Consider the following 56,355-nt stretch of genomic DNA (forward strand, 5'->3'; position numbering starts at 1 on the left):
GGTGTCGTCCGTGCCCGCCGGGTTGTCCGTCACGAAGCCCTCGATCCGGCCCCAGCGGCGGCGGATCTCGGAGGGGCGCATGTTCTCGGCGGGCGCGCCGAGCGCGTCGCCGACGGCGAGGCCGAGGAGCGCCCCCCTCGCCCGTTCGCGCGTATCGCATGCCGTGGTGGTCACCATGTCCGTGGCCCCTTCCTCGGTGGGGGCGCATCGACGGCGCCCCGATGCCTGGATCTGTGCCACGACGGGCCGCGAACTCGCCGAAGAAACGTCTCTGTCACCCGCCTGACACCTCGCCAGGACCCGGTTCACGCAGCAAGGCACGCCTTAGTAAGTACGGCCTGCCTTGCTGGCGGACCCCTTACATCGCGCGTATTTTCGAGGGTGTTGGGGGCGGCGGGAGCAACCCGGCCCGCCGGAACGAGGGGAGAGCCATGTCCATCATCGAAGCTCAGGCGCCACTGCACGAGGCCCACCGCGACAACCACACGCACCGTGACGTGAACGGCGGTTGGCTGCGCCCGGCGGTGTTCGGCGCGATGGACGGACTCGTCTCCAACCTCGCCCTGATGACCGGTGTCGCCGGCGGTGCGGTCTCCACGCAGACCGTCGTCATCACCGGTCTGGCCGGACTCGCGGCCGGCGCCTTCTCCATGGCGGCGGGCGAGTACACCTCCGTCGCCTCGCAGCGCGAACTCGTCCAGGCGGAACTGGACGTCGAGCGCCGCCAGTTGCGCAAGCACCCCATCGACGAGATGGAGGAGCTCGCCGCGCTCTACGTCTCCCGGGGCGTCGAGCCCGCGCTGGCCCGCGAGGTCGCGATGCAGCTGTCGAAGGACCCCGAGCAGGCCCTGGAGATCCACGCCCGCGAGGAGCTCGGCATCGACCCGGACGACCTGCCGTCGCCGATGGTCGCCGCGGTCTCGTCCTTCGGCTCCTTCGCGCTCGGCGCGCTCCTCCCCGTACTGCCGTTCCTGCTCGGGGCGACCGCGCTCTGGCCGGCCGTGCTGCTCGCGCTCGTCGGGCTCTTCGCCTGCGGCGCGCTCGTGGCCCGGGTGACCGCGCGCGGCTGGCTCTTCAGCGGTATGCGTCAGCTCGTCCTCGGCGGCGCCGCCGCGGCCGTCACGTACGGGCTCGGCATGCTCCTCGGGTCCGCGCTGTAGCCCGACCCGTACGGGCGGGGGGCCGGGTGCGGAATCCGTACCCCCACAGAAGACCGAGAGGATCCCCAAAGGGGCCTCTCGGTCTTTTCGTGGCGCCTTTTCGGGATGTACGCCTCAAATCGGCTGTGACGTATATCCCTGGCCCGATCCGCCGCAGCGATGAGACACTATGCACGACGCCACATATGTAGCCGGTTACTCGGCGGTTTCGAACCCGTGACCAACGGGAATGAGGCCTGAGCGTCGCTGGGCAATGAAGCCCACACAGTGACGGGTCGCCGACGACCCGGAGATCCTCCGGATCACCTCGATCCGTCCCCGCGAGGCAGGCCTCTGACCTCGCAAACCACAGGTGAACCCACACCACCGCTCCGTATCGGTGGTGTCCGCATGTTGGAATGCGCTATCCACTTAGCGAGAAACCAGCCATCATGTAACCTGCACGAAATTTCGCGGAGGGCCAACGTCGTCCCTCGGCAGCAGCTCCCCCAGACGTGGTCTGGGAGGTGCCCCCAGCCACGACGACGACGGGAGAGCCGATGCGTTCCGACGCCTGGTCGCCCATGGACGGTCGCCCTGCTCCGCAGGGGATGTACGACCCCCGTAACGAACACGACGCCTGCGGTGTCGGGTTCGTGGCCACCCTCACCGGTGTAGCCAGCCACGCGCTGGTCGAGCAGGCGCTGACCGTACTGCGCAACCTCGAGCACCGAGGCGCCACCGGCTCCGAGCCCGACTCCGGTGACGGCGCCGGCATCCTGTTCCAGGTCCCGGACGCCTTCCTCCGCGAGGTCGCCGGATTCGAGCTCCCCGAGACCGGCGCGTACGCCGTCGGCATCGCCTTCCTCCCCGAGGACGGCACCGACGAGACCGCCGCGAAGATCGAGGCGATCGCCGCCGAAGAGGGCCTGAACGTCCTCGGCTGGCGTGAGGTCCCCGTCGCCCCCGAACTGCTCGGCGCCTCCGCCCGCTCCACCATGCCGGTCTTCCGCCAGCTCTTCGTCGCGGACGCGGCCGGCGACGCCACCGGCATCGCGCTCGACCGCAAGGCCTTCGTCCTGCGCAAGCGCGCCGAGCGCGAGGCCGCGACGTACTTCCCGTCGCTCTCCGCCCGCACCATCGTCTACAAGGGCATGCTGACCACCGGCCAGCTGGAGCCCTTCTTCCCGGACCTGTCGGACCGCCGCTGCGCCACCGCCGTGGCCCTGGTCCACTCCCGGTTCTCCACCAACACCTTCCCGAGCTGGCCGCTGGCCCACCCGTACCGCTTCGTCGCCCACAACGGTGAGATCAACACCGTCAAGGGCAACCGGAACTGGATGACCGCCCGCGAGGCCCAGCTCGACTCCACCGTCTTCGGCGAGGGCTCGCTGGACCGGATCTTCCCGATCTGCACCCCGGACGCCTCCGACTCGGCCTCCTTCGACGAGGTCCTGGAGTTGCTCCACCTCGGCGGCCGCTCCCTGCCCCACGCGGTCCTGATGATGGTCCCGGAGGCGTGGGAGAACCACGAGACGATGGACCCGGCCCGCCGCGCCTTCTACCAGTACCACTCCACGATGATGGAGCCCTGGGACGGCCCGGCCTGTGTCACCTTCACCGACGGCGTCCAGGTCGGCGCGGTCCTCGACCGCAACGGCCTGCGCCCCGGCCGCTACTGGGTCACCGACGAGGGCCTCGTCGTCCTCTCCTCCGAGGTCGGCGTCCTCGACATCGACCCCGCCAAGGTCGTCCGCAAGGGCCGCCTCCAGCCCGGCAAGATGTTCCTCGTCGACACCGCCGAGCACCGCATCGTCGAGGACGACGAGATCAAGGCCGCCCTCGCCGCCGAGCACCCCTACGAGGAGTGGCTGGAGACCGGCGAGATCGAGCTCTCCGACCTCCCCGAGCGCGAGCACATCGTGCACACCCACGCCTCGGTCACCCGCCGCCAGCAGACCTTCGGCTACACCGAGGAAGAGCTCCGCGTCATCCTCGCCCCGATGGCCCGCACCGCCGGCGAGCCCCTCGGCTCCATGGGCACGGACTCGCCGATCGCGGCCCTGTCCGCCCGCCCGCGGCTGCTCTTCGACTACTTCACCCAGCTGTTCGCGCAGGTCACCAACCCGCCGCTCGACGCCATCCGCGAAGAGCTCGTGACCTCGCTGCGCTCCTCGCTCGGCCCCGGCAGCAACCTGCTCGAGCCCACCTCCTCGACGTGTCGCAGCGTCACCCTGCCGTTCCCGGTGATCGACAACGATGAGCTCGCCAAGCTCATCCACATCAACGCCGACGGCGACATGCCCGGCATGAAGGCCGCGACCCTCTCCGGCCTCTACCGGGTCTCCGGCGGCGGCGACGCCCTCGCCGCCCGCCTCGACGCCATCTGCGCCGAGGCCGACACCGCCATCGAGGGCGGCGCCCGCCTCATCGTGCTCTCCGACCGGCACTCCGACGCCGAGCACGCGCCGATCCCCTCGCTGCTGCTCACCGCGGCCGTCCACCACCACCTCATCCGCACCAAGCAGCGCACCAAGGTGGGTCTGCTCGTCGAGGCCGGTGACGTCCGCGAGGTCCACCACGTCGCCCTGCTCATCGGCTACGGCGCCGCGGCGGTCAACCCGTACCTCGCCATGGAGTCCGTCGAGGACCTGGTCCGCGCCGGTACCTTCATCGAGGGCCTGGAGCCCGAGCAGGCCATCCGGAACCTGATCTACGCGCTCGGCAAGGGCGTCCTCAAGGTCATGTCCAAGATGGGCATCTCCACCGTCGCCTCCTACCGCGGCGCCCAGGTCTTCGAGGCCGTCGGCCTCGACGAGACCTTCGTCGCCACGTACTTCAACGGCACGGCCACCAAGATCGGCGGCGCCGGTCTCGACGTCGTCGCCAAGGAGGTCGCCGCCCGCCACGCCAAGGCGTACCCCGTCTCCGGCGTCCCCTCGGCGCACCGCCTCCTGGACATCGGCGGCGAGTACCAGTGGCGCCGCGAGGGCGAGCCGCACCTGTTCGACCCGGATACCGTCTTCCGCCTGCAGCACGCCACGCGCAACAAGCGTTACGACATCTTCAAGCAGTACACGGACCGGGTGAACGAGCAGTCCGAGCGCCTCATGACGCTCCGCGGCCTCTTCGGCTTCTCGTCGGGCCGGGAAGCGATCTCCATCGACGAGGTCGAGCCGGTCGCCGAGATCGTCAAGCGCTTCTCCACCGGCGCCATGTCGTACGGCTCCATCTCCCGCGAGGCGCACGAGACCCTCGCCGTCGCCATGAACCAGCTGGGCGCCAAGTCCAACACCGGTGAGGGCGGCGAGGACCCGGACCGCCTCTACGACCCGGCCCGCCGCTCCGCGATCAAGCAGGTCGCCTCCGGCCGCTTCGGCGTCACCAGCGAGTACCTGGTCAACGCCGACGACATCCAGATCAAGATGGCCCAGGGCGCCAAGCCCGGCGAGGGCGGCCAGCTGCCCGGCCACAAGGTCTACCCGTGGGTCGCCAAGACGCGGCACTCGACGCCCGGCGTCGGCCTCATCTCGCCGCCGCCGCACCACGACATCTACTCCATCGAGGACCTGGCTCAGCTGATCCACGACCTCAAGAACGCCAACCCGGTCGCCCGCATCCACGTGAAGCTGGTCTCCGAGGTCGGCGTCGGCACGGTCGCCGCCGGTGTCTCCAAGGCCCACGCGGACGTCGTCCTCATCTCCGGCCACGACGGCGGTACGGGCGCCTCGCCGCTCACCTCGCTCAAGCACGCGGGCGGCCCCTGGGAGCTCGGCCTCGCCGAGACCCAGCAGACGCTGCTGCTCAACGGGCTGCGCGACCGGATCGTCGTCCAGACCGACGGCCAGCTCAAGACCGGCCGCGACGTCGTCATCGCCGCGCTGCTCGGCGCCGAGGAGTTCGGTTTCGCGACCGCGCCGCTCGTCGTCTCCGGCTGCGTCATGATGCGCGTCTGCCACCTGGACACCTGCCCGGTCGGCATCGCCACCCAGAACCCGGTCCTGCGCGACCGCTTCTCCGGCAAGCCCGAGTTCGTCGTCAACTTCTTCGAGTTCATCGCCGAGGAGGTCCGCGAGATCCTCGCCGAGCTGGGCTTCCGCACCATCGAAGAGGCCGTCGGCCACGCCGAGCTGCTCGACACCAGCCGCGCCGTCACCCACTGGAAGGCGCAGGGTCTCGACCTGGAGCCGCTCTTCTACGTGCCGGAGCTGCCCGAGGGCGCGGTCCGCCACGCCCTGATCGAGCAGGACCACGGTCTGGAGAAGGCCCTCGACAACGAGCTGATCCAGCTCGCCGCCGAGGCCCTGAACGCCGCCTCCGCCGAGGAGGCCCAGCCGGTCCGCGCCCAGGTCGCCATCCGCAACATCAACCGCACGGTCGGCACCATGCTCGGCCACCAGGTGACGAAGCGCTTCGGTGGCGCCGGCCTCCCGGCCGACACCATCGACATCACCTTCACCGGCTCCGCGGGCCAGTCGTTCGGCGCCTTCCTGCCGAGCGGCGTCACCCTCCGCCTGGAGGGCGACGCCAACGACTACGTCGGCAAGGGCCTCTCCGGCGGCCGCGTGATCGTCCGCCCCGACCGGGGCGCCGACCACCTCGCCGAGTACTCCACGATCGCGGGCAACACGATCGGGTACGGCGCGACCGGCGGCGAACTGTTCCTCCGCGGCCGCACCGGCGAGCGCTTCTGCGTCCGCAACTCCGGCGCCCTGGTCGTCTCGGAGGGCGTGGGCGACCACGGCTGCGAGTACATGACCGGTGGTACGGCGGTCGTCCTCGGCGAGACCGGACGCAACTTCGCGGCCGGCATGTCGGGCGGTGTCGCCTACGTCATCGACCTCGACCGGGACAACGTCAACTCCGGCAACCTGGGCGCGATCGAGGCCCTGTCGGACACCGACAAGGCGTGGCTGCACGATGTCGTGCGCCGCCACCACGAGGAGACCGGCTCCACGGTCGCCGAGAAGCTCCTTGCCGACTGGGCCGTGAACGCGGACCGGTTCAGCAAGATCATCCCCACCACGTACAAGGCAGTGCTCGCCGCCAAGGACGCCGCTGAGCTCGCCGGTCTCTCCGAGGCCGAGACCACCGAGAAGATGATGGAGGCGGCGACCCATGGCTGACCCCAAGGGCTTCCTGACCACCGGTCGCGAGGTCGCCGAGACCCGCCCCGTGGGCGAGCGCGTCAGGGACTGGAACGAGGTCTACGTCCCCGGCTCCCTGCTGCCGATCATCAGCAAGCAGGCCGGCCGCTGTATGGACTGCGGCATCCCGTTCTGCCACAACGGCTGCCCCCTCGGGAACCTGATCCCCGAGTGGAACGACTACGCCTACCGCGAGGACTGGTCGGCGGCGCAGGAGCGCCTGCACGCCACCAACAACTTCCCGGAGTTCACCGGCCGCCTCTGCCCGGCGCCGTGCGAGTCCGCGTGCGTGCTCGGCATCAACCAGCCGGCCGTCACCATCAAGAACGTCGAAGTCTCCATCATCGACAAGGCCTGGGACGCCAACGACGTCAAGCCGCAGGTGCCCGAGCGCCTGTCCGGCAAGACCGCTGCCGTCATCGGCTCGGGCCCGGCGGGTCTCGCCGCCGCCCAGCAGCTGACCCGGGCCGGCCACACCGTGGTCGTGTACGAGCGCGCCGACCGCATCGGCGGCCTGCTGCGCTACGGTATCCCCGAGTTCAAGATGGAGAAGCGGCACATCAACCGCCGCATCGAGCAGATGCGCGCGGAGGGCACCAAGTTCCGCACCGGCATCGAGATCGGCCGCGACCTGACGTCGACGGACCTGCGCAAGAGGTTCGACGCCGTGGTCATCGCCGCCGGCGCCACCACCGCCCGCGACCTGCCCGTCCCGGGCCGCGAGCTGAACGGCATCCACCAGGCGATGGAGTACCTGCCGCTGGCGAACAAGGTCGTCGAGGGTGACTTCGTCGCCCCGCCGCTCACCGCCGAGGGCAAGCACGTCGTCGTCATCGGCGGCGGCGACACCGGCGCGGACTGCGTCGGTACGGCCCACCGCCAGGGCGCGGCCTCGGTCACGCAGCTGGAGATCATGCCCCGACCGGGCGAGGAGCGGAACCCGGGCCAGCCCTGGCCGACCTTCCCCATGCTGTACAAGGTCACCTCCGCGCACGAGGAGGGCGGCGAGCGGGTCTACTCCGTCTCCACCACCCACTTCGAGGGCGACGAGGACGGCAACGTCCAGTTCCTCCACCTCGTCGAGGTCGAGTTCGTCGAGGGCAAGCTGACCCAGAAGCCGGGCACGGAGCGCAAGATCCCCGCCCAGCTGGTCACGCTCGCGATGGGCTTCACCGGCACGGACGTGGAGAACGGCCTGGTCGCCCAGTTTGGTCTGGACCTCGACGAGCGGGGTAACATCGCCCGAGACGCGGACTTCGCCACCAACGTCGATGGCGTGTACGTCGCCGGCGACGCCGGCCGCGGTCAGTCGCTCATCGTCTGGGCCATCGCCGAGGGCCGCTCGGCCGCCCGTGGCGTGGACCGCTACCTGACCGGCGCCAGCTCCCTGCCGGCCCCGATCCGCCCGACGGACCGTTCGCTGATGGTCTGATCCGACCGGATCACCCCGAGAACGTCCCGTACAACGACGTACGGAACTGAGCGCGGCGCCTCCCGAATGTCCCCGACCGGACGACTGGGTGGCGCTGTCGCGCGTTCGGACGTGTGCCGGTGGTCAGCTGACCGGACCGGGGAGGATCCAGGTGATCAGGGACGCCGCCGACACCGCGAGGACTCCGACCAGGCCCATCCAGCGGGCCCAGCCGGTCATGATCCGGACGGTTCTGGCCCGCCGCTGCTCGTAGCGCAGGAGGTACTCCGCCCCCGAGGGCAGCTTCTTCCCCGGGCGCTCGTGGACGGCCGAGACCATCAGCCAGGACGCCAGCAGGAGCAGCAGGAACGCCCCGGCGAGCAGCCCGATCACCCACCACCTCGGGCCGGTGGTCATCTTGCTCAGGTTCTCCTGCCCCTTGAGCACGAAGATCACGGTGAGCAGCCCGGTGAGGGTGGTGAGGAAGTTCCGGTACCCCTCCGCCTGGTGCAGCGCCGCCCGCAGTTGCTCGGGCGGGGTCGCCATGGCCCGTACGCGGTTGTCGGCGTCCCGCAGTTCTGCGGTGGTGAACTCGTTCACAGCGAAAGGCCCTGCGGCGGGAGAGCGATCCAGAACGAGGCGCCGCAACCGTCGGAGACCTCGGCGGGCCGGTTCACGTGCCAGGTGGGGCAGTGACACTGGGCGAACTTCGGCTCACCGTTGTCGAAGGCGTGCTTGCCGGGTGTGGACGGTCCCTTGGTCACGTACTGGACCTCCTCCCAGACCCGCGTGGTCACACACCGGCACTCGGGGCACGCGCCGGTGGCCTCGACGCGGCCCGTCCCGGCGGACTGCCAGAGGAACGTGGTGACGGGCTGGGTGAGAGGAAGGTCCTTGGGGCGGTAGGGGGTGGCGGAACTCATGGGCGGGGGCCTCCGGGGGCGGGAAGGGCGAGGTCGAAGAGGCGGGAGTACGTGTGGAGTCGGTCCAGGACCTGTGCCTCGGACAGGTCGGTCTCCTCGGCGCACAGGGTGATGTGGTCGGGGTCGACGGTGCCTTCGAGAGCCGGTGCCCGGCCGGTCAGCCTGGCGGTGAGCACGATGACGTCACGCCAGTCGGGAACGACGTTCCGCTCTTCCCCGACCGGCTCCTGGACGGTCACGTCGAGCCCGAGGCAGCGGAAGGGCGCGTACCGCTCGTACGTCTCCGCGAGCGTCCGGTCGAACCGGCCGGCGACGAGGACGAGTTCGAGGGGCCCGAGGGTGCCGGCGCCGAGCAGACCGGGCTCGAAGGCCGTCAGGTCGAACTCGTCGGGGGCGAAGTCCTCCAGGAGGTCGGCGTCGGGGCCGGTGAAGGGACCCGGGAGGACCGGACCGCCGTAGGGCTGGAAGGCGAGGACGGTGCGGACGGTATTGCCGAGGCTGCTGCCCGGGGCAAGGGAATGCCTCAGGAGCCGTTGGCACGGGATCTCGGCTGCGAACGCGATTCTCTCGCTGACGGCCGGCGGGAAGAGCAGACTGATCCTGGCGAGCGGGGGCAGCGACCGGAGCGGTTCCGGGAGGTCGGCGACCTTCAGCGGGAGGGGCATCGGGAGCGCCGCGATCCGCTCGGCCTGGGCAGCAAGGGTGGTGCGTTCCCTGGCGGCGAGGTGGATCATCGGCTCCAGGCCGATACCGTCCGCATCGAGGTCCCATCGAAGCAGGCCGCGGCTCAGGTTCGATCGCACGAGAACGAGCAGCCGTTCGAGTCGAGGGTCCTCGGCGATCTGCCGGGCGTTCGCTCCGACGAGGTCGAAACAGCCGGTGGCGAGGACTCCACAGGCTTCCAGGTGCCGCAGATCCTCCTCCGCCGACTCGACGGCGGGCGACGCCCGATGGATCGCCGTGACGACACGCCAGGGGCCGATGGGGCCGGCATTCTCCTCGGTGCCGGGAATCAGGCCACGGATCCACGGAGACGCCGTCCAGTCGGCGGCCTCGTCGGGTACCGGGGGTGCCGAGACGCCGGTGGCCGCGGTGAGGCTGTTGATCCGCGCCGCCACGCGACCGACCGGGATGCTCATGGTCGCCGAGCGCGCGAGGACGTCCAGCATGGTGAGAGGAGCGGTGACCCAGGGCGGCTCGCCGTCGATCCTCTGGGAGAGGAGGCGGCGCTCTTCGCCGCTCAGGGCCCGATGGCCGAGCGTCGCGGGGGAGACCCCGGGGCCGAGTGAGAACCCCAGGTCACCCAGCTGCTCGATCCGCTCGACGAGGTGCTCGCGCTGCGCGACGGAAGGGGCCCGCACCAGGAGGTCGACCGGGTGGACGACTCCCTCCTGCCACGACTGCAGCCTCTGGCGTGAGTACCGCTCCTCGGCAGTGGCCAGTGTGCCGACCTCCGTCTGCGAGATGACGCCCACGGAGATCAGGGGCGCCTCCTCCCACCGAGGCAACGGCACGGTGCGGGTCAGTTCCCGCACCGAGGAGAGAACCTCGGCCAGGGTGATGCCGTGGTCGAGGGCGATCGGCAGGAGCGGGGCGAAGACGGCAGGGACCGGGGCCGCGGGCCCGGCACCGAGACGACTCACGGCATCGTGGAGGTGGGCGAGGTCGGCCATCACCAAGGTCGGGAAGACCTCTCTCAACGTGCGGACCTCGGAGACCTCCGGTACGTGCACCCCGGCGACGGCGAAGCGGCGCTGGGCACGCACGCTCACGGCGAGGGACTCTCCCGTCAGCGCGGACGCGCGGAGGGCCGCCGCCCAGGAGCCGTTGAGCGTGCCGGCGGAGAAGAGCAGGGCGTCCAGGCCGACGGGCTTCGGGTAGCCGTCCGGGACGAAGGGTCTGTCCCTCTGGCGTTCCACCCCGAGGGAGGAAAGCCTCCAGCGGTGCAATGCCATTCCCAGGTACAACCCGCCGCCTTCGTGTGTGGGGTTGTAGGTGTTGCCGCGCATCACCAGGCGGTCCAGGGGCAGGCAGCCCACGTCGCGCAGGCGAAGGGCCGGCGAGGCGAGGCTGTGCTCCTCGTGCGTCGTGTGCAGGACCCCCACCGCGTCCTCGTCGAGCGCGTCGAAGATCTTCACCGCCAGCTTCGGTTCGCTCAGGGTGAGGTCCCACAACCAGCGCAGCGACACCTCCTCGAACGCGCCGACGGCCTCGGGAACGGCCGCGAGGAGGCGGCGCTCCACGCCCTCCTCGTCGTAGTCGATCAGCCCGTTGCGGTCGACCGTCGGTACCGGCTGGTCCCGCTCGCGGAGGTTGAAGACGTAGCCGTCGACGCGCGGCGCGTTTCTGATGACGACGCCGTCCAGGAGCAGCCGGCCCGCCCCCTGGACGAGCCAGGCGTCCTCCCCCGCTCGGGCCGGTTCGGGCGGCCAGTCCTCCGACGCCCGTAGCTCGCCCGGTGTCCACTCCGCCGAGCGGATCCGACTGCCGTCCCGGTCCAGCTCCTCCGCCGTCACCCGGTGGTCGCTCACCCACAGCAGTTGCCGCAGTGTCTCCACCAGGGACGGCGGTGTCTCGCCGTCCGCGCTCAGGTAGAGGCGGACGACGGTGCCGCCGCGTTCCGGGGCCTCGGTGGTCTCGACGATCTCCAGGAGGCCCGAGCCGGACTGGATGGTGGCCTGGAGCGGGGCCTCCGTGCGGGACGGGTTGCCGTGGAGGTCGATGGTGGAGGTGGTGACCACGACCTCCTCGGCCAGCATGAAGTAGCTGAACACCCCGATGCCGAAACGGCTGTTGAAGGGAATCGGCTCGATGCCCGCGCGCCGCCAGTTCCGGCGCTCCTGGACGAAGTCCGGATCCTGCTCGTACCGCTTGCCGGCCCGGGCGAACATCGAGGTGAGCTTCCGGCGGCTCATACCGGTTCCCGTGTCGCGGCACTCGATGTACGGACGGTCCTCGTCGTCGTACCCCTGGACGAAGGTGATCTCCGGCTCCCGGCCCTTCGCCCCGCACTTGCTCAGCCGCCGCCCGTACGCCACGCGCAGCTGCCGGTGGCGGCAGGCGTCCAGGGCGTTCTGGTACAGCTCCCGGACGGCGAGCATCTTGTCGCCGTACAGCTGGGTGCCCATGAGCAGCGGGCGGATCTCGTCCTCGGCGAGCCGGAAGCGTTCCAGCGGTTTGGTGTACTGCTGTTCCAGCGGCTCCAGGAACTCCGTGGTCACCTTGCGCGGGATGCCGCGCAGCAGGTCGGGGGCGTTCGTACGCGCCTCCTTCCAGCCCTTGTGGCGCGCCCTGACCGATGCGTCGGCGGTCGCGGCCAGCTCCTCGACGGCCGCGTGCAGAGCGGGGTGCGGGCAGAGGAAGTTGACCGCCAGGTCGTATCCGTCGCCGCTGCCAGCCCCCGTGTGCTCGCCAGGGGGGTCGAGACGGTACTCGGAGAGGGCCGCGATGACGTCCGAGGGCACGAGCCTGCGGTGGGCGCCCAGATGGTCGACGAGGACGCTGGACATGCGCCGGGGGTCCGCGGCGAGGAGGGAGGCCAGCCAGACGAGGTACGCGAGGTCGCGGGCGCGCCACGCGTTGCCGGGCACCACGGGGTGCTCGCTCCAGCGGAGTTCGCCGCTGTCGTCGATGCGGGGGCTGCTGCCGGGCGCGACGGTGACGTGGGCCAGGACCTGGCGCAACTGCCGATTGATCAGGGTCAGGCTCTGCACGGTGAGTTCGCCGTGGGATCCGACGGCGACGGCGCCGACCGCCATGTCGATCAGGTGGTCGACGGCCGCGTAGTCGCCCGTGCGGTCCCACAGACGGTCCCAGTCCGCGATGAAGCGGTGCCGCAGCCAGTGGTCGGCCGCCGTGGCCGCTTCGGGGAGGTGGCGCCGGCGCAGTGTCTCGGCCGCGAGGCTGACCTGCGAGTGGGCCCGGGACACGTCCCGTGCGGCGTCGCACACCAGGTGGTCGTGCGGGGTGACGGCGTCCCGCCCCCGGCCGTCCTCGCGCCGGTCGATCCGGTCCGGCCGCAGCGCCGCCAACTCGCTCAGGGCGATGGCGACGACGCCCTCGTGCAGCAGCGGAGCGGCGAGCAGCGCCGCGGTCTCGGCGGGGGAGAGCCGTTCGCGTCCGGTGAGGCGGGCCGCCTCGACCAGGCGGCCGAGGCGGTCCACGACCCGGATCGGGTACTCGGGATCGCTCCACGGGGTGGCCAGGGCCGAGTCCGTGCCGAGGCGGCTCTTCGCGACCTCGCGCGCCAGGTCGGCCAGCCGTTCCTTGACCCGCTCGTGCGTGGCCGCCTCGTGCGAGGTGTGCCGCCAGAGCGCGGAGGAGTCGATCGCCTCCGCCCAGCGCTCGGTCACCCGGGAGCCCCGGCAGAGGACCAGCCGGTCGGCGAGGCCCTCCACACACTGGAACTCGACCGTCGGCGGGGGTTCCGTGAGTCGGGAGGTCAGCCGCTTGACCCGGTCCCGGACGAAGGCGTGGACCTCCCGGAAGGTCTTCGGGGGACTGTTGCGGGAGAGGGCCTCGGAGAGGGCGATGCCGAAGTGACTGCCCTTCCCGGGGTCGGCGTAGGCCGGCTGTCCCCGTCCGCTCGCGCGCAGCCACGCCACGTCGAGGTGGGAGGAGGTCGCGAGGGGCGTCTCGCGGGAGTCGGCCGGTGAGGGCGGCTGGTCGGTGCGGCACGTGTCGAGGCAGACGACGACCGTGACGCCGTCGGGTACGGGGCCGAGCAGGACCTCGGGGGTGACTTCGAGGGTCGTCTGCGCGATCAGGGAGCCGTCGGCGCGGGGCCGGGTGTCCGAGGTGATCAGGTACTCGCGCTCGCCCACGGTCACCCCGTGGCAGGAGACGTACAGGAAGGCGGTGTCTCCGGCCTCGCAGGAGAGGAGGAACTCCTCCACGGCGCTCACGACCGAGCCGACACTCGTGTCCTGCCGCTCCGGGAGGCGGTGGCCGGGGTGCAGCGCGTCGACCGTGTAGCCGGACTCGGCGAGGGCGTCCCCGACCAGCTCGACGTCCCGGTCGACGAAGCCGAGCGGCGGGAAGCGGCGGGAGAGGGCGGCGTCCCGTTCCAGGAACGCGGTGCGGCCCACTCCGATGAGCAGCGCCCGTCGCCTGCCGGTCTCCGGCCCCTCGGTCGTGTCCGCCGCCCCGGCCGTCGTCGAGCTCACCCGTACCCCCAACTCCCCTGTGTGACGCCCCTGGACGGACATGATTCCAGAACGTCACCGGGGGAGGGTCCTCATCGGATGAGGGCGCTCACGGGCGCAGGGCCCTCAGCCAGGCCGCCGCCCCGTCCAGCGCCGCGTCCGCCTCCGGCAGCACACCCGCTCCGCCCAGGAAGCCGTGGAACATGCCCGTGTGCAGGTGGACTTCGGCCCGGACGCCCGCGGCGGAGAGGCGGCGGGCGTAGGCGAGGCCCTCGTCGCGGAGGGGGTCGCAGTCGGCGAGGACGAGGAGGGTCGGGGGGAGGCGGGAGACGTCGGGGGCCAGGGCGGGGGAGGCGGCGGTCGGGTCGGCCTCCGGGCCTGCGTACTGCTGCCAGTACCACCGCATGTGCGCCGTCGTGTGGAAGCAGCCCTCCGCGAAGTCGTGGGCCGACCGTCCCTCAAGGCGGTGGTCCAGGGCCGGGTAGACGAGGAGCTGGCCCGCCGGCGACGGGCCGCCTCCGTCTCGGGCGCGCAGGGACGCCGCCGCTGCCAGGTTCCCGCCGCTGCTGTCGCCCGCCAGGACCAGCGGGCGACCCGGGTATCGGTCGGCCGCCCAGGCCAGGGCCGTGCACACGTCGTCCTCGGCCGCCGGGAAGCGGTGCTCGGGCGCCCGCCGGTAGTCGACGGAGACGACGGTGGCGCCGGTACGGGCGGCGAGCGCGCGGCAGGTGCCGTCGTGGGTGTCCAGGTCGCACAGCACCCAGCCGCCGCCGTGGGCGAAGACGACGACCAGGTCCTCCCGCCCCTCGTAGAGCCGTACGGGAACGCCGTTCGCCGAGGCGGTCGGTGCCGGTGGTATCGCGCCGAGGTGCGCCCTTGCCGCCGCCCTCAGCGCCTCCGCGCCCGCCTCCGGGCGCGGGAAGGCCGCCGACATCGCGTCGCAGAGCGCGCGGGCGGCCGGGGTGAGGGGGTCGGCGGGCCGTGCGTCGGTCGTCGTCATGCGGTGAGGCCTCCGTCGATCGTGAACTCGGCGCCCGTCACGTACGACGACGCCTCCGAGAGCAGGAACGCGACCAGTTCCCCGACCTCCTCCGGTCGGCCCATCCGGCCGAGTGGGACGTGCGACCAGTCCCTGTCCGCGACCGCCGTCGTCATGGGGGTGTCGACGGCGCCCGGGTGGACCGAGTTGACCCGGACGCCGTACGGGGCGAGGTCGCGTGCCGCCGAGCGGCTGAGGCCGCGCAGGCCGAACTTGCCCGCCCCGTACGCCGCGTGGCCGGGGACGCCGACGCGGCCCGCCGTGGACGACACGTTCACGATCGAGCCGCCGCCCGCCTCGCGGAGCGCGGGCAGGACGGCCTGGATGCCGAGGAAGGGGGCCAGCAGATTGACCCTGAGGAGGAGTGCGAAGTTCTCGTACGTCTCCGATTCCACCGGGGCCGTTCGCCAGAGGGCCGCGTTGTTGACGAGTCCGTCGATCCCGCCGTACGTGGTGACCGCCGTGTCCGTCACCGTCCGCCAGTCGTCCGCCGACGTCACGTCGTGGCGGACGAAGACCGCCGCCCCGCCGAGGTCCGCCGCCACCGACCGGCCCTCCTCCTCCCGTACGTCGGTGAGGACCACCCGCGCCCCGGCCGCCACCAGGAGCCGGGCCTCGGCGGCGCCCTGGCCGCGCGCCGCGCCCGTCACGATCACGACCTTGCCGTCCAGGGCGCTCACGCGGCGGCGTCCAGGGCCCGGAAGTGCGGGATGACCTTCGTGCCCCACTGGCGGACGGTCTCCAGACAGGCCTCCTGCGGCACGGTTCCCATCTGGATCAGGCACATCACCTCGTCGACGCCGATCTCCCGGAGCCGTTCGACGTACGCGATGGCCGTGGCGGCGTCCCCGTACGCGTGGTCGGTGTTGTAGGTGCCGGTGTCGACCGGCCGGGCGGGGACGTCCGCCTCGTGCAGCCGGGCGACCAGCTCGTCCCGCTCGCGGGCGAGGGCGCCGGCGTGGTCCTCGTCCTCCGCGTAGCCGGTGGGCGCGGGCGCGCCGCCGTACCAGTGGGCGATCGACTCGGCGAAGAAGCGCTGGCCCCCGGTGCCGAGCCGGAGCGCCCGGTCGGCGTCGTCCAGGACGACGGTCGGGCAGAGGGCGGAGAAGTGGTCGTTGACCTCGGTGGAGACGAACCGCGACCCGTCCCGCGTGGCGAGCGCCTCGTCGTACACCGAGCGCATCGCGCGGACGTCTTCGGCGCCCGCGAACCCCATCACCAGCGCCCCGATGCCGAGTTCGGCCGCCTGCCGGAGCGACGCGTGCTGCGAGCAGGCCATGAAGAGCGGCGGGTGCGGGTGCTGGACCGGGCGGGGCAGGATCGCGCCGGGGCCGATGTCGAGCGAGCCGTGCCACTCGAACTCCGGCTCGCGCCACGCGGCGGCGAAGATCCGCAGGGCCTCCTCCGTCTGCGGAGTGGTGTCCTCGGGGCGCACCCCGAACATCCGCATCTCCTGGCGGGTCGCGCCCCGTCCGGCGCCGATGTCGACCCGGCCGCCGGAGAGCACGTCGAGCATGGCGGCGCGTTCGGCGACCCGGACCGGGTGCTGGTAGCCGAAGGGCATGGTGACCACGCCGTGGCCGACGCGGATGGTGCGGGTGCGGGCGGCGACCCAGGTCAGGAAGATCTCGGACGCGCTCATGTGGGCGTACTGGGTGAGGGAGTGGTGTTCGACCGCCCAGATCCGGTCGAAGCCCATCTCCTCGGCGAGGACGGCCTGTTCGACGCAGTCGTGGATGACGCGGTGTTCACGGGCGGGGGTCGGGTCGACGAGCTGTGCTTCGAAGATCATGGAGAACTTCACGGGGCGCTCCTCCCGGAGGGATACGGCGAGTATGCCTAATCGAAATATTCCTAGCAGGCATAAGTGGGGGAGGGAAGGGCCGTAGACTGCCGACCGTGGCGGACGAAGAGACCGTGCCGGCGCTACCGGCGACCAGCTGGGCCGTGCTCGGACTGCTCTCCTTCGGGCGGGAGTTGTCCGGCTACGACCTCAAGAAGTGGTCGGACCGGTCACTGGGGCTCTTCTACTGGAGCCCGTCCTTCAGCCAGATCTACAGCGAGCTCAAGCGCCTGGAGAAGGCCGGATACGCCGGCTCGCGTCTGGTCGCCCCGGAGGCCGGCTCGCGCGACAAGCGCGTCTACCGGATCACCGACGAGGGCCTCGCCGCCGTCCGACTCTGGGCCCGCACCGCCCCGCTCGACCCGCCGGTCCTCAAGCACGGGCCGATGCTCCGGCTCTGGCTCGGCCATCTCCTCGAACCCGAGCGGATGCGGGAGGTCCTCGCCGCACAACGGGAGTACGCCGAGGCCATGCGGCTGCGCGCCGAGGCCGACGCGGCGGACGCGTCCGCGGACGAGGCCTGGGCGTACCCCCGGCTCACCCTCACCTGGGCCGAGCGGTACTACACCGCCGAGCGCGATCTGGCCGACGCCATGCTCGCGGACATCGAGCAGTTGGAGCGGCAGTCGGCGGGTAAGCCAGACAGGGAGCCGGAGGGAGAGGATCCATGGCACTGAGTCTGCGGAAGGTCGAGGAGACAGCGCCCGCGCTGGTGAGTCTCTACAAGCAGGCGGGCGAGTCGCTGCGCCGGCACGGGATCGACGGGCAGCGCGTCGCCGTCTACCTCGTCATCGACTACTCGGGGTCGATGAAGCCGTACTACTCCAGCGGCGCCGTCCAGGCCCTGGCCGACCGGGTGCTGGGGCTCTCCGCCCAGCTCGACGACGACGGGCGGGTGCCCGTCGTCTTCTTCTCCACCGACATCGACGCCGAGACCGAGATCCGGCTCGACGACCACGCCGGCCGGATCGACCGGATCGTCGCCGGGCTCGGGCACATGGGTAGGACCAGCTACCACCTGGCCATGGACGCCGTCATCGACCACTACCTCGACAGCGGCTCCACCGCGCCCGCACTCGTCGTCTTCCAGACCGACGGCGGGCCGATCAACAAGCTCGCGGCCGAGCGGTACGTGTGCAAGGCGGCCCGGCTGCCGATCTTCTGGCAGTTCATCGGCTTCGGCGACCCGGGCAGCCGGCAGTTCGAGTTCCTGCGCCGGCTCGACGAGCTGGACGTGCCGGCGAGGCGGCCCGTCGACAACTCCGGGTTCTTCCACGCGGGTCAGGACCCGAGCCGGGTCCCGGACGCGGAGCTGTACGACAGACTCGTCGCCGAGTTCCCGGTCTGGCTCGCGGCGGCGCGACGACAGGGCATCGTCCGGTCATGAAGCGGCCTCCCCCACCTCCTTGTCGAGCCGTGCGAACTGCCCCTCGGTGAGGGTGACGTCGAGCGCGCCCAGGTTCTCCACGAGATGCGCGGCCGAGGTCGTGCCCGGGATCGGGAGGATGTGCGGGGCCCGGTGCAGCAGCCAGGCCAGGGCCGTCTGCGACGGGGTGGCGCCGATCTCGCGGGCGACCCGGGCGACCGGTCCGTCCGGGCCCGTGTGTCCGCCCATGGCGACCGGGAAGAAGGGGACGAACGCGATCCCGCGTCCGGCGGTGTGCTCGACGACGGCCTCGTGGTCGCGGTTCGCCAGGTTGTAGAGGTTCTGCACGGCCGCGATCGGCGCGACCGCCTCGGCCTCCGCCAGCTGGGCGACCGTCACCTCCGAGAGGCCGATGTGCCGGACCTTGCCCTCCTCCTGGAGCCGCCGCAGGGCGCCGACCTGCTCGGCGACCGGGACGTTCTCGTCGAGACGGTGCAGATGGAGCAGGTCGATCCGCTCGGTGCGCAGCCGACGCAGGCTCAGCTCGGTCTGCTGGCGCAGATAGGCGGGGTGCCCGAGCGGCACCCACTCGGTGGGGGAGGGCCGGACCACGCCGACCTTGGTGGCCACCGCGATCCCGTCGCCGTACGGATGCAGGGCCTCGGCGAGCAGCTCCTCCCCGGCCCCGAGGGCGTACGCGTCGGCCGTGTCGAAGAGGGTGACGCCCGCCTCGGCGGCCGTCCGCAGCAGCGTGACCGCCGCCGCCCGGTCGGCCGGGGCCGTCCAGATGCGGGCCTCCGGGCCGGTCGGGTCGCCGGGGCCGTCGGCGAGCCGCATCGTGCCGTATCCGACCCGCCGGACCGGGAGGTCGCCGCCGAGCTGGAATATCGTCGTGTCCGAGGAGTTCGTGTTGTTCGTCATGCCCGGACCGTAGGAGCTCACACGGATGTGAGGTTCAAGCGCGCGAGGGCGACTGTGAGGGGGGTCACATGAAGATCGGTGAGCTGGCGCGCGAGACCGCGGTGAGCGTCCGGCTGCTCCGCTACTACGAGGAGCAGGGCCTCCTCGCCTCGGAGCGCACCCCCGGCGGGCAGCGGGTGTACGGCCCCGACGCCCCCGACGTCGTGCGCCGGATCCGGGCCCTCCTCGGTGCCGGACTGCCGACCCGGGTCATCGCCGAGGTCCTCGACTGCGTCTGCGGCAGCGAGGCGGAGATCGAGCCCTGTCTCAGCCCGATGCTGGTCGCCCGGCTCGACGCGATCGACGGGCAGATCCACGACCTCCAGGGCGCCCGCTCCTCCCTCGCCGCGCTCGTGGCGGCGACCGAGGGCAGGGAACTCGCCACCGCCGACCGGGCGAGGGGGAATCCGGTGGCCCGCGCTCGTGTCGGTGGGCGATCATGACGCCCATGACTTCTCTGGTACGACACGTGACCATTGACTGCGCCGACGCCTACGCCCTCGCCGCCTTCTGGGCGAACGTCCTGGACTCCAAGGTCTCCGACGAGGACAAGCCGGGCGACGAGGAGGCGCTCGTCGAGACGCCGGGGGCCGGCCTCCTCTTCATCCAGGTTCCCGAGGCGAAGGCGGTCAAGAACCGCATCCACCTCGACCTCCAGCCGCAGGACCGCACCCGTGACGAGGAGGTCGAGCGGCTGCTCGGCCTCGGCGCGACCCTCCTCGACGACCGCCGGAACCCGGACGGCACCGGCTGGGCGACCCTGGGCGACCCGGAGGGCAACGAGTTCTGCGTCGAGCGCAGCACGGCCGAGCGCGCCGCCACCGCCTCCGCCCCGACCGCCACCTCCTCCTGACGACATCCGGAGCAATCCGGACAGTAGGTGTCGGGTATCCGGTGTTTCCTGGATCCATGGGAGACACCGGAACCACCTGGTCGGCCTTCGAGGCCGCCGAACCCGCATTCGCCGAGACCGTGCGCGAGCGCTTCGGGCAGTACACCCACCACGCCCTCGCCACCGTGCGGGAGGACGGCTCGCCCCGGCTCAGTGGCATCGAGGTGGGCTTCCGCTTCGGTGAGCTCTGGCTCGGCATGATGCCCGGCTCCCGCAAGGCACGCGACCTGCGCCGCGACCCCCGGCTCACCCTCCTCGCCAACCTGGGCGCGGGCACCAACATGGGCGGCGGGGACGTCCGTGTCTCCGGGCGGGCGGTCGAGGTCACCGACCCGGAGACGGTCGCCCGGTACGTCGCCGACGCGGGCGAGCCCCAGCCGTTCCACCTCTTCCGGGTGGACCCGACCGAGGTCGTCCGGACCTGGGTGGACGGCGACGAACTCGTCGTCCGCACCTGGTCGGCCGGGCACCCGGCCCGCACCTTCCGGCGCGGCAACGACGACAGTCCGCCCCGCCGGGAGTCATGAGCCCCTTCGGCCGGGCGCCACGCCCCGGTCAGGAGTACGCGCCGAGGACCGTCGCCCGGCAGGTGGCCGGGTCGCCCCAGGCGTCCCTCAGCGGGCGGGCCTTGCGGAGCCACAGGGACAGGTCCAGTTCCTCCGTGTAGCCGATCGCGCCGTGGATCTGGAGGGCGGTGCGCGCCGCCGTGTACCCGGCCTCGCCCGTGGTCACCTTGGCCGCGGCCAGGTCCCCGGACGTCATCGTCACCGCCGCCCCGAACAGCAGCGGCCGGGCGAACTCCAGGGCCAGCAGGGTGTCCGCCAGGCGGTGCTTGACCGCCTGGAACGCGCCGATCGGGGTGCCGAACTGGGAGCGCTGCCGGGCGTACGCCACCGTACGGTCGAGCAGGGCCAGGCCCACGCCCAGTGACTGCGCGGACGTCGCCAGCATCGCCCACCGCCGGGCCTGCCCGGCCGCGACGGCCACCGCGGGGCCCTCGGCGAGCAGCTCCCCGCCGGGTGCCGGGCGGGCGAGCCGGCGCGCGGGGTCGGCGGAGACCCGGACCGGGCCGTGACCGTGCGCCCGCCACAGTTCCTCCCCGCGTACGACGAGCACGGTGTCCGCCCGGTCGGCGTCCAGGGCGTACGGGACGGCGTGCCGTACGGCCTCCGTCCCGGCGATCGCCAGCGTCGCCGTCCGCTCGCCCGCCGCCAGGGCCGGCAGGAGGCGTTTCGCCGGGCCGGGGTCGCCCAGGCGCGCCAGTTCCCCGAGGAGTACCGCCGCCGCCACCGACTCCACCACCGGGCCCGGCACCGCGTGACGGCCCAATTCGATGAAGGCGTGGGCCAGTTCGACGGGGAGCGGGCCCATTCCCTCGTACTCCTCCGGGACCGCGAGCGCACCCACCCCGGCCTCCGCGAGCCGCCCCCACAGCGCCCGCCCCGGGCCGGGGTCGTCGCCCGCCCAGGCCCGTACGGCCGCCGGGGTGTCCGCGGCGGTGAGCATCGCGTCCAGGGAGCGGGCGAAGGCACGCTGTTCGCCGGTCGGCAGGAAGGTCATCAGCGGCGCCCCTTCGGGAGGCCGAGCAGCCGCTCGGCGATGATGTCGCGCTGGATCTCGTTGGTGCCCGCGTAGAGGGGGCCCGCGAGGGAGAAGACGTACCCCTCCGCCCACGCGCCGTCCGCGAGCTCGCCGTCCGGGCCCAGGACGTCCAGCGCCGTCTCGTGGAGGGCCAGGTCGTACTCCGACCAGAAGACCTTGTTGAGGCTGGACTCGGCCCCCGACGGCGCCCCCGTCGCCAGCCGGGCCGCCGCGCCCGCCGTGAACAGCTGGTACGCGCGTGCCCCGATCACCGCGTCCGCCACCCGGTCCCGCAGCGCCGAGTCCGCCGGATCGCCCTCCGTCCGCCAGAGCCGTACGAGCCGGTCGGCGGCGGCGAGGAAGCGGCCGGGGGACCGGAGCATCAGCCCGCGCTCGTTGCCCGTCGTGGACATCGCGATGCGCCAGCCCTGGCCCGGCTCCCCGATCACGTCCTCGTCCGGGACGAACACCTCGTCGAGGAACAGTTCGGCGAAGGCGGGTTTGCCGTCGAGCCGGCCGATGGGCCGGACGGTCACCCCCGGCGCCCGCAGGTCGAACATGAGGTAGGTCAGGCCCCGGTGGGGCCGGTCCGCGCCGGGGTCGCTGCGGAAGATGCCGAAGGCCCGGTCGGCGAAGGCGGCCCGGGAGGACCAGGTCTTCTGCCCGGAGAGCAGCCAGCCGCCGTCCGTGCGGACCGCGCGCGAGGTGAGGGACGCCAGGTCGGAGCCGGCCTCGGGCTCGGACCAGGCCTGCGCCCAGATCGTCGCGCCGTTCGCCATCGACGGCAGCACGCGCGCGCGTTGTTCCGCCGTGCCGTGGTCGAAGAGGGTGGGCGCGAGGAGCTGGACGCCGTTCTGCGAGACCCGGCCGGGCGCCCCCGCCGCCCAGTACTCCTCCTCGAAGACCAGCCACCGGTCGAGGTCGACGCCCCGGCCCCCGTACTCCTCGGGCCACGAGACCACCGACCAGCGGGCGGCGGCCAGTCCGGCCTCCCAGGCGCGGTGGGCGGCGAAGCCCTCGGCCGTCTCCAGGGAGGGCAGCGGCTCGGCGGGGACATGGTTCCGCAGCCACTCCCGGGCCTCCGCCCGGAAGGCCTCCTCGGTCCGCGTGTACGAGAGATCCATCGGTCACCCCGCCCTCACCCGTTCCCTAACAAGTGTTTGGTAGGTTAACGTACGGCCATGAGCAGCGTCGAGGAGTTCCGGGCGGAGATACGGGGCTGGCTGAAGACCCACCTCAGCGGCTCCTTCGCCGCCCTCAAGGGGCGCGGCGGGCCCGGCCGCGAGCACGAGGCCTTCGCCGAACGCCTCGCCTGGGAGCGGCACCTGGCCGCCCACGGCTGGACCTGTGTCGGCTGGCCCGAGGAGTACGGCGGGCGCGGCGCGAGCGTCGAGGAGCAGATCGCCTTCCACGAGGAGTACGCCCTCGCCGACGCCCCCGCCCGCGTCAACCACATCGGCGAACAGCTCCTCGGCCCCACTCTCATCGACCACGGCACCGAGGAGCAGAAGGCCCGCTTCCTGCCCCCGATCCGCGCCGTCGAGGAACTCTGGTGCCAGGGCTACAGCGAACCCGGCGCCGGCTCCGACCTCGCCGCCGTCCGCACCCGCGCCGCCCTGGAGGACGGCCGGTGGGTGGTGAACGGGCAGAAGATCTGGACCTCCCTCGCCCACGAGTCCCAGTGGTGCTTCGTCCTGGCCCGGACGGAGCCGGGTTCGCGGCGCCACGCCGGGCTCTCGTACCTCCTCGTCCCCCTCGACCGGCCCGGCGTCGACATCCGGCCCATCGTCCAGCTCACCGGCACCAGCGAGTTCAACGAGGTGTTCTTCGACGGGGCCGTCACCGACGCCGCGAACGTCGTCGGCGCACCCGGCGACGGCTGGCGGATCGCCATGGCCACCCTCGGCTACGAACGCGGCGTCTCCACCCTCGGCCAGCAGGTCGGCTTCCGCCGCGAACTCGACGCCCTCGTCGCCCTCGCCCGCCGCAACGGCGCCGCCGCCGACCCCGACATCCGCGACCGCCTCACCCGCGCCTGGGCCGGCCTCGAGGCGCTCCGCGCCGGCGCCCTGCGCGGCACCGACCCCTCCGCCGCCAAGCTGTACTGGTCCCACTGGCACCGCGACCTCGGCGAACTCGCCCTGGAGGTGTGCGGCCCCGCCGCCACGCTGGCCTCCGGAGCCCCGTACGAACTCGACGACTGGCAGCGGCTGTTCCTCTTCTCCCGTGCCGACACCGTCTACGCCGGATCCAGCGAGATCCAGCGGAACATCATCGCCGAGCGGGTGCTCGGCCTCCCGAAGGAGCCGCGCCCATGACCCGTACCCCCGCGCCGCCCTATGTGCAGGGCCACGGACTCCTCGCCGGGCGGACCGCCGTCATCACCGCCGCCGCCGGAGCCGGCATCGGCGGCGCCACCGCCCGCCGCTTCCTGGAGGAGGGCGCCCGCGTCCTCGTCAGCGACGCGCACACCCGGCGCCTCAAGGAGACGGAGACCGCGCTCGCCGCCGAGTTCGGCGCGGACGCGGTCGCCTCCCAGCCCTGCGACGTCACCGACGAGGCCCAGGTCCAGGCGCTGTACGACACCGCAGTACGGCTCCACGGACGCCTGGACATCACCGTCAACAACGCCGGCCTCGGCGGCACCGCCGAGCTCGCCGACATGACCGACGAGCAGTGGAACCGGGTCCTCGACGTCACCCTCGGCGGCACCTTCCGCTGCACCCGCGCGGCCCTCCGTCACTTCCGCGAAACGGCCACCGGCGACGGCACCGGCGGCGGCGTCGTCGTCAACAACGCCTCCGTCGTCGGCTGGCGCGCCCAGGCCGGCCAGGCCCACTACGCCGCCGCCAAGGCCGGCGTCATGGCCCTCACCCGCTGCGCGGCCGTCGAGGCCGCCGCGTACGGCGTCCGCGTCAACGCCGTCTCGCCGTCCCTCGCCATGCACCCCCACCTGGCCAAGGTCACCACCACCGAACTCCTCGACGAGCTGACCGCGCGCGAGGCCTTCGGCCGCCACGCCGAGCCCTGGGAGATCGCCAACGTCATCGTCTTCCTCGCCGGCGACTACTCCTCCTACATGACCGGCGAGACGGTCTCCGTCAGCAGCCAGCACCCGTAGGACCAGAATGGACGCGTGCCGAACACTCCCCAGAGCTCAAGCAAGAAGAAGACCCCGGTGAGCGGCGGGCCCGAGCGGCGCCGTGAACTCCTCGACACGGCGGCCGAGGTGTTCGCCGCCCAGGGGTACAACGCCACCACCGTCCGCAAGATCGCGGACGCCGCCGGCATGCTCGCCGGCAGCCTCTACTACCACTTCGACTCCAAGGAGTCGATGCTCGACGAGATCCTCTCCACCTTCCTCGACGAGCTCTGGGAGGGGTACGACGCCGTCCTCGACGCCGGACTCGGGCCCCGCGAGACCATCGAGGCCCTCGTCACCGAGTCCTTCCGCGAGATCGACCGGCACCGCGCCGCCGTCGCCATCTACCAGAAGGAGTCCCGGCACCTCACCGACCAGCCCCGCTTCCACTACCTCACCGACTCGCAGCGCAAGTTCGAGAAGGCCTGGCTCGGCACCCTGGAGCGCGGGGTCGCCGCCGGGGTCTTCCGTGCCGACCTGGACGTCCGCCTGACCTACCGGTTCGTCCGCGACACCGTCTGGGTCGCCGCGTCCTGGTACCGGCCGGGCGGCCTGCACAGCCCCGAGGAGATCGCCCGGCAGTACCTGTCCATGGTCCTGGACGGAATCGCCGTACGTACGTAACGACGCACGGTCCCGGCACCCGCCCCGTGCGTCCCACCCGACCCACCGGAGGAGTCGCCATGCCCGAGGCCTACATCGTCGAAGCGGTCCGCACGCCCGTGGGGCGCCGAGGGGGCGGACTCTCCGCCGTCCACCCGGCGGACCTCGGCGCCCACGCCCTGAAGGCCCTCGTCATCCGGGCGGGGATCGACCCGGCAGCCGTCGACGACGTCGTCCTCGGCTGCCTCGACACCGTCGGGCCGCAGGCCGGCGACATCGCCCGCACGGCCTGGCTGGCCGCGGGCCTCCCCGAGGAGGTCCCCGGGGTGACCGTCGACCGCCAGTGCGGCTCGTCCCAGCAGGCCGTGCACTTCGCCGCCCAGGCGGTGATGTCCGGCACCCAGGACCTCGTCGTCGCCGGCGGCGTGCAGAACATGTCGATGATCCCCATCGCCTTCGCCTCCCGGCAGGCCGCCGAACCCCTCGGCCTCACCGGCGGCCCCTTCCACGGCAGCGAGGGCTGGCGCGCCCGGTACGGCGACGCGCCCGTCAACCAGTTCCACGGCGCCGAGCTGATCGCGGAGAAGTGGCGGATCACCCGCCGCGACCAGGAGGAGTTCGCCCTCCGCTCGCACGAGCGGGCGCTCCGCGCGATCGACGGCGGCCGCTTCGCGCGGGAGACCGTGGCGTACGGCGACGTCACCGTCGACGAGGGGCCGCGCCGCGACACCAGCGCGGAGAGGATGGCCGGGCTCCGGCCGGTCGTCGACGGCGGCACCATCACCGCCGCCTGCTCCTCCCAGGTCTCCGACGGGGCGGCGGCGCTGCTCCTGGCGAGCGAGCGGGCCGTACGGGAGCACGGGCTCACCCCCCGGGCCCGGATCCACCACCTCTCGGCGCGCGGCGAGGACCCGATCCGGATGCTGTCCGCGCCGATACCCGCGACCGCCCACGCGCTCAAGAAGACCGGCCTGACCATCGACGACATCGACCTCGTCGAGATCAACGAGGCCTTCGCGCCGGTCGTCCTCGCCTGGCTGAAGGAGACCGGCGCCGACCCGGCCCGGGTCAACGTCAACGGCGGCGCGATCGCCCTGGGCCACCCGCTCGGCGCGACCGGTGCGAAACTGATGACGACACTCCTCCACGAGCTGGAACGCACCGGAGGCCGCTACGGCCTCCAGACGATGTGCGAGGGCGGCGGCCAGGCGAACGTCACGATCATCGAAAGGCTGTGATCGGGCCACCGCGGGGTCGCCGGAGGCTGTGATCGGCTTGGTGATCCGGCGCCGTTCCGCTGTGAGGTCGCCCACGTCGCACCCTCCTGGTCAGGTCTGATCCGTCCGGGCATCGGTCGGGAGGGGCGGGAAGGTTCCGGGGCGCACTATTGTTCCGGTAGAGACATCCGGGGCTCGTACCGCGCGTTCCGGGAAAAACAGCCGGGGCCCGTATCGCGTGTTCCGGGTAGAGCAGCCGGGGCCCGCACCGTGCAGGTGCGGGCCCTGGCTGTGCCGCGAGCACCGGCCAGAAAGGCACGCATGACCCGCTCCGAACGCCCCCACAAGCGCAGCCCCCGCACCGCCCAGGCGAAGTCCACGTCACAGCCGAAGGCCTCCCGCGGAGGGCGCCGTCCCTCCGCGCCGCCGCCGCCGAGCGAGTTCACGCCGCCGGAGACGGTGACGCCCGCCCTGCCCGCGGTGGCCGCCTTCGCCGACCTCGACATGCCCGAGGGCCTGCTGCGGACCCTGGGCGAGCAGGGCGTCACGGAGCCGTTCCCGATCCAGGCCGCGACCCTCCCGAACGCGCTGGCCGGCCGTGACGTGCTCGGCCGGGGGCGTACCGGCTCCGGCAAGACCCTCGCGTTCGGACTCGCGATCCTGGGCCGTACGGCCGGCCGCCGCGCCGAGCCGGGCGCGCCGCTCGCGCTCGTCCTGGTGCCCACCCGCGAGCTCGCGCAGCAGGTGACCGACGCGCTCACCCCGTACGCCTCCGCGCTGCGGCTCCGCATCACCACCGTCGTCGGCGGCATGTCGATCAGCCGGCAGTCGTCCGCGCTGCGGCGCGGCGCCGAGATCCTCATCGCCACGCCCGGCCGGCTCCACGACCTCATCGACCGCGGCGACTGCCGTCTCGACCAGGTCGCCGTCACCGTCCTCGACGAGGCCGACCAGATGGCCGACATGGGCTTCCTGCCCCAGGTCACGAAGGTGCTGAAGCAGGTCGAGCCGGGCGGGCAGCGCCTGCTGTTCTCGGCCACCCTCGACCGGAACATCGACCGCCTGGTCAAGATGTTCCTCGACGACCCGGTCGTGCACTCGGTCGACCCGTCGGCCGGTGCGGTCACCACCATGGAGCACCACGTCCTGTACGTGGCCGACGAGACCGACAAGAAGGCCGTCACGCTGCGGATCGCGGCCCGCGACGGCCGGACGATCCTCTTCCTGGACACCAAGCGGTCCGTGGACCGGCTGGTCAAGCGGCTGCTCGCCAACGGCGTACGGGCCTCCGGCCTGCACGGCGGCCGCTCGCAGCCGCAGCGCAACCGGACCCTCGACCAGTTCAAGAGCGGTCAGGTCACCACGCTCGTCGCCACGAACGTGGCCGCGCGCGGCATCCACGTCGACGACCTCGACATGGTCGTCAACGTCGACCCGCCGATGGACCACAAGGACTACCTGCACCGCGGCGGCCGCACCGCCCGCGCCGGTGAGTCCGGCAGCGTCTTCACCCTGGTGCTGCCCGAGCAGAAGCGCGACATGGGCCGTCTGATGTCGAACGCGGGCATCAGCCCCCGCACGGCGCAGATCAAGTCCAGCGACGAGCAGCTCGTCGAGCTGACCGGCGCGCGGGAGCCCTCGGGCGTCCCGGTCGTCGTCGAGACCCCGCAGCCGACCCAGCCGCGCAAGCCCGCCGGCTCCGGTGCCGGCGGTGGCCGCTCCACCGGCCGTCGTCGCCGTCCCGCCCCGGCCGGAGGCACGGCCGGTACGGGCACGGGTTCGGGCCGTTCCGGAGCCACGGGCACGGCCTCGGGCCGCGCCGCGGGCTCCTCGGGCCGTACGTCGGGCTCCGCGGGCCGCACCGCCGGTTCCGCCGGCGGCTCGGGCCGCGCGTCCGGCGGTGGCCGGGGCGCCGGCTCCGGCACGGGCGGCGGACGCGGTGCCGCCGCGGGCGCCGGAGCCGGTGCCGCCCGCGCCGGGCGTCAGGCCCCGGGCACCAGCCGTTCGCGCAGCGCGAGCAGCTCGCGGAACTCCAGGCCGAGGCCGTCCGACACGTAACGGAACACGCTCCCGTACGAGGAGCGCAGCTGCTCCAGGGCGGTGTCGAGGTACTCCGCCCGCACCTCCTGGAGCGGAATGATCAGGGCCGGGTTCTGCATGAGCCCGGCCTGTTTCAATCCCTCCCGCACCCGTGCGTCGTACGTGGCGCGGAAGGTGTTGGAGGCCAGGTAGTCCGCGCGGGCGAGGGAGTCGGGCACGCCGAGGAGCGTGAGCAGCAGCCAGCCGGTCCAGCCGGTGCGGTCCTTGCCCGAGGTGCAGTGCAGGAGCAGCGGCCCCCGGCGGGGATCGGCCAGGTCCCGCAGGGTCGCCGCGAAGGCGGCCCGGTTCGCGGGGTCGGTGACGAACGTCCGGTACACCTCGCGCATGAACGCGGCCGCCCTACCGCCGCCCAGCATCTCCTCCTGCCGCACCGGGTCGCGCGAGCCGATCGCGGTGAGCAGCTGCCCGAACAGGCCGTTGTCGGTGACGGGCCGGGGGACCGGGACCGCACCGGCCGGGAGCCGGTCGGCGCCGTCGTAGCCGACCTCCAGGGGGATCCGCAGGTCGACCACGGTGCCGAGGCCGAGCCCGGCGAGCGTGGCCAGGTCCGCGTCGGTCAGCTTGGCCAGGTGGTCGCCCCGGTAGGCGAGGCCGTACCGGACCCGGCTCCCGTCGTACGTGGGGTAGCCGCCGAGGTCGCGGACGTTGACCGCGCCCTGGAGCGGGATCTGCCGGATCGGGGGCGCCTGCGGCAACCGGGGGCGGGCGACCGCCTCCGTGGGCAGGGCGCCGAGCAGGGCGGTGGCGCCGGTGGCGGTGAGCAACGCGCGTCGAGACAGGTGCACGGCCGGACTCCTTTGCGGCTCAAGGGGGTTGAGGGTGGGCGGTGCGGCATGGGGGTCACTCGTCCGGGTCACTCGTCCGGCTGCGGAAGCGTCCGCAGGACCTGCGCGGCCTCCGTCATGATCCGGGTGACCAGTTCCTCGCAGCTGGGCAGGTCGTCGATGACTCCCGCGACCTGGCCGGCGGCCATGATGCCGAGGTCGGTGCGGCCCTCGACCATGGACGCCCGCAGCAGCATCGGGGTGTTCGCGGCGAGCAGGACCTGGCTCCACGAGAGGTCCTTGCCGTGGCGCATGGCCAGGCCGTCGCGGATCATCGCGGGCCAGGAGAGCCCGGAGATCCGGCGGAAGCCGGCCGCCCGGCGCAGGGCCCGGGCCAGGGAACGTACCCGCCCCGCGTTCTCCAGGGACGCGACGAGGTCGGTACGGAGCATGCGGTGCGGCAGCCCGTCGACGGCCATCGTCACGGTGACGTCCTTGACCGTGGCCGCCAGATAGCGGGCCTTCACCGCCTCCGGCACGGTCGAGTCGGAGGTCAGCAGGAAGCGGGTGCCCATGGCGACGCCCGCCGCCCCGTGGGCGAGGGCGGCGACCAGGCCCCGCCCGTCGCGGAAGCCGCCCGCGGCGATCACCGGGATGTCGACGGCGTCCACCACCTGCGGCAGCAGGACGGTCGTCGCGACCTCGCCGGTGTGGCCGCCGCCCTCGCCGCCCTGGACGAGCACCGCGTCCGCCCCCCAGCCGGCGACCTTCTCGGCGTGCCGCCGGGCGCCGACGGAGGGGATCACGACGACCCCGGCGTCCTTCAGCTCGGCGATCAGGTCCCGGGACGGCGCGAGGGCGAAGGAGGCGACCCGCACGCCCTCGTCGACGATGATCCGGACCCGTTCGCGGGCGTCCCCTGCGTCGGCGCGGAGGTTCACCCCGAAGGGCCGGTCGGTGCGGGACTTCACCTCGCGGACGGCGGCGCGCAGCTCCTCCGCGGTCATCGTGGCGGAGGCGAGGACACCGAGCGCACCCGCGTTCGCGGTGGCGGAGACGAGCCGGGGCCCGGCGACCCAGCCCATCCCGGTCTGCACGAGGGGGTGGCGGACGCCGACCAGCTCGGTCAGAGCGGTCTCCATCAGGACCTGACCTCGCGGTTCCGCAGCCCGCCCGGGTCGATGACCTCGCGGAGCAGCCGGAGTTCCCCGGCGGTGGGCTCGCGGGTGCACGGCACGTCCTCGCCGATCACCAGGTCGAAGCCGGTGGCCGCCCGGACCTCGTCGACGGTGACGCCCGGGTGTACGGACACGAGCCGCATCGCGTGGTCGGGCGTCTCGAAGTCGAGGACGGCGAGGTCCGTCACCACCCGGGGGAGACGGTGGTACGGCCCGACGGCGTGGTCGTAACCGACGCCGCAGATCATGTCGACCCGCTCGACGAAGACCCGGGTCGAGTGCTTGGGGATCCAGTAACTCACCGGATTGTTCAACGTGTTGGCGGGCGCCCCGCGGACGCCGAGGAGCTGCCGGGTGGGCCGCTCCCAGTCGCCGATGCAGGAGATGTTCTGGTTGCCGTACCGGTCGATCTGGCTGGCGCCCATCATCACGTGCCGCCTGCCGCCGGTGACCATGGTGAGGTGCCTGCGGTACGGCAGCCAGCCCTCGGGCCGCCCGTCGAGGCCGACGAGCAGGGCCTCGCCGTCGGTGAGGAGGAGGTCGGGGGAGAAGGTGCGTTTGGCGAGGCGGGCGCCGAAGGAGGGGATCAGGCCCATGGGGCTGGCGAGCACCTCGCCGTTGTCGCGCCAGGCCTCGGCGCAGGCGATCACGCAGTACTCGGCCCGGCTGGTCACTGCCGTCGTCGCGTCCGTCGTCACTTCAGCTGCTCCTTGTGCCAGGCCTGGACGGCCGCCTGGTAGTCGTCCTCGGCCTTGCCCGAGAGGAACCGTTCGGCGAACTCGGGCCAGGGGGTGGTCGCGTAGAGCCTCTGGAACGGCTCGTCGCGGTCGTGGTCGGGGACGCAGGAGGTGAAGTGGGCCCCGTTCGGGGTCTCGACGACGCCGGTGACGCTGTGGCGGCTGACGAGGAGGGTCTGGGGCACGGTGTCCGGCCCGAAGGAGTCCACCACCCGCTCGCAGGAGACGTACGCCGAGTCGGCGGCCTCGCAGAACAGGTCGTCGAAGTACGGGTCGGGGCCGAGGTACTGGCCGTTCCCGAGCCGGTCGGCGCGGTTGAGGTGGACCAGGGCGGCGTCCATGCGCAGCGCGGGCACGGCGACGAACTCCTCGCCGTCCTCGTACGGGGAGGTGACGGTCCGCAGGCCCGGGTTGACCCGCATCACGTCGGAGCCGAGGCCGGCCCGTACCGGCAGGAAGGGGAGCCGGTTGGCGGCGGCGTGCAGCCCCCACATGAACATCGCCTCGTCGAGCTCGGTGAGCTCGAAGGCGCCGCGCTCGCGGGCGGCCCGGTAGTGCGGTTCGAGGGGGACGGAGTCCAGGGTCACGAAGGGTGCGACGAGCCGCCGGATCCGGCCGGCGGCCGCGAGCAGGCCGACGTCCGGGCCACCGTACGAGATCACCGTGAGATCGCTGATCTCGGACCGGAGCAGCGCTCTGACCAGGGCCATCGGCTTGCGCCGTGAGCCCCAGCCGCCGATCCCGATCGTCATGCCGGAGCGGAGCCGGCCCACGACGTCCTCGGGGGTCAGTACCTTGTCCGTCTTCGCTGTCCTCTGGTTCACGGGGAGCTCTCCTTCCCGAAGGTGTCGCGGACCCGGTCGGCGACACCGCTGAGATTGGCCTCGAAGGTGAAGCCCTGTTCGAAGCGGTAGCTGCGCCGGACGTCCACGGGGTCGATCCCGTTGAGCGCGGCCTTGGCGAGCCGCAGGAGACTGCCGTCCTTCGCGGCGATCTCCCCGGCCAGACCGAGGGCCGCGTCGAGCAGTCCGGCGCGCGGCACCACCTTCCACACCGAGCCGTGGGCGTGCAGTTCGGCGGCGGTCGCGGTCCGCGAGGTGTAGTAGAGAGCCCGCATCAGGTGCTGGGGCACGAGCCGCGCCAGATGGGTGGCGGCGCCGAGCGCGCCCCGGTCCAGTTCGGGCAGTCCGAAGACGGCGTCCTCGGCGGCGACGATCGCGTCGGCGTTGCCGACGAGCCCGATGCCGCCGCCCAGACAGTGTCCGGCCACCGCGGCGACGACCGGCACCTCGCACTCGTACACGGCGGCGAACGCCTCGGCGCAGCCGCTGTTGGCGCCGATCAGGGAGGTGTGCCCGGGGTCGCGCTGCAACTCCTTGATGTCGACGCCCGCGTTGAAGCCGCGGCCCTCGGCGGTGAGCACGACGCAGCGGACCTCGGGGTCGCGGCCCGCCGTGCGGACGGCGTCGGCGAGCGCGTACCAGCCCTTCACGGGCAGGGCGTTGACGGGCGGGAAGTCGACGGTGACCAGGGCCACGCCCGGAGTGGGGCGCGAGGTGCAGACACCCATGAGTGGATCAGCTACCTTTCCACCAAACGTTTGTTAGGTTCCCTCTCGGGAGGAAGGTAGCAGCCGATGGAGCTGGACGGGAGGGTCGTGCTCGTCACCGGCGGAACCCGTGGCGTCGGCGCGGGCATCGCCCGCGCCTTTCTGCGGGCCGGCGCCCGGGTCGCCGTCTGCGCCCGCAGACCCCCGGACGCACCGGTCGAAGCGGCGGGCCGCAACGCCGAGTTCCACCCCGTCGACCTGCGCGAACCCACCGCCGTACGGGAGTTCCTCACCGACTTCGCCGAGCGGTACGGACGGCTCGACGCGCTCGTCAACAACGCGGGCGGCACCCCGTACCGCCTCCTGGGGGAGGGCGACGCGGAACGCCACGCACGCGTGGTCGAGCTGAACCTGACCGCCCCGCTCGCCGTCAGCCTCGCCGCCCACCCGCTCCTCCGCGCCTCGCGCGGCGCCGTCGTCATGATCGGCAGCGTCAGCGGCACCCGGCCCTCCCCGGGCACGGCCGCCTACGGCGCGGCCAAGGCGGGCCTGGAGAACCTCGCCCGCTCGATGGCCGTCGAATGGGCCCCCGAGGTACGGGTCAACACCCTGGTCCTCGGCATGGTGGAGACCGAACTGTCCCACCTCCACTACGGCGACGAGGCCGGGATCGCCGCCGTCGGCCGGACCGTTCCGCTGGGCCGGCTCGCCGCGCCGGACGAGATCGGGGAGGCCGCCGTCTTCCTCGCCTCCGACCGGGCGGCCTATGTGTCGGGGGCCTCGCTGCTCGTGCACGGCGGCGGGGAGCGCCCCGCCTTCCTGGACGCCGCGACCGTCAATGCGGCGACCGCCGATGCCGCGACCGTCAACGCGGCGACCGCCGATGCGGCGACCCCCGATGCCGTGACCGTCAATGCGGCGACCGTCGATGCCGTGACCGGCGATGCCGCGACCGTCGGCGTCGCAACCGTCAGCAAGGAGAGCCGAGATGGGTCTGTGTGACGAGCGAGTGGTGATCGTGACGGGAGCGGGCCGGGGACTCGGCCGGGCGCACGCGCTCGCCTTCGCCGCCGAGGGCGCCCGGGTCGTCGTCAACGACCTCGGGGTCGGCCTGGACGGCCGCCCCGGGCCGGACAGCCCGGCGACCGCGGTCGTGGAGGAGATCCGGGCGGCCGGCGGTGCGGCCGTCGCCCACGGCGGCGACATCGCGACCACCGAGGGCGCCGCCTCGCTGGTCGCGACCGCCCTCGACGCGTACGGCCGGCTCGACACCCTCGTCAGCAACGCGGGCTTCCTGCGCGACCGGATGCTCGTGAACCTCGACGAGGAGGACTGGGACGCGGTCATGCGGGTCCACGGCAAGGGCCACTTCCTGCCGCTGCGGCACGCCGGCGCGTACTGGCGGGCCGAGGCGAAGGCCGGGCGCGCGCCGGTGGCGCGGGTCGTCCACACCACCTCGGGCGCCGGACTCCTCGGCAGTGTCGGGCAGGGCAACTACGCGGCGGCCAAGGCCGCGATCGTCGGGCTCACCCTCGTCGCGGCGGCCGAGCTCGCCCGGTACGGGGTCCAGGTCAACGCGATCGCCCCGGCGGCCAGGACCCGGATGACCGAGCGGGTCTTCGACGGCCTCGACGCGCTGCCCGAGGACGTGTCGCCGCTCGTGGTGTGGCTGGGCTCGGCCGCGTCGGACGGCGTGACCGGCAGGGTCTTCGAGGCCGAGGGCGGCCGCCTCACCGTCATGGAGGGCTGGCGGCCGGGCCCGACGGCCGACAAGGGCGCGCGCCGGACCCCGGCGGAGGCGGGGGAGACGGCCCGGCGCCTCCTGGCGGAGGCGGAGCCGCCGCACCCGGTGTACGGGGCCTGAGCGCCGGCCCTGCTACTCGGTGAGGCGCTTGGTCGCGGCGCGCTGGCGCGTGGTCGCCCCGGTCAGGAAGCGGGTGATCGTCGCCAGCTCGTCGGTCGTGAACTCCTCGTAGAGTTCGTGGACCTCGCGCGCCCAGTCGTCGAACAGGGGGGCGAGTTCGGCCAGCTTCTCGGGGCGGGGCTCGACGAGCACCCGGCGCTTGTCCGTCGGGTGCTTCACCCTGCGGACGAACCCCTTGCGTTCCAGGCGGTCGACGAGCCCGGTGACGGAGGCGGGGGCGAGGCCGGAGTGCTCGGCCAGCTCCTTGGCGGTGAGGGCGCCGTGCCGCTGCAGCAGGTCGAGCGTCTTGGTCTCGGTGGCGCCCAGGTCCTGCTGCGCGGCGACCGCCGAGTGGAAGGCGACGGACGCGGCGCTGGAGTCCCGGCCGGCGGCGGTGAGGGCGGCGACGACCTCGGTGCGTCGTCCTGTGTCCGTGTCCTTCTCGCTCATGGGGCGCAGCCTAGCAAAATTCATTTAGTTCGGCCGAACGAAAGACTTGCGATCACGGGCGGACTCATGTCACTTTTTATTTCGTTAGGCCGAACGAAATAAAAAGGAGGGGCCGAGATGTCCGCGACAGCCACGACCGACACCACCGCCACCGCTGACCCGCACCCCGTCCACCCGCGCCGCTGGGCCGCCGCCGTCGTCATGATGGTCGCCGCCCTGATGGACCTGGTGGACGTCACCATCGTCAATGTCGCCCTGCCCTCCCTCGGGGAAGGTCTCGGCGCCACCGAGAGCGCCCTCCAGTGGACCGTCTCGGCCTACCTCCTGGGCTTCGCCGCCACCCTCGTCGTCGCCGGCCGGCTCGGCGACCGCTACGGCCGCAAGGCGCTCTTCCTCGTCGGCACCGCGGGCTTCGGCCTCGCGAGCCTGGCCTGCGGCCTCGCCCAGAGCCCCGGCCAGCTCATCGCGGCACGCGCCGTGCAGGGCGTCACCGCCGCCGTCCTCATGCCCCAGGTCCTCGGCTCCTTCCAGAGCCTCTTCCACGGCAAGGACCGGGGGAAGGTCTTCGGGATGTACGGGGCGGTGGCCGGCTTCGCCTCCGCGATCGGGCTGCTGCTCGGCGGGATCCTCACCGACGCCGACCTCTTCGGGCTCGGCTGGCGCAGCGTCTTCCTCGTCAACGTGCCGGTCTCCCTCCTCACCCTCGCCGCCGCCGTCGTCCTCGTGCCCCGCACCCGCGAACGCGCCGCCGCCCGGCCCCCGGTGCTCGGCAGCCTCGTCCTCGCCGCCGGACTCGTCGCCGTCGTCCTGCCGCTCGTCCAGGGCCGCAGCTGGGGCTGGCCGCTCTGGGGCTGGGCCCTCATCGCCGCCGGAGTGCTCGCGGTGGTCGCGCTCGCGGCGCGCGGCTCGGTGCTGCCGGGCCGGATGTTCACCGTGCCCGCCTTCTCCTACGGCCTCGCCGTCCAGCTCCTCTTCTCCTTCGGCATGCAGGGCTTCTTCCTGGTCCTCGCGATCTGGCTGCAGGGCGGCCAGGGCTACACCCCGACCCAGGCCGGCGTCCTGATGGCCGCCTTCTCGGCAGGCGGCTTCCTCACCGCGCCCGCCGCCGAACCCCTCGCCGCCAAGCTCGGCCGGTACGTCCCGACCGCGGGCGCGCTCCTCATGGCGGGCGGCTACGGCTGGGTCTGGTACGCCATGGAGGCCGCGGCCCCCGCGCACACCGGCGCCTGGCCCCTGGTCCCCGGCCTCGCCGTCGCGGGCGCGGGCCTCGGTCTCCTCGTCGTCCCGCTCGTCGGCATCGTCCTGTCGGCCGCCCCGGCCGAGCTCGCGGGCGGCGCGTCCGGAGTCTTCTCCACGGCCCAGCAGTTCGGCGGCGCGCTCGGCGCGGCAGCCATCGGAACGGCCTGGTTCGCCGACCTCTCGCTCGGCGCGGCGATGCCGTGGGTGCTCGCCGCGTACGGCGCGGCGGCCCTGCTCAGCCTGCGGCTCCCGGCGGTCACCCGCGGCTGAGGTCCGCCCGTACCCGCGCGGTGGCCGCGGCTGAGGTCCGCCCGTACCAGCGCGGCGTCCGTCGGAGTCCGAGGGGCTTCGGCGGCCGCCGGGCGTTCCCCGGGCCCGCCCGGTCGCGGACTCCGGCCGGCGGCGACGCGAACCCCGGCCGCCGGCCCGCGTTCCCCGCGGGCCCCCGGTCACACCCGCGTCCACGGGATCCGCACGTTCGCGGGCAAGGAGTTAACGTCCGGCGAATTGAAGGGAGTCGGGCTTCCCGGCCGGATCTACGCGCGTCAAAATCTCAGCCATGCGAATCCCCCCTCGATTCACCCTCGCCGGCGGTGTCGCCGCCGTCCTCGTCTCCTCCCTCCTCCTCGGCGCCCCCGCCACCGCCGCCGCCCCGGCCCCCGCGCCCGCCACCGTCGTGACCTCGGTCGCTGCCACCGCGGCCGTCGGGGACATCTGCTACTCCGACCTCCCCAGCCAGGCGTACACGACCCTCCGTCTGATCGACGCGGGCGGCCCCTTCCCGTACAGCCAGGACGGCTCCGTCTTCCAGAACCGGGAGCGGATCCTGCCGGCCCACTCGCTCGGCTACTACCACGAGTACACGGTCAAGACCCCCGGGTCCTCCACCCGCGGCGCCCGCCGGATCGTGACCGGCGACTCGGCGCAGGAGGACTACTACACGTCCGACCACTACGCGTCCTTCGACCTGATCGACCACGGCTGCTGAGCCCGCCCGAAAGGGTCAGGCGCGGCGCGGGGACGTCCATTCCAGGCGGGTCCTGACCCGGGGATCGTGGACGTACTCCAGGGCGGCGAGCGCCGTCTCCCGCGCCGCACCCTCCGGGTCGCCGTCCGCCAGGGCCGAGGCCAGCGCGTCGACGGCGCGCGGGTCCTGACGGATCGCGAGCCCGCGCGCGGCCTCCGCCGCCGTCTCCGGATCGGTGTCGCCGAGCCGCTCCGCGAGCCCCTCCCGCACCAGAGGGGTGTCGTCGGGCAGCTCGGCGAGCGCGAGCGTCGCCCAGTCCCGTACCCGCGCGTCCCCGTCCCGGCTGAGCGCGAGCAGCACCCCGAGCGCCTCCAGGTGCCCGGCCGGCACGATCCCGGCGAGGGCCCCCGCGACCGCCCGCCGGACGGCCGCGTCGGGATGCCCGGCCGCGGCGAGGAGTTCGGGTACCGCCGCCGGGTCACCGCACTCCCCGAGCGCCGACACCACCGACAGGACCGGCTCCCGCGCCGGCACCGGCGAAGACCCCGGCCCCCGCGCCGACGGAACACGCCGGCGCCCCGCGGGCCCCGGCTCCGCCGGCCCCGCCACCGTCACCTCCGCCGCGAGCCGGCGCAGCACCGGGACCGCGCTCGGCGCGAAGCCCGGCAGCGCGCCGAGCACCCGCGCGCCCAGCGCCCGGCGCAGCGGGTCGCGGTACGCGCACCACGCGGCCGCCGCCACGAACGTCTCCTCGTCGGCCCGGCCGGCGAGTTCGGCCACCGCCGTCGTCCAGTCGTCGAGCTCCGGATCGCCGCAGCGCAACGCCCGCGCCGCCAGCTCCTCGTGCGAGGTGTGCAGCCCGAGCGCCGCCTCGATGAGCGTGGCGATCGCCGCGTGCCCGGTCTGGCGGTCGTCGCCGCGGCCGGGCGCGCCGTCCTCCCGCAGCAGCTCGACGACCACCGTCACCCCGCCGTCCTCGCGGACCCGGCGGACCACCGCCTCGTACGTCTGGCCGCCCTCGTTCCCCGCGACGAGTCCGCGCCGCAGCTCGGCCGCCATGTCGACGCCGATCCAGCGCCGGGCCTCCCGCAGCGCGGCCTCCCGGGAGTCCGCCCCGTGGTCGAGCAGCGCCCGTACGCAGCCGGTGGAGCCGCGCCGGGCGGCGGCCACCAGCGGCAGGATCCCGTCGGGCCCGCGCCGGTCGGGGTCGGCCCCGTACTCGAGCAGCACGCGCGCCGTGTCCGTGTGCCCGAGCCGCAGGGCCCAGGCGAGGGCCGTGAAGCCGTACGCCTCCTCCTGGTCGGGCGCGGCGCCCGCCGCGAGCAGGGCCCGTACCACCTCGGTGTGCCCGCCGACCGCCGCCCCGCAGAGGGGCAGGTCGTCGCCCTCCGCGCCGCTGCCCCGGCCGGGATCCGCCCCGGCGGCCAGCAGCACCCGCACGATTCCGGCCTCGTTGCCGACGGCCGCCCGGTACAGCGCGGTCTCCTCGTCCTCCAGGCCCTCGGGGTCGGCCCCGTCCCGCAGGGCCAGTACGGCCCCGTCCTCGTCCCCGTCACGGATGGCGTCGAACAGCGTGCTCATGCGCCGACCCTGACCCGCCGTCCGGTCCTGGCGCAAATCGATTCCCACCCCCACCGCCGCGCGCCGCCCCCGATCCCCGCCCCGCCTCCCGTCCCTCACTCCTCGCCCGGCTCCCCGCCCCGTCTCCGGTCCCGTGGCCCGCTCGTACGCCTGTGCCAGAATCGGGCCGCATGACGCACGATCACGATCACGGTCGGGACGGCGCGACGCTCAGCGTCGGCCACGGGGACACCGCACTCGCGAAGGCCCTGGAGCAGGGGCTCGACGCCTTCAACTTCGCGGCCACGAACACCACCCCCGAGGACCAGGGCGAGCTGTCAGTGAAGGCGGTCGACGAGAACGGCGAGCTGATCGGCGGGCTCACCGGCTGGACCTGGAGCGGCCTCTTCGGCATCGACATGCTGTGGGTCCGCGAGGACAGCCGGCAGGACGGCTGGGGGAGCCGCCTCCTGCGCGCCGCCGAGGGCGAGGCGCGGCGGCGCGGCTGCGACCGCGCCACCGTCTCGTCGTTCACCTTCCAGGCCCCGGACTTCTACCGGCGGCACGGCTACGTCGAGACCGGCCGGGTGCTCGGCATCCCCGGCGGCGCCGAGGACGTCCACTTCCACAAGAGCCTGGTCCAGGCCCCGCCCGGGAACCAGGGGCCGCCCCCTTCGGAGGGCTAACCCGCGCACTCCAGCACCGTCCGGCACACCCCGCACCGGGCCTTCAGCGCCCGGCCCGCCGGGATCCGCAGGCGCTGCCGGCAGACCGGGCAGAGGAACGAGACGCCGGTCGCGGGCGCCCCGCCCGTGAAGGCGTACGGGGCGCCCTCGCCGGCCCGGCCCCGGCGCCGCTCCCAGCCGTACCGGCGGCGCTCGGCCCAGCCCGCCCCGGCGAGCGGCGGCGCCGCCCGCTCCCGGTCGGCCTCGGCCCGGCCCCGTACCCAGGCCTCGTACGCCACCGCGCTGGTGAACCACGGTGACGGGTCCTCGCCGAACACCTCGGCCCGCTTGGCGAGGACGTAGCCGAACTCCTCCGGGGTCAGATAGCCGAGCTTCTGGCTCTCCACACCGTCCTGCCGGTACGCGTCGAGCAGCAGCCACCCGGCGCCCAGGTACGTGGTGACCACGTCGGTGAGGATCTCGTTCTCCGCGGTCCCGGGGAAGCCGAGGCCGAGCCGGTGCAGCAGGACATGGGTGATCTCGTGGGCGAGGGCCGCGCCGATGTCCCGGCGGCGGGTCCGGAAGCGGTCGTTGAGCTCCACGAAGTACTCGGGCCCCGCGGCGAGTTCGACGGCCGCCGCGTGCTCCATCGGCCGGAAGCTCACCACCAGGCGCGCCTCGGGCAGCCGCAGGTGCCGGACCAGGGCGCGGGCCACCCGCTGGGTGCCGAGATGCAGGTCCTCGTCGTCCCCGAGGGCCACGTCGGCGGGCGGCACGCTCGTCGGGTGGCGGTGTACGCCGTCGGGGGAGAGGCGCCGGTAGAGCGCGGTGAGTGAGGCCCCGACGGTGGCGCGGTGCGGAAAGCCGTGGGCGACGCGGTCGCCCTCCTGACGGTTCGGCATACGGGACCCCCCCTCTGGCCCATTTTACGGTCCGGTGCGGTGTGGCTGAAAAGGCTTCCTTGTGGGGGCAGTTGAGAGTTGTCCATAATCCGGACATGACTTGACGGGCGCATGTCATCGCCTGTCGAGGCAACCCCCCATGAGAGAAGGCAGACACGTGAATCAGAACCGAATGGTCCGTGCGCTCCAGAAGCTCGCCGCGGCCGGCGCCGTCGTCCTGGCGGCCGTCAGCCTCCAGCCCACCACCGCCTCCGCCGCCCCCGCCCCCGTCGTCGGAGGCACCCGCGCCGCCCAGGGCGAGTTCCCCTGGATGGTCCGGCTCTCCATGGGCTGTGGCGGCTCGCTGATCACCCCGCAGGTCGTCCTCACCGCGGCCCACTGTGTGAGCGGCTCCGGCAACAACACCAGCATCACCGCCACCGCCGGAGTCGTGGACCTGCAGAGCAGCAGCGCGATCAAGGTCAAGTCCACCAAGGTCCTCCAGGCCCCCGGCTACAACGGCAAGGGCAAGGACTGGGCGCTGATCAAGCTCGCCAGCCCGATCACCTCGCTGCCCAACCTGAAGATCGCCGAGACCACGGCGTACAACAGCGGCACCTTCACCGTGGCCGGCTGGGGCGCCGCCCGTGAGGGCGGCGGCCAGCAGCGCTACATGCTCAAGGCGAACGTGCCGTTCGTCTCGGACGCCTCCTGCCAGAACTCGTACGGCAGCGACCTCGTCCCCGCCGAGGAGATCTGCGCCGGCTTCAGCCAGGGCGGCGTCGACACCTGCCAGGGCGACTCCGGCGGCCCCATGTTCCGCAAGGACAACGCCGGAGCGTGGGTCCAGGTCGGCATCGTGAGCTGGGGCGAGGGCTGCGCCCGCGCCGGCTACCCGGGCGTCTACACGGAGGTCTCGACCTTCGCCTCCGCGATCAAGTCGGCCGCGGCCACGCTGTAGCGGATCGCAGATCGCATGGACAGGTGCCCCGGAGCGGCCTCGGCTCCGGGGCACCGTCGCGCGCCCGGCCCCCTTGCCCGCGTGAAGGCTCGGACTGCCCGTGCGAAGGCTCGGGGGCCGCCGAGCTCGACGCCCGGCTCCCTTGCCCGTGCGAAGGCTCAGGGGCCGCCGAGCTCGACGCCCGGCCCCCCTTCCCGGTGTGAAGGCATCAAAGGACGCCGAGCTCGACGCCCGGCTGCCCGGCCCCCTCCAGCTCCAGCGCCCACACCTCGTTCGCGCCCTCCCGCAGCACCGGGCCCGGCACGAACAGCGCGTCCTGCGGCCCCGCCGACCAGTACCGGCCGAGGCAGAAGCCGTTCACCCACACGAAGCCCCGGGCACCGCCCGGCAGCCGCAGCCACGCGTCCCCCGCCCCGGTCACCTCCAGCGTCCCCCGGTAGAGGCCCGGACCGCTCCGGTCCGCCGCCGGCTCGAAGCGCACCTTGTCCACGGCCGCCGCCTCGAAGGCGTCGAGGCGCAGCGCCCGGGACCGGAACCCGTGCAGATACTGCCGCTCGTGCCGTACGCCCCCGGTGATCCCCTTCGGCTCCGCGAGCCGCGGCCCGTAGTTGACCCGGCCGAGCGATTCCACCCACAGGTCGACGACCGCCGGACCCGCCACCGGCTCGGGCAGGGACACGTCCTCCCCGTCCGTCGTGTCGAGCACCCCCGCCGGGGCCCCGTCGACGTACACCACGGCCCGGTCCCGCAGACCCGTCACGCCCAGCGGATACGGCTGCCGCGGCCCCGGCACCGCCACCCGGTAACGGACCAGGCCCCGGTCCACACCGAGCTGCTCGAAGGTCGGCGGCACCGGTGTCACCGCCTCCTCGTCGCCGAGCACCTCAAGGACCGTCTCCGGCGGAGCCCACCCGTCGAAGGCGCCGGACACCGGGCCCGCGAGCCGGGCCGGGGGCTCCGGGACCTCCGGCAGCGGCCCCTCCGCGTACGCCGAGAGCACCTCGCGGAAGCGCCAGAACTTCTCCGTCGGCCGCCCCGCCTCGTCCACCGGCGCGTCGTAGTCGTACGAGGTCACCGTCGCCCGCAGCGGCCCGTCGTGCAGGTCACCGGCCCGGTTCGCGCCGGCCCGGCCGCCGAAGTTCGTGCCCCCGTGCGCCATGTAGACATTGACCGAGGCCCCGCACTCCAGGATCTCCCGCAGCGCCTCCGCCGCGTCCCCCGCCTCCCGCACCGCGTGCTCCGTGCCCCAGTGGTCGAACCAGCCGCACCAGAACTCCATGCACATCAGCGGCCCCGACGGCTGGTGGCGCCGCAGCGTCGCGAAGCCCTCCCGCGCGCCCGAGCCGAAGTTCGCCGTCGCGAGCACCCCCGGCACCGAGCCGCCCGTCAGCATGTGGTCCTCGGGACCGTCCGAGGTGAACAGCGGAACGCTCACCCCACAGCCCCGCAACAGCTCGGCCACCCATTCCAGATAGCCCCGGTCGCTGCCGTAACTGCCGTACTCGTTCTCCACCTGCACCAGGACCACCGGCCCGCCCCGGTCGATCTGCCGCTCCACCACCTGCGGAAGCAGCCGCCGGAACCAGTCCTCCACCGGGGCCAGGAACTCCGGGTCCAGGGTCCGCACCCGCCGCCCCAGCGGGCCGGTCAGCCAGTGCGGCAGACCGCCGTTCTCCCACTCGGCGCAGATGTACGGCCCCGGGCGCACGATCGCCCACAGGCCCGCCCGCGCCACCGCGTCCAGGAACCGGCCGAGGGCGTCCGCGTCCGCGTACCGCCCCGGCTCCGGCTCGTGCAGATTCCAGGGGACGTACGTCTCGACGCAGTTGAGGCCCATCGCACGCAGCATCCCGAGCCGGTGCTCCCACTGCTCCTCGTGCACCCGGAAGTAGTGCAACGCCCCCGACAGGAGGCGCACCGGCCGACCGTCGAGCAGAAAGTCCTCGTCACCCACAGCGAACGTGCTCATGGCCTCACCCTCGCCCTCTGGCGGCGAAGCGGTCCATGGACAAAGATCGTCGCAGTTTGGACGTTAGAGCCCGCCCGGTCCCGATCCGCCGGAGGGGCCTGGGGAGGGGCACCACCGCATGTACCACACCTGGATGCGCTACTTCACGCCCAGCCCCGTCCACCACCGCCTCGGCCTCGTCTGCCTCGGCGTCGGACTCCAGCACGGCACCCTGCCCACCGTCGGGCCCCGCACCCTCGACCACCACGTGGCCGTCGTCGTCTCCGCCGGCAGCGGCTGGCACCGGGGCCCCGACGGGCGCCGCACCACCGTCACCGCACCCGCCCTCCTCTGGCTGACCCCCGGCACCCCCCACCACTACGGCGCCGACCCCGGCACCGGCTGGGACGAGGCCTTCGTCGACTTCTCCGGGCCCGCCACCGCCACCTACACCGAACTCGGCTACATCGAACCCGACCGGCCCGTCGTCCCCCTCGCCGACGCCGCGCCCGCCCGCGCCGCCATCGGCCGGATCGCCCGCGCCGCCCGCGCCGGCAACCCCCTCCTGGAGGTCGAGACCGGCGCCGCCGTCCACGAACTCCTCGTCGCGCTCCGCCGGGCCCGCGCCGACACCAACGCCGACGGCGACCCCGTCCTCGCCGCCCTCGCCCGCGACGCCTTCCAGCCGCTCTCCGTCGCCGAACACGCCACCCGGCACGGCATGACCGCCGCCGAGCTGCGGACGGCCGTCCGCCGGGCCGCCGGGTGCAGCCCCAAGGACTACCTGCTCACCGTGCGTCTCGGCCGCGCCAAGGAACTCCTCGCCGCCACCGAGCTGCCCGTCGCCGCCGTCGCCCGCCGCGTCGGCTACGACGACCCGGCCTACTTCTCCCGGCTCTTCACCCGCCGGGTCGGCACCGCCCCCATCCGCTTCCGCGAGCAGCAGGGACGGTCGGTGCACGGCGGCTGGAGCAACACCGTTCCGGATCCCGAACACCCGCCCACGATCCTCCCGAGATCCGTCTAAGCTCGCAGATCATGAGTGAGTCCCCGCGCCCCCACCAGCCCACCTCGTCCCCGGCCCCGGCCCCGTCCCAGCCCGACGAGGACGTACGGGCCGAGCTGACCCGGCTGCGCGAAAGCATCGACAACATCGACGCGGCGGTCGTGCACATGCTCGCCGAGCGCTTCAAGTGCACCCAGCAGGTCGGCGTCCTCAAGGCCGAGCACCAGCTGCCGCCCGCCGACCCGGCCCGCGAGGCCCGGCAGATCGCCCGGCTGCGGGAACTCGCCGGGAGCGCGAAACTGGACCCGGCCTTCGCGGAGAAACTGCTGAACTTCATCATCGCGGAGGTCATCCGCCACCACGAGACGATTGCGGACGGAGCACGCTGATGGCCCGCGTCACGGTCTTCACCCTCGGAGGGACCATCTCCGCACGAGGCGGTGACGCGGCCCGGATGAGCGGCCAGGAGGTCCTCGCCGAGCTCGGCGGCGACCACGACGTCGTGCTCAACGACTTCCGCCGCGTCCCCAGCTCCACCCTCACCCACGCCGACCTCGCCGCGCTCGCCGCCGAGGTCCGCGCCACCGTCGCCGCGGGCTCCGGCGTGGTCGTCGTCCAGGGCACCGACACCCTGGAGGAGACCGCCTTCCTCCTCGACCTGCTCTGCACCACCGAGCAGCCGATCGTCGTCACCGGCGCCATGCGCCGCCCCGACCTGCCGGGCGCCGACGGCCCCGCCAACCTGGCCGCCGCGCTCGCGGTCGCCGCCCACCCGGCCTGCCGGAACCTCGGCGTCCTCGTCGTCCTCGCCGACGAGATCCACGCGGCCCGCCTCGCCCGCAAGACCCACACCACCTCCGTCGCCACCTTCGCCTCACCCGGCGCGGGGCCGCTCGGCACGGTCGTCGAGGGCGAACCCCGCATCCTGCTCCGCCCCGCCGTCCAGGCCGCGTTCTGCCCGCTGAAGCTCGACCCCGAGGTACGGGTGGCCCTGGTGACCCTCTCCCTGGGCGACCGAGGCGAACTCCTCGACGCCGTCGACCACCGCTTCCAGGGCCTCGTCGTCGCCGCCTTCGGCGCCGGCCACGCCCCGGCCCCGCTCGTCGAGCCGCTCGCCGAGATCGCCCGCCGCATCCCGGTCGTCCTCGCCTCCCGCACGGGAAGCGGCGCGACCCTCTCGGACACCTACCGCAGCCCCGGATCCGAGTACGACCTGCTGCACCACGGACTGATCCCGGCCGGCCCCCTCGACCCCGCCAAGGCCCGGATCCTGCTCCACACCCTGCTCTCCAGCGGAGCGGCCGGCCCGGCCGGCTACGACCGCCCCCGGATCACCGCGGCCTTCGCCCACCTGAACGGCTCAGGACTCGCCTGAGAACGGCGGGAAACGCCCCTGAGGACGTACCCGGAGGGCGTACCCGGAGGAGGTCCGGACCCCACCACCCCTGCCCGACGCCGAAGGCATCGGGCAGCATAGGGCCATGTCCGTACTGACGCGCGACGAAGCGCAGACCCGTGCCCAGCTCCTCGACGTCCAGCACTACAGCGTGGACCTCGACCTCACCACCGGCGACGAGACCTTCGGGTCGACCAGCCTCATCCGGTTCACCGCCCGTACCGCCGGGGACACCTTCGTCGAGCTGAAGCCCGAAACCCTGCACTCCGCCCTCCTCGACGACGAGCCCCTCGACGTCGGCGCCCTGGACGGCAACCGCCTCCCGCTGCGCCTGAGCGAGGGCGAGCACGTCCTGCGGATCAGTACGACCATGCGGTACTCCCGCACCGGCGAGGGCATGCACCGGTTCGCCGACCCCAGCGACGGCGAGTCGTACGTCTACACCCAGCTCTTCATGGAGGACGTCCAGCGCGTCTTCGCCGCCTTCGACCAGCCCGATCTCAAGGCCGTCTTCGAGATGGCCGTCACGGCCCCCGAGGGCTGGACCGTCCTCGCCAACGGCATCACCGAGCAGCAGCCCGACGGCCGGTGGCGCTCCGCCGCCACCCCGCCGCTCTCCACCTACTTCGTGTGCGTCGCCGCGGGCCCCTGGCACTCGGTCCGCACGGAGCACGCCGGGCTGCCCTTCGGCATCCACTGCCGCCGCTCCCTCGCCGCCCACCTCGACGCCGACGCCGACGAGATCCTCGCCGTCACCAAGGCCTGCTACGACCGCTTCCACGAGAAGTTCGACGAGCCGTACCCCTTCGACTCGTACGACCAGGCCTTCGTCCCCGAGTTCAACGCGGGCGCCATGGAGAACCCCGGCCTCGTCACCTTCCGCGACGAGTTCGTCTTCCGCTCCGCCGTCACCGTCACCGAGCGGCAGACCCGCGCCATGGTCATCGCCCACGAGATGGCCCACATGTGGTTCGGCGACCTCGTCACCCTGCGCTGGTGGGACGACATCTGGCTGAACGAGTCCTTCGCCGAGTACATGGGCTACCAGACCGTCAACGAAGCCTGCTCCGACCTCTTCCCCGACACCTGGGTCGACTTCGGCGTCACCAGGAAGGCCTGGGGGTACGAGGCCGACCAGCGGCCCTCCACCCACCCCGTCGCCCCCGACCCGGAGGCCGTCCCCGACACCGCCTCCGCCCTCCTCAACTTCGACGGCATCTCGTACGCCAAGGGCGCCTCCGCCCTCCGCCAGCTCGTCAACTGGCTCGGCGAGAAGGACTTCCTCGCCGGCATCAACATCCACTTCAAGCGCCACAAGTTCGGCAACGCGACCCTCGCCGACTTCATCGACAACCTCGCGGCCGCCACCGACCGCGACGTCCACGCCTGGGCCGAACAGTGGCTCCGCACGACGGGCGTCGACACCCTCACCCCCGCCCTCACCGGCGAGGGCCTCCGCTGGAAGCTCACGATCGACCGCGAGGGCAGCCGCCCGCACCGGGTCGCCGTGGGCCTCTACGACCGCGACCCCTCCGGCGAGCTCGTCCTCCGCGAGCGCCGCGAACTCGACGTACCCCAGGCCGAACCCGCCGAGCTCACCGGCCCGCGCCCCGCCCTCGTCGTCCTCAACGACCAGGACCTCACCTACACCAAACTCCGCTTCGACGAGGCGTCCGAGGAGTCCGCCCTGCGCGGCATCTCGCGCATCCCCGACGCACTGACCCGCGCGGTGATCTGGAACGCGATGCGCGACATGGTCCGCGACGGCGACCTCCTCCCCGCCGACTACCTGGACGTCGCCCTCGCGCACCTCACCGAGGAGACCGAACTCGCCCTCGTCCAGGGCGTCCTCGGCTTCGCCCGCACCCAGATCGCCGACCGGTACCTCGCCGAGGAGGAGCGCCCCGCCGCCCTCTCCACCATCCGGCAGATCGCCCGCGCCCTGCTGCGCCGCACCGAGGACGGCGAGGCGCCCGGTCTGCGCCTCACCGCCGTCCGCGCCCTCATCGACAGCGCCACCACCCCCGACCAGATCACCTCCTGGCTCGACGAGGGCACCGTCCACGGCGGCCCCGAGCTCGACCCGGAGCTGCGCTGGCGCATCCTGGCCCGTCTCGCCGTCCTCGGCGCCACCGACGAGCCGACGATCGCGGCCGAACTGGAGCGGGACCCGAGCGCCACCGGCCAGGAGGGCGCGGCCCGCTGCCGGGCCGCGCTCCCGACGGCGGAGGCGAAGGCGGCGGCCTGGTCGGCCCTGTTCGACACGGACGACCTCTCCAACTACCTCTTCACGGCCACGGCCCAGGGCTTCTGGCAGCCGGAACAGGCGGAGCTCGTACGCGAGTACGTCCCCCGCTTCTACCCGGCGGCCATCGCCCTGGCCGCCCGGCGGGGCGCGGCCATGGCCGAGGCGGCGGGCCGCTACGCCTTCCCGTCGTACGCGATCGACCGGGAGTCCCTGGCCCTGGGCGAGCGCCACCTGACGGACGAGATGATCCCGGCGCTCCACCGCAAACTGGTCGACCAGCTGGACGACCTCGACCGAGCCCTCAAAACCCGCGAGTCCTGACCCGACCGCCCCCCGCCGCACTCCACTGAGCGTCGCCCACCCCGCTGGACGGCGCCCACTCCGTCGTGGGCACGCGCCCCGCTGGACGGCGCCCCCGCCCCCGTTGTGGGCAGACGTTCCGCCGGGGCGGTGCCCACCCCCACCCCCGTTGTGGGCATTCGTTCCGCTGGGGCGGAACGGGTGGGCACAACGGAACGGCGCCCTTTGCCGGGCCTAGGCTTCCGCGCCTGAACCCGCACCACAGGTGCGGCGCACAGTCGGGTGCGGGTCCAGGCACAAGGGGCGGAGGCGCCGCCGAGCGCGCCGTCCCGTGTGCCCACCCGTCCCGCCCCAGCGGGACGATTGCCCACACGGAGGTGGGCGGGGTGGCGGGCGCCAGCCGCACGGGGGCAGGCGACGGTGGGTCACCCGTTTGGGTTACAAGCATCGACTCTCCGGACATACCCCCACAACCCCCGGCACTCTGTCGTCCATGCGTGCCGAACCCCCACCCCTCGCCGCCGATCCCACCGCCCTGAGCCGCCTCCTCGGCACCACTCTCGACGCCCTGCGCGAAGGCGCGCAGATCCGGGGCGGCCCCCTCCCGGCCGGCGGGCCGGAGGCCGTGGCGCGGCGGGTTCGGGAGGTGCTGGGGGAGCCCCTGCCCGAGTCGGGCCAGGACCCGCACGAGGCACTCCGCACCCTCGTGCGGGTCCTGGCGGAGGGGGCCGCCGACCCCGCCCACCCCCTCTGCGCCGCCCACCTCCACACCCCACCCCTCGCCCTCGCCGTCGCCGCCGACCTCGCGGCCTCCGCGCTCAACCCGTCCATGGACTCCTGGGACCAGGCCCCCGCCGCCTCCGCGATCGAGGACCGGGTCACGGCCGCCCTCGCCGCCGAGGTCTTCCCGGACGCCACGAACCCCGACGCGCTCGTCACGACCGGCGGCACCGAGTCCAACCAGCTCGCCCTGCTGCTCGCGAGGGAGCGCCTCGGCCCCACCGTCCGCACCGTCGTCGGCGCGAACGCCCACCACTCCTTCCAGCGGGCCGCCTGGCTCCTCGGCCTCCCGGAGCCGGTCGTGGTGCCCACCCCGCGCGGCACCCTGGACCCGGCCGCCGTCCACGAGACAATGACCGCCCTCACCGGCCCGGTCCTCGTCGCGGCCACGGCCGGAACCACCGACGAGGGCCTCATCGACCCGATCCCCGCCCTGGCCGACCTCTGCGACGAGCGGCACGCCGACCTCCACGTCGACGCCGCCTACGGAGGCCCCGTCCTCTTCAGCCGTACCCACCGCTCCCTCCTCGACGGCCTTGCCCGCGCCCGTACCGTCACCGTCGACCTGCACAAACTGGGCTGGCAGCCGGCCGCCGCCGGACTCCTCGCCGTACGGGACACGGCCGACCTCGCCGTGCTCGGGCACACCGCCGCGTACCTCAACGCCGACGACGACACCGAGGCCGGCCTCCCCGACCTCCTCGGCCGCTCCCTGCGCACCACCCGCCGCCCCGACGTCCTCAAGACCGCCGTCACCCTCCGCGCCCTCGGCCGCACCGGTCTCGGCGAGCTCGTCGACGCCTGCATGGACCGGGCACAGGAGCTGGCCGACCTCGTGGAGAAGGCGCCGGGTCTCGACCTGCGGGCCCGCCCCACCCTCACCACCGTCCTGTTCCGGCCGAACGGCCCCGGCGTCACCGACGAGACCGTCGCCGCCATCCGCCGCACCCTCCTCGCCGAGGGCCGCGCCGTCCTCGGCCGCGCCGAGGCGGACGGCCGCCTCTGGCTCAAGGCCACCCTGCTCAACCCCCACGCCACCCCCGGCGACCTGGCTCAGCTCATCACCCTCGTGGAAGGCAGCGCGCACCGATGACCGGCAGCACACCCCAGGACGACCTCGACCGCCCCCACGATCTCGTGGGCGTCGGCATCGGCCCCTTCAACCTCTCGCTCGCCGCTCTCGCGCACGGTGTCCCCGGCGGGCTCGCCGCCGCCTTCTTCGAGCAGAAGCCGGCCTTCCACTGGCACCCGGGCCTCCTCATCGAGGGCGCCACGCTCCAGGTCCCGTTCCTCGCCGACCTGGTGACCCTGGCCGACCCGGCCAGCCCGTGGACCTTCCTCAACTACCTGAAGAGCCGTGAGCGCCTCTTCCCGTTCTACTTCGCCGAGAAGTTCCACATCCAGCGCGCCGAGTACGACGCCTACTGCCGCTGGGCCAGCGAGCGGCTCCCCGGCCTGCACTTCGGCCACCAGGTCGACTCGCTCCGCTGGAACCCCGAGCGGCGTCTCTTCGAGGTCGACTTCACCCAGATCGACCCGGACGGCGAGGCCGAGGCCCTGGGCCGCGCGTACACACGTAACGTCGTCCTCGGCGTCGGCACCGAACCGTACGTCCCCGAGCCGCTCAGGCCGCTCGCCGACGCCCCCGGTGTCCCCGTCTTCCATTCGGCCGACTACCTCGCGCACCGCGAGACGCTCCTCGCCGCCGGGCACGTCACCGTCATCGGATCCGGCCAGTCCGGCGCCGAGGTCTTCCTCGACCTGCTCCGGGCCCGCCCCGCCGGGGCCGAGAGGATCCACTGGCTGGCCCGCACCGAGGCCTTCGCGCCGATGGAGTACTCCAAGCTGGGTCTTGAGCACTTCACCCCGGACTACACCCGCTACTTCCACTCCCTGCCCGAGCCGGTACGGGGCGAACTCATGCCCCGGCAATGGCAGTTGCACAAGGGCATCGACGCCGACACGATCGCCGCCATCCACGACGAGCTGTACCGCCGGACCCTGCACGGCGGCTGGCCGGACGCCGTCCTCACCCCGGGCGTCCGGGTCCGTACCGCCGGCCGGGTCGCCACCACCCAGGTCGAACTGCACCTGGAGCACCTCCAGCAGGGCACCCGCTCCCGGCTCACCACCGACGCCGTCGTCCTCGCGACCGGCTACCGGGAGCGTCCCGTGGACCGGATGCTCGCCGGGCTCGACCCGTACCTCCGCCACGACTCCGCCGGGCGCGCCCGGGTCGACGAGCGGTACCGGCTCGTCCTCGACCCGTCGGTGACCGGCGCCGTGCACGTACAGAACGCCGAGCGGCACACCCATGGCGTCGGCGCCCCCGACCTCGGTCTCGCGGCCTGGCGGAGCGCGACCATCCTCAACTCGATCACCGGCAAGGAGCCGTACCCGCTGCCCCGCCGCACCGCCTTCACCAGCTTCGGCCTGGAGACACGAGAGGCGCCGAGCATCCCGGCCCAGGGCCAGAAGCTGACGCCTCTCGTACAGCAGTGAGAAGCGAACGGATGACCGAACGAGTGGCCCGATGAGCCCTAGAAGACCGGGACGCCGTCCCGCGTCAGCTTCCAGCCCACCGAGGCGAACAGGGACGGGTCGACCGTCCCCTTCGCCGTCACCCACTGGATGATGGTGTTGCGGATCTCGTCCGAGTTGGCCCACAGCTGCTGGGCGCCGGCGACGTGCGGGAACGCACCGCCGCCGCTCGCCCGGTAGTTGTTGACCGCGAGGACGAACTTCGCCGCCGGGTCGAGGGGCTTGCCCTCGAAGGACAGGTTCACGATCCGGGAACCGGCCGGCATGGCGATGTCGATGTCGTACGTGAGCCCCGACACGGCGTCGTAGTTGTAGTCCGGGATGCCGTCGGCGTTGGTCAGCTTCGCGGTGTCCACCGGAGCGCCCGCCGGGGTCCGCACGTAGTACCGGGCCGAGAACTCCAGGTAGTCCTTCAACTGGGCGCCCGTCATCAGACGGGCCTCCAGGGTGTTCTCGAAGGGGTACAGACCGGCGGCGTCCTTGATGGAGACCTGACCGGCCGGGATGCGGGCCGTGCGGGAGAAGCAGGAGGCCTGCGAGAGGACCGGCAGGGCCGCATGGGCGCCGCCCGCGAGGGCCGCCTTCACGGTCTCGGCCTGGACGACGTTGATCAGATCGATGATCGGCTCGTCCTTCCACGGCGCATCGGCCGTGGTCATCGCGGCGGTGGAGGTGCCGATGATCTGGTTGACGTACGCGACGACCTTCTTGTGCTCGTCCCCGAGCAGCCCGGTGATCTCCGGGTCCTCCGCCACCGTGTTGGAGTTGAGGACCTGCGCGGCGACCTTCTCGACGGTCCAGCAGCCCTTCTCCCACACCAGGTCGAAGTCGAAGAGGGTGAGGCGCTGGCCCCACTTCAGGGGCTCCGACAGGATGACGTCCTTGCCGGTCTCCTTGTTCTTCACCCGGTACTCGGGGATCTCGGTGTGCGCGTGGCCGACGAGGATCGCGTCGATGCCCGGCACCTGCTCGGCCACGAGCCCGGCCGCGTTCTCGATGTGGGGGAGCTGGTCACCGTACGAGGAGGTGCCGCTGGAACCGGAGTGCGCCGAGACGACGACCACGTCCGCGCCCATCGAGCGCAGCCTGGGCACCCACTTCGCGGCCTGCTCCTCAAGCCCCGGGAAGACCATCTTGCCGCTGACGTTCGCCTTGTCCCAGATGGCGATGCCCGGGTTGGTCAGGCCGAGTATCGCGACCTTGACGTCCTTGCCGTGCGGGGTGCGCAGCCGGTGCATGCTGTACGGGGCGAAGGCCGGGCGCAGGGTCTTCGCGTCGAGCGCGTTGGCGCCGAGCAGCGGGAAGTCGCACTGCTCCTCGAACTTGCGGAGCACCGGGATGCCGTAGTTGAACTCGTGGTTCCCGAGCGCGGCGGCGTCGTAGCCGATGGCGTTCATGGCCTGGGCCATCGGGTGGACCGGACCGCGGCGAGCGGTGATCGGGTCGACCTTGGCGTAGTAGTACGACAGCTGGGTGCCCTGGATGGTGTCGCCGGCGTCGATGAGGAGCGTGTTGCGGCGCCCCTTCTCCTTGCGGACCTGGTCGACCAGGGTGGAGATCTTGGCGAGGCCGACGTCGTTGTGGGCCTTGTCGTCGAACTCCTTGTCCGTGAAGTAGTCCCAGTTGAAGACGTTGCCGTGCAGGTCGGTGGTGCCCATCACGGTGAAGGAGTACCGCTTCCGCGGACGCGGGCGGCCGTGGCCGCCGTGGGCCTCGGCGGGAACGGCGACGGCTCCGGCGACGGCCACTCCGGCCCCGGCGGCGGCCGAGCGCTCCAGGAACGTCCTGCGGTTCAGCGGCATGTGTTCTCTCCCCTTGTGGTTCTGTGCCGTCGGCGCCGACCGTGGCGCACAACGCGCGTAGATTCTGACCCGGACAGCCACGTCGGCAACAGAGCTTTCGGGTTACGGAGTGGGAAAGTGTTCGGTGGACGATCGCTGCCGAACACGGAGGAGTCAGGACGTGACGCAGGAACACGCGACCCCGGAAGCGCCCCAGGTGACGGTTCGTGGAGAGGGCCGTCTGGAGGTCGACCCGGAGCTCGCCCGGATCTGGGTGGCCGTCTCCGCCCGGGGGCCCGACCGGTCGGAGACCCTCACGGACCTCACCCGGCGCAACGCCCTGGTGCTCGACCTGGTCAAGGCGCAGGGCTCCGCCGTGGAGAAACTGGAGACGGGCAGCTTCTCGATCTCCCCCGAGCTCACCCGCAAGGGGCGGGGAGAGCGGGTGCACGCCTTCCACGGGCGGGTGCGGGTCACCGCCGAACTGACCGACTTCACCGTGCTCGGGGAGCTGGTGACCCGGCTCGCCGACCTGGAGCTGACGAGCGTCGACGGCCCGTGGTGGTTCCTGCGCCCGGCCTCCCCGGCGTACGCGGAGGCCCGCAGGCTCGCGGTGACGGAGGCGGTGCAGCGGGCACGGGCCTACGCGGAGGCGCTCGGCACCTCCCTCTCCTCACTCCTCGAACTCTCGGACGCGGGGGTCGCGGAGCCGCTGATGCCGCGGCGGGCGGCCTTCGGCTCGGCAGCGGTGGCGTACTCGGCGGAGGGAGTCGGGGAGGCCCCGCCGCTCGACCTCGAACCACAGCGCCAGACGGTGACCGCCGAGGTCGTGGCGCGCTTCACGATGCGGCCGCCCGCACTCTGAGACAGGGGGCGCCGGGGCGCGAAAATCGCTCATCGGAGCACCCCGGCGCACAGATTCAAGACTTGTCAACAGCCTTTCACGGAAAGGTTGTTGAGTAGTCATGTCCCGCCAACTCGCTACTGGTGGGTAAGGCCTAGGCTCGAAGCATGCGCCGAGCGAAAATCGTTTGTACCCTTGGGCCCGCCACCGAAACATACGACCAGATCAAGGCGTTGATCGAGGCCGGAATGGACGTGGCCCGCTTCAACCTCAGCCACGGCTCGTATGCCGAGCACGAGGAGCGCTACCAGCGCGTACGCAAAGCCTCCGACGAGACCGGTCGCAGCATCGGTGTCCTCGCCGACCTTCAAGGCCCGAAGATTCGCCTCGGCCGCTTCCGCGAAGGTCCCGTACTCCTTGAACGCGGCGACGAGTTCACCATCACCGTCGAGCCGATGGAAGGCGACCGCCACTGCTGCGGAACGACCTACTCCGGCCTCGCCGACGACGTCACCACCGGTGAACGCATCCTCGTCGACGACGGCCGCGTCACCCTGGAGGTCGTCTCCGTCGACGGACCCCGGGTGAACACCCTCGTCATCGAGGGCGGCATGGTCTCCGACAACAAGGGCCTGAACCTGCCCGGTGTCGCCGTCTCCGTCCCCGCCCTCTCCGAGAAGGACATCGAGGACCTGCGCTGGGCGCTGCGCATCGGCGCCGACGTCATCGCGCTCTCCTTCGTCCGCAGCGCCCGGGACATCGACGACGTCCACCGGATCATGGACGAGGAGGGCCGCCGGCTGCCCGTCATCGCCAAGATCGAGAAGCCGCAGGCCGTCGAGAACATCGAGGAGATCGTCGCCGCCTTCGACGGCATCATGGTCGCCCGCGGCGACCTGGGCGTCGAGATGCCCCTGGAGCAGGTGCCGATCGTCCAGAAGCGGGCCGTCAAGCTCGCCAAACGGAACGCCAAGCCGGTCATCGTCGCCACCCAGATGCTCGACTCGATGATCGACAACTCCCGCCCCACGCGCGCCGAGGCGAGCGACGTGGCGAACGCCGTCATCGACGGCACCGACGCGGTGATGCTCTCCGGCGAGACCAGCGTCGGCCGCTACCCCATCGAGACCGTCCGCACCATGAGCCGCATCGTCGAGGCGGCCGAGGAGGACGTCCTCGCCAAGGGCCTCCCGCCGCTCACCGACCGGAACAAGCCCCGCACCCAGGGCGGCGCGGTGGCCCGCGCGGCCGCCGAGATGGGCGACTTCCTCGGCGCCAAGTTCCTCGTCGCCTTCACGCAGTCCGGCGACACGGTCAAGCGGCTCTCCCGCTACCGCTCGCCGATCCCGCTGCTCGCCTTCACGCCCGACCCGGCGACGCGCTCCCAGCTCAACCTCACCTGGGGCGTCGAGACCTTCCTCGGCCCGCACGTCGACTCGACGGACGCGATGGTGGCCCAGGTGGACGAGGAACTGCTGCGGATCGGCCGCTGCCGGAAGGGCGACATCGTGGTGATCACGGCCGGCTCCCCGCCGGGAGTCGCGGGCTCGACGAACCTGGTGCGGGTCCACCACATCGGGGATCCGCTGACGTAGGGGTCAGTGCTTGGGACCCACGTGCGCGTCCATGAGGGCGACGGAGGCTTTGCGGGCGACGGAGATGTTGTACGGCTTTCCGTGGCGGGTGCAGTGGGTCCATTCGATGCCGAGCATGTCGAGGGTGTCGGTGTAGAGCTGCCGGATGTCGTCAGAGACGTTGGTGAACCAGTACCGCGGGTACTCGTAACGCTTGCGCTCCCCGTTCACCATGCGGGTGGTCCAGTTCATGGTCCGGCAGCCGTCCGAGTGGATCAGACCGCGAATGAACTCCCAGGGGTGCGCCTTGACGATCTCCTGCTGCCAGGACTCCAAAGCGATCTCGCGTTCGTGCTTCTTGCCGGGCCCGTGCTGAGGAAACATGCATGTCCAGTGCTTCGTGAAGGACTTCACCTCGGCGCAGCCCTGCCTGGACCGTCGTCGAACGCTGGGCATCGGCATGACGCGGCGCATGGCGTCCTCGGCTGCATCGATCAGTCCTGGCCATGAGGCGGTGCAGAAGACCGACAGGTGGTGCTGCTTCGCCTTGGAGGTGATGTGGCCGTCTCCGAGATA

The 56,355-nt window shown here is 72.8% G+C and carries 48 protein-coding genes (2 of these 48 cut by a window edge); 27 read left to right on the forward strand and 21 right to left on the reverse strand.

What is annotated here, in order from left to right:
* Positions 1-177 carry the 5' portion of an ADP-ribosylglycohydrolase family protein gene (locus tag E0F75_RS20035; RefSeq protein WP_187623911.1) on the reverse strand. The gene continues 819 nt to the left of window position 1, outside the view, so only the first 177 of its 996 coding nucleotides appear in the window; the start codon lies at positions 175-177; its stop codon lies beyond the left edge, outside the window.
* A 254-nt stretch (positions 178-431) separates the two neighbouring features.
* On the opposite strand from E0F75_RS20035, the gene E0F75_RS20040 reads away from it, so the two are divergent.
* From E0F75_RS20040 to E0F75_RS20050, 3 genes are all read left to right on the forward strand, one after another.
* The gene (locus E0F75_RS20040) at positions 432-1,160 is read left to right on the forward strand and encodes a VIT1/CCC1 transporter family protein (RefSeq protein WP_187623912.1); all 729 of its coding nucleotides are present in this window, start codon (positions 432-434) and stop codon (positions 1,158-1,160) included.
* 539 nt (positions 1,161-1,699) lie between these two features.
* Positions 1,700-6,265 carry a glutamate synthase large subunit gene (gltB, locus tag E0F75_RS20045; RefSeq protein WP_187623913.1) on the forward strand — a complete coding sequence of 1,522 codons (4,566 nt, stop codon included), beginning with the start codon at positions 1,700-1,702 and terminating at the stop codon, positions 6,263-6,265.
* Positions 6,258-7,718, forward strand: a complete 1,461-nt coding sequence (locus E0F75_RS20050) for a glutamate synthase subunit beta (protein WP_187623914.1) — start codon at positions 6,258-6,260, stop codon at positions 7,716-7,718. The genes gltB and E0F75_RS20050 overlap by 8 nt, the downstream gene beginning before the upstream one ends.
* A gap of 123 nt (positions 7,719-7,841) precedes the next feature.
* Here the strand turns inward: E0F75_RS20050 and E0F75_RS20055 are convergent, their stop codons facing one another.
* From E0F75_RS20055 to E0F75_RS20080, 6 genes are all read right to left on the reverse strand, one after another.
* Positions 7,842-8,297, reverse strand: a complete 456-nt coding sequence (locus E0F75_RS20055; RefSeq protein WP_229312747.1) for a hypothetical protein — start codon at positions 8,295-8,297, stop codon at positions 7,842-7,844.
* A complete protein-coding gene (locus E0F75_RS20060; RefSeq protein WP_187623916.1) occupies positions 8,294-8,620 on the reverse strand; it encodes a hypothetical protein in 327 nt (108 codons plus the stop codon). Before E0F75_RS20060 ends, E0F75_RS20055 begins: the two co-directional genes overlap by 4 nt.
* Positions 8,617-13,785 (reverse strand): caspase family protein, encoded by a 5,169-nt coding sequence (locus E0F75_RS20065; RefSeq protein ID WP_187623917.1) that lies wholly within the window; start codon positions 13,783-13,785, stop codon positions 8,617-8,619. The genes E0F75_RS20060 and E0F75_RS20065 overlap by 4 nt, the downstream gene beginning before the upstream one ends.
* An 88-nt stretch (positions 13,786-13,873) precedes the next feature.
* On the reverse strand, positions 13,874-14,764 hold the full coding sequence (locus E0F75_RS20070; RefSeq protein ID WP_187623918.1) for an alpha/beta hydrolase: 891 nt from the start codon (positions 14,762-14,764) through the stop codon (positions 13,874-13,876).
* A complete protein-coding gene (locus E0F75_RS20075) occupies positions 14,761-15,483 on the reverse strand; it encodes an SDR family NAD(P)-dependent oxidoreductase (protein WP_187623919.1) in 723 nt (240 codons plus the stop codon). Before E0F75_RS20075 ends, E0F75_RS20070 begins: the two co-directional genes overlap by 4 nt.
* Entirely contained in the window at positions 15,480-16,607 is a 1,128-nt protein-coding gene (locus E0F75_RS20080; RefSeq protein ID WP_187623920.1) for an LLM class flavin-dependent oxidoreductase, read from the reverse strand. Before E0F75_RS20080 ends, E0F75_RS20075 begins: the two co-directional genes overlap by 4 nt.
* Positions 16,608-16,702: 95 nt before the next feature.
* Here E0F75_RS20080 and E0F75_RS20085 point away from each other — a divergent pair, with 95 nt between their 5' ends.
* Together E0F75_RS20085 and E0F75_RS20090 are read left to right on the forward strand one after the other, a co-directional pair.
* Positions 16,703-17,323 (forward strand): PadR family transcriptional regulator, encoded by a 621-nt coding sequence (locus tag E0F75_RS20085; protein ID WP_187623921.1) that lies wholly within the window; start codon positions 16,703-16,705, stop codon positions 17,321-17,323.
* Positions 17,314-18,033, forward strand: coding sequence for a VWA domain-containing protein (locus tag E0F75_RS20090; protein WP_187623922.1), 720 nt, complete (start codon positions 17,314-17,316; stop codon positions 18,031-18,033). The genes E0F75_RS20085 and E0F75_RS20090 overlap by 10 nt, the downstream gene beginning before the upstream one ends.
* Here the strand turns inward: E0F75_RS20090 and E0F75_RS20095 are convergent.
* Positions 18,028-18,933, reverse strand: a complete 906-nt coding sequence (locus E0F75_RS20095; protein WP_187623923.1) for an aldo/keto reductase — start codon at positions 18,931-18,933, stop codon at positions 18,028-18,030. The two genes, E0F75_RS20090 and E0F75_RS20095, sit on opposite strands and share 6 nt — an antisense overlap.
* A gap of 68 nt (positions 18,934-19,001) precedes the next feature.
* Here E0F75_RS20095 and E0F75_RS20100 point away from each other — a divergent pair, with 68 nt between their 5' ends.
* The 3 genes from E0F75_RS20100 to E0F75_RS20110 are packed head-to-tail and all read left to right on the forward strand — an operon-like array spanning position 19,002 to position 20,391.
* Positions 19,002-19,415, forward strand: a complete 414-nt coding sequence (locus E0F75_RS20100) for a MerR family transcriptional regulator (RefSeq protein WP_187623924.1) — start codon at positions 19,002-19,004, stop codon at positions 19,413-19,415.
* A gap of 5 nt (positions 19,416-19,420) precedes the next feature.
* Entirely contained in the window at positions 19,421-19,825 is a 405-nt protein-coding gene (locus E0F75_RS20105; RefSeq protein ID WP_187623925.1) for a VOC family protein, read from the forward strand.
* A gap of 56 nt (positions 19,826-19,881) precedes the next feature.
* Positions 19,882-20,391, forward strand: coding sequence for a pyridoxamine 5'-phosphate oxidase family protein (locus E0F75_RS20110; RefSeq protein WP_187623926.1), 510 nt, complete (start codon positions 19,882-19,884; stop codon positions 20,389-20,391).
* A gap of 28 nt (positions 20,392-20,419) precedes the next feature.
* On the opposite strand, the gene E0F75_RS20115 is transcribed toward E0F75_RS20110, so the two are convergent.
* Both E0F75_RS20115 and E0F75_RS20120 read right to left on the reverse strand, forming a co-directional pair.
* The gene (locus tag E0F75_RS20115) at positions 20,420-21,424 is read right to left on the reverse strand and encodes an acyl-CoA dehydrogenase family protein (RefSeq protein ID WP_187623927.1); all 1,005 of its coding nucleotides are present in this window, start codon (positions 21,422-21,424) and stop codon (positions 20,420-20,422) included.
* Complete coding sequence (locus E0F75_RS20120; RefSeq protein WP_187623928.1) at positions 21,424-22,569, reverse strand: acyl-CoA dehydrogenase family protein; 1,146 nt, start codon at positions 22,567-22,569, stop codon at positions 21,424-21,426. Before E0F75_RS20120 ends, E0F75_RS20115 begins: the two co-directional genes overlap by 1 nt.
* Before the next feature lie 57 nt (positions 22,570-22,626).
* Between E0F75_RS20120 and E0F75_RS20125 the strand changes: the two genes are divergently transcribed.
* The 5 genes from E0F75_RS20125 (at position 22,627) to E0F75_RS20145 (ending at position 28,465) form a co-directional block, all read left to right on the forward strand.
* The gene (locus tag E0F75_RS20125) at positions 22,627-23,763 is read left to right on the forward strand and encodes an acyl-CoA dehydrogenase family protein (protein ID WP_187623929.1); all 1,137 of its coding nucleotides are present in this window, start codon (positions 22,627-22,629) and stop codon (positions 23,761-23,763) included.
* Positions 23,760-24,566 carry an SDR family oxidoreductase gene (locus tag E0F75_RS20130; RefSeq protein WP_187623930.1) on the forward strand — a complete coding sequence of 269 codons (807 nt, stop codon included), beginning with the start codon at positions 23,760-23,762 and terminating at the stop codon, positions 24,564-24,566. Before E0F75_RS20125 ends, E0F75_RS20130 begins: the two co-directional genes overlap by 4 nt.
* Before the next feature lie 15 nt (positions 24,567-24,581).
* Positions 24,582-25,211, forward strand: a complete 630-nt coding sequence (locus E0F75_RS20135; RefSeq protein ID WP_308189589.1) for a TetR/AcrR family transcriptional regulator — start codon at positions 24,582-24,584, stop codon at positions 25,209-25,211.
* Between the two features lie 59 nt (positions 25,212-25,270).
* Entirely contained in the window at positions 25,271-26,428 is a 1,158-nt protein-coding gene (locus E0F75_RS20140; RefSeq protein WP_187623931.1) for an acetyl-CoA C-acetyltransferase, read from the forward strand.
* A 300-nt stretch (positions 26,429-26,728) separates the two neighbouring features.
* Entirely contained in the window at positions 26,729-28,465 is a 1,737-nt protein-coding gene (locus E0F75_RS20145) for a DEAD/DEAH box helicase (protein WP_187623932.1), read from the forward strand.
* On the opposite strand, the gene E0F75_RS20150 is transcribed toward E0F75_RS20145, so the two are convergent.
* The 5 genes from E0F75_RS20150 to E0F75_RS20170 form a co-directional block, all read right to left on the reverse strand.
* On the reverse strand, positions 28,390-29,292 hold the full coding sequence (locus tag E0F75_RS20150; protein ID WP_187623933.1) for a tyrosine-protein phosphatase: 903 nt from the start codon (positions 29,290-29,292) through the stop codon (positions 28,390-28,392). The two genes, E0F75_RS20145 and E0F75_RS20150, sit on opposite strands and share 76 nt — an antisense overlap.
* 68 nt (positions 29,293-29,360) lie before the next feature.
* On the reverse strand, positions 29,361-30,413 hold the full coding sequence (locus tag E0F75_RS20155) for a nitronate monooxygenase family protein (RefSeq protein WP_187623934.1): 1,053 nt from the start codon (positions 30,411-30,413) through the stop codon (positions 29,361-29,363).
* Positions 30,413-31,147 carry a CoA-transferase subunit beta gene (locus tag E0F75_RS20160; protein WP_229312748.1) on the reverse strand — a complete coding sequence of 245 codons (735 nt, stop codon included), beginning with the start codon at positions 31,145-31,147 and terminating at the stop codon, positions 30,413-30,415. The genes E0F75_RS20155 and E0F75_RS20160 overlap by 1 nt, the downstream gene beginning before the upstream one ends.
* Positions 31,144-32,010 carry a CoA-transferase gene (locus E0F75_RS20165; RefSeq protein ID WP_308189590.1) on the reverse strand — a complete coding sequence of 289 codons (867 nt, stop codon included), beginning with the start codon at positions 32,008-32,010 and terminating at the stop codon, positions 31,144-31,146. The genes E0F75_RS20160 and E0F75_RS20165 overlap by 4 nt, the downstream gene beginning before the upstream one ends.
* Positions 32,007-32,756 carry an enoyl-CoA hydratase family protein gene (locus tag E0F75_RS20170; protein WP_187623935.1) on the reverse strand — a complete coding sequence of 250 codons (750 nt, stop codon included), beginning with the start codon at positions 32,754-32,756 and terminating at the stop codon, positions 32,007-32,009. The genes E0F75_RS20165 and E0F75_RS20170 overlap by 4 nt, the downstream gene beginning before the upstream one ends.
* 66 nt (positions 32,757-32,822) lie before the next feature.
* Between E0F75_RS20170 and E0F75_RS20175 the strand changes: the two genes are divergently transcribed.
* Positions 32,823-33,737 carry an SDR family oxidoreductase gene (locus tag E0F75_RS20175; RefSeq protein ID WP_229312749.1) on the forward strand — a complete coding sequence of 305 codons (915 nt, stop codon included), beginning with the start codon at positions 32,823-32,825 and terminating at the stop codon, positions 33,735-33,737.
* Positions 33,724-34,599 carry an SDR family oxidoreductase gene (locus E0F75_RS20180; RefSeq protein ID WP_187623936.1) on the forward strand — a complete coding sequence of 292 codons (876 nt, stop codon included), beginning with the start codon at positions 33,724-33,726 and terminating at the stop codon, positions 34,597-34,599. The genes E0F75_RS20175 and E0F75_RS20180 overlap by 14 nt, the downstream gene beginning before the upstream one ends.
* A gap of 12 nt (positions 34,600-34,611) precedes the next feature.
* On the opposite strand, the gene E0F75_RS20185 is transcribed toward E0F75_RS20180, so the two are convergent.
* Complete coding sequence (locus E0F75_RS20185; protein ID WP_187623937.1) at positions 34,612-35,088, reverse strand: MarR family winged helix-turn-helix transcriptional regulator; 477 nt, start codon at positions 35,086-35,088, stop codon at positions 34,612-34,614.
* A gap of 117 nt (positions 35,089-35,205) precedes the next feature.
* Here E0F75_RS20185 and E0F75_RS20190 point away from each other — a divergent pair, with 117 nt between their 5' ends.
* Positions 35,206-36,597: an MFS transporter gene (locus E0F75_RS20190; RefSeq protein WP_187623938.1), complete on the forward strand. Its 1,392-nt coding sequence runs from the start codon at positions 35,206-35,208 to the stop codon at positions 36,595-36,597.
* A gap of 289 nt (positions 36,598-36,886) precedes the next feature.
* Complete coding sequence (locus E0F75_RS20195) at positions 36,887-37,315, forward strand: ribonuclease domain-containing protein (RefSeq protein ID WP_187623939.1); 429 nt, start codon at positions 36,887-36,889, stop codon at positions 37,313-37,315.
* A 15-nt stretch (positions 37,316-37,330) separates the two neighbouring features.
* On the opposite strand, the gene E0F75_RS20200 is transcribed toward E0F75_RS20195, so the two are convergent.
* Positions 37,331-38,875 carry an ankyrin repeat domain-containing protein gene (locus E0F75_RS20200; RefSeq protein WP_229312750.1) on the reverse strand — a complete coding sequence of 515 codons (1,545 nt, stop codon included), beginning with the start codon at positions 38,873-38,875 and terminating at the stop codon, positions 37,331-37,333.
* 170 nt (positions 38,876-39,045) lie between these two features.
* Here E0F75_RS20200 and E0F75_RS20205 point away from each other — a divergent pair, with 170 nt between their 5' ends.
* Entirely contained in the window at positions 39,046-39,540 is a 495-nt protein-coding gene (locus E0F75_RS20205) for a GNAT family N-acetyltransferase (RefSeq protein ID WP_187623940.1), read from the forward strand.
* Here E0F75_RS20205 and E0F75_RS20210 read toward each other — a convergent pair.
* Positions 39,537-40,421: a hypothetical protein gene (locus E0F75_RS20210; protein WP_187623941.1), complete on the reverse strand. Its 885-nt coding sequence runs from the start codon at positions 40,419-40,421 to the stop codon at positions 39,537-39,539. The genes E0F75_RS20205 and E0F75_RS20210 overlap by 4 nt on opposite strands.
* 172 nt (positions 40,422-40,593) lie before the next feature.
* Here E0F75_RS20210 and E0F75_RS20215 point away from each other — a divergent pair, with 172 nt between their 5' ends.
* Complete coding sequence (locus E0F75_RS20215) at positions 40,594-41,361, forward strand: trypsin-like serine protease (protein WP_374115418.1); 768 nt, start codon at positions 40,594-40,596, stop codon at positions 41,359-41,361.
* 208 nt (positions 41,362-41,569) lie between these two features.
* On the opposite strand, the gene E0F75_RS20220 is transcribed toward E0F75_RS20215, so the two are convergent.
* Positions 41,570-43,330 (reverse strand): beta-galactosidase family protein, encoded by a 1,761-nt coding sequence (locus tag E0F75_RS20220; RefSeq protein WP_187623943.1) that lies wholly within the window; start codon positions 43,328-43,330, stop codon positions 41,570-41,572.
* Positions 43,331-43,448: 118 nt separating this feature from the next.
* Here E0F75_RS20220 and E0F75_RS20225 point away from each other — a divergent pair, with 118 nt between their 5' ends.
* From E0F75_RS20225 to E0F75_RS20250, 6 genes are all read left to right on the forward strand, one after another.
* On the forward strand, positions 43,449-44,336 hold the full coding sequence (locus E0F75_RS20225; protein ID WP_187623944.1) for an AraC family transcriptional regulator: 888 nt from the start codon (positions 43,449-43,451) through the stop codon (positions 44,334-44,336).
* A gap of 11 nt (positions 44,337-44,347) precedes the next feature.
* On the forward strand, positions 44,348-44,704 hold the full coding sequence (locus E0F75_RS20230) for a chorismate mutase (protein ID WP_187623945.1): 357 nt from the start codon (positions 44,348-44,350) through the stop codon (positions 44,702-44,704).
* Positions 44,704-45,690 (forward strand): asparaginase, encoded by a 987-nt coding sequence (locus tag E0F75_RS20235; RefSeq protein WP_187623946.1) that lies wholly within the window; start codon positions 44,704-44,706, stop codon positions 45,688-45,690. The genes E0F75_RS20230 and E0F75_RS20235 overlap by 1 nt, the downstream gene beginning before the upstream one ends.
* Positions 45,691-45,796: 106 nt before the next feature.
* On the forward strand, positions 45,797-48,280 hold the full coding sequence (gene pepN / locus E0F75_RS20240) for an aminopeptidase N (RefSeq protein WP_187623947.1): 2,484 nt from the start codon (positions 45,797-45,799) through the stop codon (positions 48,278-48,280).
* A gap of 472 nt (positions 48,281-48,752) precedes the next feature.
* A complete protein-coding gene (locus tag E0F75_RS20245; RefSeq protein ID WP_187623948.1) occupies positions 48,753-50,132 on the forward strand; it encodes an aminotransferase class V-fold PLP-dependent enzyme in 1,380 nt (459 codons plus the stop codon).
* Positions 50,129-51,541, forward strand: a complete 1,413-nt coding sequence (locus E0F75_RS20250) for a lysine N(6)-hydroxylase/L-ornithine N(5)-oxygenase family protein (protein WP_187623949.1) — start codon at positions 50,129-50,131, stop codon at positions 51,539-51,541. Before E0F75_RS20245 ends, E0F75_RS20250 begins: the two co-directional genes overlap by 4 nt.
* A 38-nt stretch (positions 51,542-51,579) precedes the next feature.
* On the opposite strand, the gene E0F75_RS20255 is transcribed toward E0F75_RS20250, so the two are convergent.
* Positions 51,580-53,382 carry a bifunctional UDP-sugar hydrolase/5'-nucleotidase gene (locus E0F75_RS20255; protein ID WP_187623950.1) on the reverse strand — a complete coding sequence of 601 codons (1,803 nt, stop codon included), beginning with the start codon at positions 53,380-53,382 and terminating at the stop codon, positions 51,580-51,582.
* Positions 53,383-53,542: 160 nt separating this feature from the next.
* Between E0F75_RS20255 and E0F75_RS20260 the strand changes: the two genes are divergently transcribed.
* Both E0F75_RS20260 and pyk read left to right on the forward strand, forming a co-directional pair.
* On the forward strand, positions 53,543-54,226 hold the full coding sequence (locus E0F75_RS20260; protein WP_229312751.1) for an SIMPL domain-containing protein: 684 nt from the start codon (positions 53,543-53,545) through the stop codon (positions 54,224-54,226).
* 146 nt (positions 54,227-54,372) lie between these two features.
* Positions 54,373-55,800: a pyruvate kinase gene (gene pyk / locus E0F75_RS20265; RefSeq protein ID WP_187623952.1), complete on the forward strand. Its 1,428-nt coding sequence runs from the start codon at positions 54,373-54,375 to the stop codon at positions 55,798-55,800.
* Between the two features lie 3 nt (positions 55,801-55,803).
* Here the strand turns inward: pyk and E0F75_RS20270 are convergent, their stop codons facing one another.
* On the reverse strand, positions 55,804-56,355 hold the 3' portion of the coding sequence (locus E0F75_RS20270) for a helix-turn-helix domain-containing protein (RefSeq protein ID WP_187623953.1). It continues 228 nt past the right edge of the window; 552 of the gene's 780 nt are visible here — the last part of the coding sequence; the start codon falls outside the window, past its right edge; it ends in the stop codon at positions 55,804-55,806.

The organism is Streptomyces sp. CB02980, assembly GCF_014451325.2.
GTDB lineage: Bacteria > Actinomycetota > Actinomycetes > Streptomycetales > Streptomycetaceae > Streptomyces.

Coding starts and splice junctions, on each gene's coding strand:
- E0F75_RS20105 (WP_187623925.1), top strand. CDS start 19,421: ATGACTTCTCTGGTACGACACGTGACCATTGACTGCGCCGACGCCTAC.
- E0F75_RS20235 (WP_187623946.1), top strand. CDS start 44,704: ATGGCCCGCGTCACGGTCTTCACCCTCGGAGGGACCATCTCCGCACGA.
- E0F75_RS20130 (WP_187623930.1), top strand. CDS start 23,760: ATGACCCGTACCCCCGCGCCGCCCTATGTGCAGGGCCACGGACTCCTC.
- E0F75_RS20200 (WP_229312750.1), bottom strand. CDS start 38,875: ATGAGCACGCTGTTCGACGCCATCCGTGACGGGGACGAGGACGGGGCC.
- E0F75_RS20040 (WP_187623912.1), top strand. CDS start 432: ATGTCCATCATCGAAGCTCAGGCGCCACTGCACGAGGCCCACCGCGAC.
- E0F75_RS20180 (WP_187623936.1), top strand. CDS start 33,724: ATGGGTCTGTGTGACGAGCGAGTGGTGATCGTGACGGGAGCGGGCCGG.
- E0F75_RS20155 (WP_187623934.1), bottom strand. CDS start 30,413: ATGGAGACCGCTCTGACCGAGCTGGTCGGCGTCCGCCACCCCCTCGTG.
- E0F75_RS20230 (WP_187623945.1), top strand. CDS start 44,348: ATGAGTGAGTCCCCGCGCCCCCACCAGCCCACCTCGTCCCCGGCCCCG.
- E0F75_RS20095 (WP_187623923.1), bottom strand. CDS start 18,933: ATGACGAACAACACGAACTCCTCGGACACGACGATATTCCAGCTCGGC.
- E0F75_RS20245 (WP_187623948.1), top strand. CDS start 48,753: ATGCGTGCCGAACCCCCACCCCTCGCCGCCGATCCCACCGCCCTGAGC.
- E0F75_RS20070 (WP_187623918.1), bottom strand. CDS start 14,764: ATGACGACGACCGACGCACGGCCCGCCGACCCCCTCACCCCGGCCGCC.
- E0F75_RS20190 (WP_187623938.1), top strand. CDS start 35,206: ATGTCCGCGACAGCCACGACCGACACCACCGCCACCGCTGACCCGCAC.
- E0F75_RS20210 (WP_187623941.1), bottom strand. CDS start 40,421: ATGCCGAACCGTCAGGAGGGCGACCGCGTCGCCCACGGCTTTCCGCAC.
- E0F75_RS20050 (WP_187623914.1), top strand. CDS start 6,258: ATGGCTGACCCCAAGGGCTTCCTGACCACCGGTCGCGAGGTCGCCGAG.
- E0F75_RS20060 (WP_187623916.1), bottom strand. CDS start 8,620: ATGAGTTCCGCCACCCCCTACCGCCCCAAGGACCTTCCTCTCACCCAG.
- E0F75_RS20215 (WP_374115418.1), top strand. CDS start 40,594: ATGGTCCGTGCGCTCCAGAAGCTCGCCGCGGCCGGCGCCGTCGTCCTG.
- E0F75_RS20100 (WP_187623924.1), top strand. CDS start 19,002: ATGAAGATCGGTGAGCTGGCGCGCGAGACCGCGGTGAGCGTCCGGCTG.
- E0F75_RS20250 (WP_187623949.1), top strand. CDS start 50,129: ATGACCGGCAGCACACCCCAGGACGACCTCGACCGCCCCCACGATCTC.
- E0F75_RS20175 (WP_229312749.1), top strand. CDS start 32,823: ATGGAGCTGGACGGGAGGGTCGTGCTCGTCACCGGCGGAACCCGTGGC.
- E0F75_RS20220 (WP_187623943.1), bottom strand. CDS start 43,330: ATGAGCACGTTCGCTGTGGGTGACGAGGACTTTCTGCTCGACGGTCGG.
- pepN (WP_187623947.1), top strand. CDS start 45,797: ATGTCCGTACTGACGCGCGACGAAGCGCAGACCCGTGCCCAGCTCCTC.
- E0F75_RS20125 (WP_187623929.1), top strand. CDS start 22,627: ATGAGCAGCGTCGAGGAGTTCCGGGCGGAGATACGGGGCTGGCTGAAG.
- E0F75_RS20140 (WP_187623931.1), top strand. CDS start 25,271: ATGCCCGAGGCCTACATCGTCGAAGCGGTCCGCACGCCCGTGGGGCGC.
- pyk (WP_187623952.1), top strand. CDS start 54,373: ATGCGCCGAGCGAAAATCGTTTGTACCCTTGGGCCCGCCACCGAAACA.
- E0F75_RS20120 (WP_187623928.1), bottom strand. CDS start 22,569: ATGGATCTCTCGTACACGCGGACCGAGGAGGCCTTCCGGGCGGAGGCC.
- E0F75_RS20110 (WP_187623926.1), top strand. CDS start 19,882: ATGGGAGACACCGGAACCACCTGGTCGGCCTTCGAGGCCGCCGAACCC.
- E0F75_RS20115 (WP_187623927.1), bottom strand. CDS start 21,424: ATGACCTTCCTGCCGACCGGCGAACAGCGTGCCTTCGCCCGCTCCCTG.
- E0F75_RS20170 (WP_187623935.1), bottom strand. CDS start 32,756: ATGGGTGTCTGCACCTCGCGCCCCACTCCGGGCGTGGCCCTGGTCACC.
- E0F75_RS20185 (WP_187623937.1), bottom strand. CDS start 35,088: ATGAGCGAGAAGGACACGGACACAGGACGACGCACCGAGGTCGTCGCC.
- E0F75_RS20090 (WP_187623922.1), top strand. CDS start 17,314: ATGGCACTGAGTCTGCGGAAGGTCGAGGAGACAGCGCCCGCGCTGGTG.
- E0F75_RS20145 (WP_187623932.1), top strand. CDS start 26,729: ATGACCCGCTCCGAACGCCCCCACAAGCGCAGCCCCCGCACCGCCCAG.
- E0F75_RS20225 (WP_187623944.1), top strand. CDS start 43,449: ATGTACCACACCTGGATGCGCTACTTCACGCCCAGCCCCGTCCACCAC.
- gltB (WP_187623913.1), top strand. CDS start 1,700: ATGCGTTCCGACGCCTGGTCGCCCATGGACGGTCGCCCTGCTCCGCAG.
- E0F75_RS20205 (WP_187623940.1), top strand. CDS start 39,046: ATGACGCACGATCACGATCACGGTCGGGACGGCGCGACGCTCAGCGTC.
- E0F75_RS20195 (WP_187623939.1), top strand. CDS start 36,887: ATGCGAATCCCCCCTCGATTCACCCTCGCCGGCGGTGTCGCCGCCGTC.
- E0F75_RS20255 (WP_187623950.1), bottom strand. CDS start 53,382: ATGCCGCTGAACCGCAGGACGTTCCTGGAGCGCTCGGCCGCCGCCGGG.